Raw genomic sequence first — 56,607 nt, forward strand, 5'->3', positions numbered from 1 at the left:
GGAGAATATGGTGCATCCGGGAGGATTCGAACCTCCGACCGCTCGGTTCGTAGCCGAGTACTCTATCCAGCTGAGCTACGGATGCATCAGGGTACTGCTTTACTTCTTCTTTGTTTGCAACACTCCGAGAGGATTACTCGGCTGTCGCCTCGCCCTTCGGGCCGTTGCTTACGCAACGTTATCCTCCCTGGTGCTGGCGATAATCTCGCAGACCGTGAAACAACAGTGTAGCTGTCATCTCAGAGAAGATGGTGCATCCGGGAGGATTCGAACCTCCGACCGCTCGGTTCGTAGCCGAGTACTCTATCCAGCTGAGCTACGGATGCAAATGGCGGTGAGGCGGGGATTCGAACCCCGGATGCAGCTTTTGACCGCATACTCCCTTAGCAGGGGAGCGCCTTCAGCCTCTCGGCCACCTCACCAACACGCCTCTTGCGAGTGCTTCGAAGAACTTGTTTCTGCTCATCGTCGCTGCGTTGGCGCACATATTACTTTCTGGGACTTATAAGTCAAACAATTTTTCCTGCCCCTGATTCGTTTGCACACTTCGCAAACAATTTGCGCTGAAAAGGATCAAAAAGAGTGTTTTATCAGCAGAATCCTTGTCGTAGCGCAGCGTAAAGAAAGAGAGCAGAGAAATGAAAATGTCATGCAAAAGGAGGAGAATGAGAAAGAAGAGTGAAAAAAAGCAGGCTGGAAAGAGCCGCGTCTCGCCAGGCGGCGAGACGCGATGATATCAGTAGCTGGACTGTTGTGATTTTTCAGCCTGGATACGCTGGTAGATCTCTTCACGATGAACAGATACTTCTTTAGGGGCGTTCACGCCAATGCGAACCTGGTTGCCCTTAACCCCTAAAACTGTCACGGTGACCTCGTCCCCAATCATGAGGGTTTCACCAACTCGACGAGTCAGAATCAGCATTCTTTGCTCCTTGAAAGATTAAAAGAGTCGGGTCTCTTGTATCCCGGCATTATCCATCATATAACGCCAAAAAGTAAGCGATGACAAACACGTAAAGTGTAAGCAGTCACGGCATCACATTCTGTTAAACGTAAGTTTAGCCGATATACACAACTTCAACCTGACTTTATCGTTATCAATAGCGTAGTGGCAAGTACGCCATAACCCAGGGGCTATGGCGTCTGCATTCGCTTTGTTTGTTATTACAGTTTTGCGCTTACCCAGCCTTTCACGCTGGCTAACGCCGCAGGCAGCGCGGCTGCGTCCGTACCGCCGGCCTGGGCCATATCCGGACGTCCACCGCCTTTACCACCGACCTGCTGGGCAACCATACCAATCAGCTCCCCTGCCTTCACGCGATCGGTCACCTCTTTCGAGACCCCCGCAATCAGAGAAACCTTACCCTCTGCTACCGTGGCGAGAACGATAACCGCGGAACCGAGCTGGTTCTTCAGATCGTCAACCATAGTACGCAGCATCTTCGGCTCGACGCCCGCCAGCTCGCTCACCAGCAGCTTCACGCCGTTAATCTCTTCTGCTTTATCAGAGAGGTTTGCACTCTCCTGCGCCGCCTGCTGCGCTTTCAGCTGCTGTAGCTCTTTCTCCAGCTGACGGGTTTTATCCAGAACGGTGCGCACTTTCTCGCCCAGGTTCTGGCTGTCACCCTTCAACAGTTGGGCAATATCCTGCAGCTGATCGCTCTGTGCATGAAGGATGGCAATCGCATTCTCACCGGTCACGGCTTCAATACGACGAACGCCTGCCGCGGTGCCAGATTCAGACACGATACGGAACAGTCCAATATCACCGGTGCGGGAGGCATGAGTACCGCCACACAGCTCGGTAGAGAAGTCGCCCATGCTCAGCACGCGTACGCGCTCGTCATACTTCTCACCAAACAGCGCCATCGCGCCTTTGGCCCGGGCGTCTTCCAGATCCATAATCTGGGTTTCGATCGGCAGGTTGCGACGGATCTGGGCATTAACCAGATCTTCTACCGCGCGGATCTCCGCAGGCTTCATTGCCTCGAAGTGGGAGAAGTCAAAGCGCAGCACCTTGTCGTTTACCAGCGAGCCTTTCTGCGCCACGTGGGTACCCAGCACTTCGCGCAGCGCGGCGTGCATCAGGTGCGTCGCAGAGTGGTTCAGGCGGATACGTTCGCGGCGGGCTTCATCCACCTCGGCCTTAACACCGTCGCCTACTGTCAGGGAGCCGGATGCCAGCTTGCCCTGGTGACCAATCGCCTGGCCATACTTCTGCGTGTCGGTCACGGTAAAGGTGAAGCCGTTGCCTTTCAGCTCGCCCTTGTCGCCAACCTGACCGCCGGACTCAGCGTAGAACGGCGTAGCGTCAAGAATGACTACTGCCTCCTGCCCTGCGCCAATGGTGTCGACGGACTGACCCTCAACAAACAGCGCGGTTACCTTGCTGGTCAGCTCCAGGCTGTCGTAGCCTTTAAATTCGGATGCGCCTTCAACGCGGATCATCGCGTTATAGTCCGCGCCAAAACCGCTGGACTCACGGGCGCGGTTACGCTGCGCTTCCATCGCGGCTTTGAAGCCCTCTTCGTCAACGTTGATATCGCGCTCGCGACAGACGTCGGCGGTGAGATCCATTGGGAAGCCGTAGGTGTCATACAGACGGAAGACGGTCTCGCCGTCCAGCGTATCGCCGGTCAGCTTCGCCAGCTCTTCATCAAGCAGCGCCAGGCCACGCTCCAGCGTGCGGGCAAACTGCTCTTCTTCGGTTTTCAGGGTCTGCTCAACCTGCGCCTGCTGGCTCTTCAGCTCTTCGCCTGCCGCACCCATTACGTCAATCAGCGGAGCAACCAGCTTGTAGAAGAAGGTCTCTTTCGCGCCAAGCATGTTGCCATGACGGACCGCGCGACGAATGATGCGGCGCAGCACGTAGCCACGGCTCTCGTTCGACGGCAGCACGCCGTCGGCGAGCAGGAAGGCACAGGAGCGGATGTGGTCGGCGATCACGCGCAGAGATTTGTTGTTCAGATCGGTTGCGCCGGTTACTTTTGCCACGGCAGCGATCAGATCGCGGAACAGGTCAATCTCATAGTTTGAGTTGACGTGCTGCAGCACCGCCGCAATACGCTCCAGGCCCATACCGGTGTCCACTGACGGCTTCGGCAGCGGCTCCATAGTGCCATCGGCCTGGCGGTTGAACTGCATAAAGACGATATTCCAGATCTCAATGTAGCGATCGCCGTCTTCGTCCGGGCTGCCTGGAGGACCACCGGCGATATGCGCGCCATGATCGAAGAAAATCTCGGTGCACGGGCCGCACGGACCGGTATCGCCCATCTGCCAGAAGTTATCAGAAGCGTAGGCACCGCCTTTATTATCACCAATACGGATGATACGTTCGCGCGGGATGCCCACTTCTTTTTCCCAGATTTCGTAAGCTTCGTCATCGGTTTCGTAGACGGTTACCCACAGGCGATCTTTCGGCAGGTTGAACCAGTTTTCACCGGTCAGCAGTTCCCATGCGTACTGGATAGCATCATGTTTGAAATAGTCGCCGAAGCTGAAGTTACCCAGCATTTCAAAGAAGGTGTGATGGCGTGCGGTGTAACCGACGTTTTCCAGATCGTTGTGTTTACCGCCCGCACGCACGCAGCGCTGCGCGGTGGTTGCGCGGGAATAATTACGCTTGTCGAGACCAAGGAAAACATCCTTGAACTGGTTCATCCCGGCGTTGGTAAACAGCAGAGTTGGATCGTTGTTGGGTACCAGGGAGCTGCTTGCAACAACCTGATGACCTTTACTATGGAAAAAATCGAGAAACGCCTGACGGATCTCAGCGGTGCTCTTGCTCATAATTATCCTGAAATCAAGCTAACGAAATGTCGTAGCGGGCGTTTCTCCCTGTTACAGGCAACGACCAGCTACTGGAAAAAGTGGGAATAAGATAAGTTTTCTTGACTGCGAAGTAAAATCCCGTATGCAGCCAGGCCGCAAAATTTCACCAAAGTTCTTTAATATCCTCCATCAGGAAGCCCCGATAGAGTAAAAAACGCTGTACTTTTACCTTCTCAGCAAAGACCGCTGGCAGCGGATCGCCATATTTGCGCTGGGCCTGCTCGCGGGCAATCTCAATCCAGTCGATGTCGCTTTCGCGCATCGCCTCCTCTGCCGTTTCCCGGTCAATTCCCTTCTGGGTCAGCTCCTGGCGGATACGCGCCGGGCCATAGCCTTTACGGCCGCGGCTGGCGATAAACTGACGGGCGAAGCGGGCGTCGTCGAGATAGCGGTTTTCATAGCACCAGTTGACGACGTTATTGATATCGTCTTCGGTAGCGTCCACCGGCTCCGGCCCGGTTTTGGTCATCACCGGGGCGGTCAGCTTGCGGCGGAACTCCTTTTCGCTATGGTCGCGCATGCCGAGGATACGCATAGCGCGATCGAGCAAGCGGGCATAGGCGGAGCGGCGGGGCGAGGTATCTGTCATGGCACACCTGCTGGATTGATAGATAGCAAAAAGGGCTGCATCGGCAGCCCTTGTTCATTACGTCAGATTATTAAAAATCTTCGTTAGTCTCTTTCGCATTAACGTCATTATCGTCAACCGTGAAGTCCGGTTTGGTGTCCGGGTTCGTGAGCAGAATTTCACGAATCTTCGTCTCGATCTCTTTCGCGGTCTCCGGGTTCTCTTTCAGCCAGGTGGTCGCATTCGCTTTACCCTGACCGATCTTGTCACCGTTGTAGCTATACCATGCACCCGCTTTTTCGATCAGCTTCTCTTTCACGCCCAGGTCAACCAGCTCACCGTAGAAGTTGATACCTTCGCCGTAGAGGATCTGGAACTCAGCCTGTTTAAACGGTGCAGCGATTTTGTTTTTCACCACTTTCACGCGGGTTTCGCTACCTACCACGTTATCGCCCTCTTTCACCGCGCCGATACGGCGGATATCGAGACGCACGGAGGCGTAGAATTTCAGCGCGTTACCGCCGGTGGTGGTTTCCGGGTTACCGAACATCACACCAATCTTCATACGGATCTGGTTGATGAAGATCAGCAGGGTGTTGGACTGCTTCAGGTTACCCGCCAGCTTACGCATCGCCTGGCTCATCATACGTGCCGCGAGACCCATGTGAGAGTCACCAATCTCGCCTTCGATCTCTGCTTTCGGGGTCAGTGCCGCAACGGAGTCAACCACCAGCACGTCAACTGCACCAGAGCGCGCCAGCGCGTCACAGATCTCCAGTGCCTGCTCACCGGTATCCGGCTGGGAGCAGAGCAGGTTGTCGATATCAACGCCCAGCTTGCGCGCATACACAGGATCAAGCGCGTGCTCTGCATCGATAAAGGCACAGGTTTTACCCGCGCGCTGGGCAGCAGCGATAACCTGCAGCGTCAGGGTGGTTTTACCCGAGGACTCCGGCCCGTAGATCTCTACGATACGGCCCATTGGCAGGCCGCCCGCACCGAGGGCGATATCCAGCGAAAGCGAACCGGTGGAGATCGTTTCTACATCCATAGTACGGTCTTCACCCAGGCGCATGATGGAGCCTTTACCGAATTGCTTTTCGATCTGGCCCAGTGCTGCCGCCAACGCTTTCTGTTTGTTTTCGTCGATAGCCATTATTACTCCTGTCATGCCGGGTAAAGCAGGTGATGCTCGCCGGGGATTACTGTTTTGTTGCGCTCATTATACTGTATACGCATACAGTATCAAGCTCTTTGTAGAAAATGTTGCCACAGGGTTTGCAGGGCATAAGCGGTGGCCTGACGGCGCACGTTTTCACGGTCACCGGCGAAGCATTCCCGCCGAGTGATCCCCTCTCCTGCCGCGCTGGCGAAGCCAAACCAGACCGTGCCGACCGGCTTATTTTCGCTACCGCCGTCCGGGCCAGCGATACCGCTAATCGACACCGCATAGGTTGCACGGGCGGCCTTAATCGCACCGATGGCCATCTCAACGACCACTGGCTCACTCACTGCACCATGCTGGGCGAGCGTCTCGGGTTTGACGCCGATCATCTGCGCCTTAGCTTCATTAGAATAGGTGACAAACCCCCGTTCAAACCAGGCGGAGCTGCCGGCGATGTCAGTAATGGCTTTCGCCACCCAGCCGCCGGTACAGGACTCGGCCGTGGTCACGGTCGCGCCGCGCGCCTTTAACGCCTGCCCGATGCGCTCGCTCAGCTGCATCAATTCACTGTCAGTCATAACCGCTCCGTAAACGGCTGAAATGAGAGAGATAAGATAGCACTTTCTCTCTTAATATGGGGGCGAGTGCGGGATTTTACGAGGGTGATTCAGAAAAAAGGCCAGCGTGCGCTGGCGCAGGTATCCCCGCAGCCGCCAGAGCCGAGAATGTTGCTGCATGTGGGGAGTGTCTACAGGCTACGCTTTCGTTTTACGTGGCGAATAACTGAAAGAAGGAGAAACATAAAAATAATATTCAGTAGTAAAGCCAATACTAAAACGACACTCATATAAATATCATTCCAGGTTCCTTCATCGATAAAACCTGTGTGGAATTGACGTGCGCGATCCCATAACCATCCTTCAGGAAAAAAGGCGAATACTAGTCCATACAATAGGACATATGAAGCGGCAAAAAAGAGCCAGGACATTATGTAGTTGGCACTTTTCATTAATAGACCTGTATCGTTCCGAAAGCGGTTAACGATGCCGTTATTTTTATCGTGGCTGTTTGACGTAATGCCTGTCTTAAAACCTCAAATTCAGCTCGACTTGGAAAAGTGATACAACCTTCACTTATTCCCCTATAGCCAGCAGGATGTAATCGAAAACGCCCACGTTGAACTTTGTCAATGAACGTCAAATCATCGATACTGCCGTCGTCACGAAAAAGGGCAAACCACACAGTCCGATTAGAGCCGCTAATTATCGACGCAGTGAGATCACGAAGAGGCCCAAGAGTTCCACCTTCAGGTCTGCTGACAATATAGTACCGCCCCGCTGGTAATGGTCCTGCATCCGGGACGGCGGTATCGCGCGGATTATTGCGTGTCGAACCTGAATATCCAGAGTATGCACGGAAAAAACCTACTCCAGGGCAACTTAGAACGCTCATCCCTTGCCCGTTGAGCCTGAACGTGCACCTAATCATCTTTCATTCCATGAGTCGGAGAATATGATGTTTCCATCGCAATGTTTCCAGGTGATTTTCTCATATCTTAACGAAATTGATTCAAGATGGTTATGCTTTTCCATCAAAGGATTTTTTACATCATGCATTACCGGGCAAACAGCCACAACTTTCACATTTTCTAAAAGCATATTAAAGTACTCAACTTCTTGCCCTGCATCATTTATCTTATACCATTTAAACTCTGCTGATTTCAGCGTCTGTCCTTTAGCCACAGCCTTGTATAGATATGGACTGGAAGAGTCAAACTCTTTTTCAAAGGTTATTGGACTGTGCACTCGTGTCCCAGTAACCCTCCTATTATGTATAAAGTGGCGAAAGTATAAGATCACATACAGGGATTAATAGAGGCAAAACGTGCGCATCAGCTATTTTAGCGCGCCTGAGTGGCATGATATTACTGCTTCAACTATTAAATTTATTGATTGATACTAAACATTAATTGTTAATGTCAATTTATTAATACTTTGCAGCCATTGAATGAATACAAACAGAGTTATAACACTCCCCTCCCGAAGGAGGGGAGAAAAGATTATTGCACGCGCGCCAGTGACACCGCCTGGCCCAGCTGCCAGACCGCCATCGCATAGTGGGTGCTGGCGTTGTACCGGGTGATGGTGTAGAAGTTCGGCAGACCGTACCAGTATTCGTACCCGGTCCCGACGTCGAGGCGCAGCAGGCTTACCTGCTGATGGTTGCCCACCGGCTGCTGCGGCGTCAGGCCAGCGGCCGCCAGCTGCGAAACGCTGTATTTGGTTTTAAAGCCGTTTGCCATGCCAGGCGCCTGGCCGCTAGCCGGGATCGCTACCGGATCGCCTTTCACCCAGCCATTAGCCTTGAAGTAGTTCGCCACGCTGCCGATGGCGTCAACCGGATCCCATAGGTTAATGTGCCCGTCGCCGTTAAAATCGACTGCCAGCTTTTTATAGGATGAAGGCATAAACTGCCCGTAGCCCATCGCCCCGGCAAAGGATCCTTTCAGCTCCAGCGGATCGTCCTGCTCGTCGCGGGCCATCAGCAGGAAGGTCTCCAGTTCGCTGGAGAAGTACTCGGCGCGACGCGGGTAGTTAAACGACAGGGTCGCCAGCGCATCCAGAATGCGCGTTTTACCCATCACGCGCCCCCAGCGGGTCTCAACGCCGATAATGCCCACGATAATCTCCGGCGGTACGCCGTAGACCTGCCAGGCGCGGTTAAGCGCGTCTTCATACTGGTTCCAGAATGCGACACCGTTCTGCACGTTGTCCGGGGTAATAAACTGCTTCTTGTAGCGCAGCCATGCGCCGTTCGGGCCAACAGGAGCGGGTCCGGTAGGTGCCTGGCGATCCATCAGGCGCAGGACGTAATCGAGACGCTTCGCCTGGGATAAAATTTCACGCAGCTGCTGGGGATCGAAACCATGCTTGCTGACCATTTTGTTGATGAACTGCTCTGCCGCCGGGTTATTGGCAAAGTCACCGCCTGACATGATGACGTCATGCTGCGGCTGAAGCAGAAAACCGCCGGACGGCGTGCCGGTGGTGGTCGCGGCAGGTGTTTCTGTCGCTGCGGGTTTACTGCTGCAGGCAGAGAGCAAAACAAGCGCGGGAAGAAGAGTGATATAACGACGCTTAAACATGGGTTGTCCCTAATACAAATTCGACCTGAATGAATCATGGTAAATCATCTGGCTGGCCTTTCAAGCCCAGCCGCTTCGCCAGCATGGCAAGCATTAATGCTCTATTGTGAGCACTTACTCTCAAGCTCAGCTAAGCACGTTTTTAGCAGTGTAGACCAGTTATCCGGCGGGTTTCCTTTATCAAGCATCTTGCTGAAAACTTTATAGGCATCCGTCTTGCTGCCATAGGTCCGCAGGGTGTCGCCATCATTAAACCACGCAAGAACGATAATCTTGTTGGCAAAACTATAACGAAAAAAGAGTCGATATCTTCCTGCGCCAAATTTTGCGCGTGACCAGTCAGTATAGCTATCGCCAATACTGTCCCCTGGTCGATATGCAGGTGAGCGAGGATCGTGGGTAATATCGGAGACTGATTTCAGCATGTGCGCCAAAACCTTAGTCTCTTTTTTCTTCTGGTAATCGTCAGGAAACTTTCTCTTCAGCGCTTCTACCGAGTCTACTAATTCCTGATACTGAGTATCAAAGCAGGGGTGGGCGTATATCGTCCACCCGTTCAGATTCGCGGGAAAATCCATAATGTTTAGTCTTCGTCGATGATCTCATCGTCAAGATTGACGTCCATGCCAGCAACCAGTTCATAGCCACGAGACAGGTCTAGCGGCTTGATAGATTGAGGGTTATTCATCATGTCCTGTGCCAGGAAATTGAGAAATGACTGCATAACATGATCTTCTTCCGTTTCACGATAGCGTGATATCAGTACATCCCCCGTGGAGAGTAGCTTGTAGTGGATCCTGTCCCCTCCGGTAAGGTGAAGTGCATCTCTGATAGAGGCAGGGATCGTCGTCTGATGACGCTCAGTTAATTTTGAGTCCGCTTCGAGTGCAATATCTTCGGTTCGAACGTAAGCGAGCATAATGAGCAGCCTTAGTTAACTATGTACAAATTTCACCCATATTTTAGCTGGCGGCAGGGTGCAATGCAAATGCATTGTACCCTGATGTAAGGTTTACGACGCTTTCAAGCCCAGCCGCTTCGCCAGCCGGTGCAGGTTAGCTACGTCCATCTCCAGCGCCCGGGCGCAGGCGGCCCAGCTCTGGTTATGCTGCGCCAGCGTCTGGCGGATAGTCTGCCGCTGAAAATCCTCCGTCGCCTCGCGCAGGTTTCTGCCCGGTACGAAGGGCGCGGCGTTCGGTATCTGCGGCAGAGGCGCATCGGCAAAGGCAAAGTGCTGCGCCTCCAGCGTGACTTCATCCCCTGCCCGCGCGGCACGCGCCAGCACGACGGCACGGTGAATAGCGTGCTCCAGCTCGCGCACGTTGCCCGGCCAGCCATACTGTAGCAGCTGTGAACGCGCTCCGCTGCTTAATAGCACCTGCGCGAGGCCAAAGCGCTGCCGACACTGCTCGCAGAAGTACCCCGCCAGTAGCACCACGTCCTCACCCCGCTCGCGCAGCGGCGGCACCACCAGCGGGAAGACGCTCAGGCGGTGGAACAGATCGGCGCGAAAGCGTCCGGCCAGCACCTCTTCCCGCAGATCGCGATTAGTGGCCGCCAGCACCCGGACGTTGACCCGCAGGCTGCGGTCGTCCCCGACGCGCTGAATATCACCATATTGCAACACCCGTAGCAGCTTGGCCTGCAGCGCCAGCGACAGCTCACCAATTTCATCGAGGAACAGCGTACCGTTATCGGCCATCTCAAACTTGCCGCTGCGGTTGCTGATCGCCCCGGTAAACGCGCCTTTAACGTGACCAAACAGCTCGCTCTCTGCCACGCTCTCCGGTAGCGCCGCGCAGTTAAGATAGACCAGCGGCTGGTCTGCACGCGGAGAGCCTTCATGAATAGCTTTCGCCACCAGCTCTTTGCCGGTGCCGGTCTCGCCGCTAATCAACACGTTCAAATCCGAGGCGGCGACGATGTCGATCTCCTTTTTCAGCTGCGTCATGCCCGGCGACAGGCCAATCATCCGGGTAGTGGTTACCGGCTCGAAGATTGCGGGCGCGCCCGGGAGCATGTTCTGGCTCTCCAGCTGCTCAATCAACAGGGCGTTATTGAGCGCCCCCGCCGCCAGGGCAGCAATCAGCCGCAGCTCCTCATCGCTGAAGTTATCAAAGCGATCCGGCGACATGCCGTCGAGGGTCAGCGCGCCAATCAAATGCTGCCCGGCAAACAGCGGCAGGCCGATGCAGGCGTGTACCTTCAGCTCCTCCTGACCGGGGATCAGTCCGTCATAAGGATCGGGCAGGTCGCTATCCGCCGGAAAACGCACTACGTCCCCTGCCCTGGCAATGGCCTCCAGCCGCGGATGCCCTTGCAGAGTAAAACGTCGCCCCAGCACGTCCGGGGCCAGGCCGTCGATAGCCAGTGGAATAAACTCCCGCGCGCTGTAGCGCAGCAGCGCCGAGGCGTCGCAACCTAAGACCTGGCGCAGGGTAACGATTAGCCGCTGAAAGCGATCCTGATGGCCGATGCCGCTCTGTAGCTCAATGGCGATCTCCGCTAAAACCTCAACTGAAAAACTCATCTTTGCCTCGCTGTCATTTTGACAATTCATAGTGTCATATTGACAATAATAACGATAGTCATAATGACTACCCACCTGGAGCGAGTATATTCATATTTATATATATTTCAGATAGTTAAAAAGTTGGCATGCAGCTTGATATAAGCAAAGCATCTGATTGAAACATGCTTTATTCAAATTGAGGTTGCTATGTCTATTCTGGTTAAAAATAACATTCATTGGGTTGGCCAACGTGACTGGGAAGTTCGCGATTTCCACGGAACCGAATATAAAACGCTGCGCGGCAGCAGCTACAACAGCTATCTCATTCGTGAAGGGAAGAATGTCCTGATCGATACCGTCGATCATAAATTCAGCCGCGAGTTTGTACAGAACCTGCACAGCGAAATCGATCTAAATGACATCGACTACATCATTATCAATCATGCCGAAGAGGATCATGCCGGGGCGCTGACCGAACTGATGTCCCATATCCCAAACACGCCGATCTACTGCACTACCAACGCTATCGACTCCATTAACGGTCACCATCACCATCCGGAGTGGAACTTCCACACCGTGAAAACCGGCGATACGCTGGATATCGGCAACGGCAAGCAGCTAATCTTTGTTGAAACCCCAATGCTGCACTGGCCCGACAGCATGATGACCTACATGACCGGCGACGCGGTACTGTTCAGCAACGACGCCTTTGGCCAGCACTACTGCGACGAACGTTTGTTCAACGATGAAGTGGATCAGGGCGAGCTGTTTGAGCAGTGCCAGCGCTACTATGCCAACATCCTGACGCCGTTCAGCCGCCTGGTCACGCCAAAAATTACCGAAATCCTCGGTTTCAACCTGCCGGTGGATATGATTGCCACCTCTCACGGCGTGGTGTGGCGTGAAAATCCGACCCAAATCGTTGAGCTGTATCTGAAGTGGGCGGCGGACTATCAGGAAGATCGCATCACCATCTTCTACGACACCATGTCCAACAATACCCGCATGATGGCAGACGCCATTGCCCAGGGGATCAACGAAGTCGATCCCAACGTGGCGGTGAAAATCTTCAACGTGGCGCGCAGCGATAAAAACGAGGTATTAACCAACGTCTTCCGCTCCAAAGGCGTGCTGGTGGGCACCTCCACCATGAACAACGTGATGATGCCGAAAATTGCCGGTCTGGTAGAGGAGATGACCGGCCTGCGCTTCCGCAACAAACGCGCCAGCGCCTTTGGCTCCCACGGCTGGAGCGGCGGCGCGGTAGACCGCCTCTCTACCCGACTTCAGGATGCTGGTTTTGAGATGTCCCTGAGCCTGAAGGCGAAATGGCGTCCCGATATTGATGCGCTGGAAATTTGCCGCCAGCACGGCCGTGACATTGCACGTCAGTGGGCGCTTACTCCGTTACCTGTCGCTGCACCTGCGGCCGCAACCAGCCCCTGTGCAACCGCCGCCGATCTGGGACCGAGCATGCAGTGCAGCGTCTGCCAATGGATCTACGATCCGGCGAAAGGCGAGCCGATGCAGGACGTCGCCCCCGGTACCCCGTGGTGCGACGTGCCGGACAACTTCCTCTGCCCGGAGTGCTCGCTGGGTAAAGAGGTGTTTGATGAACTGGCTACGGAGGTTAAATGAACCACGGCATCGTGATTATTGGCTCGGGCTTTGCCGCCCGTCAGCTGGTGAAGAATATCCGCAAGCTTGATGTGAACGTCCCGCTGACGCTGATTGCAGCCGACAGCATCGATGAGTACAACAAACCGGACTTAAGCCACGCGATCAGCCAGAGCCAGCGTGCAGACGACCTCACCCGCCAAACGGCGGGGGAGTTTGCCGAACAGTTTAACCTGCGGCTGTTACCCTATACCTGGGTAACCGATATTGACGCCGCCGCGCACGTGGTGAAAGCGGGCGATCGATCCTGGCAGTACGATAAGCTGGTGCTGGCGACGGGTGCATCCGCCTTTGTACCGCCGGTTGAGGGGCGTGAGCTAATGCTTACCCTCAACAGCCAGCGGGAGTATCGCGCCTGTGAAACCGCGCTTCGCGACGCGCAGCGGGTGATGATTGTCGGCAGCGGTCTGATTGGCACCGAGCTGGCGATGGATTTCTGCCGCGCCGGAAAAGCGGTTACCCTGGTTGACCAGGCGGCCAGCATTCTGCCGATGCTGATGCCGCCCGAAGTAAGCAGTCGCTTACAGCACCGCCTGACCGATATGGGCGTGCAGCTGCTGTTGAAATCGCAGCTTCAGCGCCTGGAAGAAACTGCTGACGGTATCCGCGTTCAGCTGGATCGCAGCCGCAGCGTTGAAGTGGATGCGGTGGTGGCCGCCACCGGCCTGCGGGCAGAGACCGCGCTGGCGCAGCGCGCCGGAGCTGCAACGCATCGCGGGGTGAAGGTTGATAGCTACCTGCAAACCACGCAGCCGGATATCTATGCCCTGGGTGACTGCGCAGAGATAAATGGCAACGTGCTGCCGTTCCTCCAGCCGATTCAGCTTAGCGCCATCTATCTGGCGAAAAACCTGCTCGGTGGCCGCGTTCCGCTGAAGCTACCTGCGATGCTGGTAAAGGTCAAAACGCCCGAACTGCCCTTGCAGCTGGCGGGCGAGTCCGGACGGCGCGATCTGCGCTGGCAGATGGAAACCAGCGCTGCGGGGATGGTCGCTCAGGGGTTTGATGAGAGCGACCAGCTCAGCGCCTTTGTGGTCAGTGAGGATTGCATGAAAGAAGCGTTTACTCTACTGAAGCAGCTCCCGCCAGCGAGTCATAGCCCCGTACCCGGTAGTTAACGATCGAGGCTAGCCAGCAAAGAATAAAGATCGCCACCACGATAAAACCGGCGTCGCCGAGGTTGTCGTTCAGGGTGGCGATGGCGTCCCACACGCCGCCGCTGAGCGCGAACTTATCCACCAGCAGCCCCAGCGCCTCCAGCCCGCCGATAAACAGCGCCACCACCACTGACGTACCGGTGATGGTCATGTTGTAGTAGAGCTTGCGCTGGGGTTTAGCAAAGGCCCAGCCGTAGGCATTGACCATCAGCAGGTTATCCAGCGAATCCACCAGCGCCATGCCGCTGGCAAACAGCGCCGGGAAGACCATAATCGACCAGATAGAGATGCCGTTAGAGGCGCTGGCGGCGGAGATCCCCAGCACGCCAATCTCCGTTGCGGTATCGAAGCCGAGACCAAAGAGAAAGCCCACCAGATACATGTGCCAGCTCCGGCCTACCAGACGAAATGCAGCGCTAAACAGCCAGTGCATCACCCCACCCGGCGTGGTGCTTTCTGCATCCACCGGTTTACCCTGCTTCAGGGCCTGAAAGCTGCGCCATACGCCGCGCAAAATCACCAGATTCACCAGCGCCATCGCCAGTAAAAAGATGGCCGACACCGCCGTGCCAATCATGCTGCCGGTCTCGTGAAACCACGCCATCCGATTCTGAAACGCTGCCGCCGTGGCGGCAATGGCCACCGAGGCCAGCACGACGATACTGGAATGGCCTAGCGAGAACCAGGCCCCAACGCCAAACGGACGTTTGCCCTGCTGCATCATTTTACGCGTCACGTTATCGATGGCGGCGATGTGATCTGCATCGACCGCGTGGCGCAGGCCGTAGCCCCAGGCCAGCAGGCTGGCGGCCATTAGCGCCGGACTGCTGGCAAAAGCGTGCCACGCCCAGCCCCAGGCCAACAGGTTAGCCATCACCAGCCCCAGCATCAGCAGCGCCGCACGCGGCTCGCTGCGTAAAACTCGCATCAACATTATCAGATTCCTTATTTATAAAAGTCTGGCGGCGGCGATGGCCGCCTGCCCAAAGGCAATGGCTCCGTCTCCCGCAGGCAGCCTGCGGGGAAACAGCAGCGTAAAATCGTGCAGATAGACGTTCAGGCGGGCGCGCAGGAGTCGGTTATGGATCACCCCGCCGCTAAAGCAGAGCGTACGGATCCCGTGCGCATCAGCATGCTGCCGCATCAGCTCAGCCAGGCCCTGGGCCAGCGCGTCATGAAAAGCCCACGCCCGCGCCTGCGGTTCCGCCTGCCAGCCCAGCAATTGCTGCCAGAAGCGCGCCAGATCCAGCCTGCCCTCATGCAGTGGCAGAGTGAGTGGATGCGCTACGTCAGGGCAGCATTCAGCCAGCGCCTCCAGTCGACAGGCCGCCTCCCCCTCATAGCTCAGGATCGCCGGGGCGCACCCCAGCGCGCAGGCCACGGCGTCAAACAGCCGTCCGCAGGAGGAGGCCAGCGGCGCATTGATACCGCGCACAATGGCCCGCGCCAGCGGCTGCCAGTTCTGTGTCTGCACCGGCTGGGTTTCCGGGTAGCGCTGCCACTCGGGGACAAACGCCAGGCAGTGAGCCAGCAGGTTCCGCCAGGGCTGCTGCGCGGCCAGATCGCCACCGGGGAGCGCCACGGCGGGCAACCCGCCCAGATGCTTACACTCGCGGTAGTTCACCCGCAGGCACTCCCCGCCCCATAGCGCGCCATCGGTCCCCATGCCGATGCCGTCCAGCGTCAGGGCGATAACGTCCCCGCCCGTCAGCGGCCAGCCGTGTTCGGCCAGGCAGGCCGCCGCATGGGCGTGATGATGCAGCACCCGCATGACCGGCAGCCCGCTCTCGGTTGCCCACTGGCTGGATCGATACCCCGGATGGGCATCGCAGACAATCTGGCGAGGAGAGAAGTTATAGATGGACTGCATCAGATCCAGCGCCTGTCGCCACTGCGCCTCGACGCCCTCGTCGCCAAGATCGCCGAAGTGCTGGCTCATCACCGCCTGCCCGCCGCGCACCACACAGAAGGTGTTTTTCATGTCCGCCCCCATGCAGAGCAGCGACGGCACATCGCTAAAGCCCGGCGGCAGCGGCAGCGCGTCCGGCACAAACCCACGCGAGCGCCGGAGCATCTCCCCGTCGGCTCGTACTACCGAGTCGTCCATCCGCTGGACGATATCGCGGTTATGCAGCAGGAAACCGTCAGCGATGGCAGCGAGATCCCGCTGCGCCTCGTCGTTGCTTAACGCCGGTGGCTTACCGCTGAGATTGCCGGAAGTCATCACCAGCGGGCGGTTGAGGCTCTGCATCAGCAGATGCTGGAGAGGATTGGCGGGCAGCATGACGCCCATCTCGTTGAGTCCCGGCGCAATGGCCGCGTCCAACTCGGGCAGCAGAGTTTTATCCACCAGCACCACCGGCGCGGCCGGGGTCTCCAGCGCCGCGCGAGCCGACTCAGGGAGGTTCTGCGCATCGGCGATCATCACCGCCAGCGGCTTCGCCGGACGCCGCTTACGCAGGCGCAGACGCGCAACCGCCTGCGGGTTAAGCGCGTCGCAGGCGAGATGAAAGCCGCCGAGACCCTTCACCGCCACGATGCCGCCTGCATCCAGCCGCGCCACCGCCGCCCTTAACGCCGCCTCCCCCGTCAGGGTTTCCCCCGCCGCGTGCCACGTCAGCTGCGGGCCGCAATCCGGGCAGGCCACCGGCTGGGCATGAAAGCGGCGATCCGCCGGGTTGCGATACTCCGCCTCGCAGGCCGGACAGAGCGGAAAAGCCGCCATCGCGGTCTGCGGGCGGTCATAGGGCATAGCGCGGATAATAGTCACCCGCGGCCCGCAGTGGGTGCAGTTGACGAAGGGGTAGCGATAGCGGCGATCCGTGGGATCGTTCATCTCCGCCAGGCAGGCCGGACAGGTAGCCGCATCCGGCACGATCTGGGTATCCATTCCGCCCCCCGCGCTGGGCAGAATAGTGAACGCCACAGGACGCTGCGGCCAGTGAAACGGCACGGCGTCGGCCTGATCGATGCGCGCCAGCGGCGGGCAGGCTTGCCGCATCTGCGCCATAAACCCGGACTCCTCTCCCCAGAGCCGCACCACCACGCCCTGCCCGTCGTTGCAGACGTCGCCGGTACGCTGGAGCTGCTGCGCCAGCTGCCAGACAAAGGGGCGGAAGCCCACCCCCTGAACTTTGCCCCGCACGCGGATAAGGACGCCGCTCTCGCTCATTTCCCTACACCGCCGCGTCGCGCAGGCGGGTTTTCATCGCCTGATAGGTGGTCTGGGTATAGTTTTCCGCCCAGGGCTGATCGGCAATGGCGCTAACCTTCACGGCGCAGTACTTGGTCTCCGGCGTTTTGGAGATAGGGTCAAGGTTGTCCTGGGTTAACTCGTTGCAGGCCCCAATCCACCACTGGTAGGTCATGTAGACGCTGCCCCGATTAATGCGCTCATTAACGTCAGCTCGGCTGATCACCTTCCCACGCCGGGACTCTACCCACACCAGCTGTCGATCATGGATACCGAGCGCCAGGGCATCATCCGGGTTGATCTGCACAAAGCCCGGCTCGTCGGCCAGGGTTTGCAGCGCCGCGCAGTTGCCGGTCATCGAGCGGCAGGAGTAGTGCCCCACCTCGCGTACGGTGCAGAGCACCAGCGGGAAGTCGGCATCCGGCACTTCGGCGGGCGCGCGCCACTGCGCCGCAAACAGGTGCCCTTTGCCGTCCGGGGTATCGAACCTGTTTCCCTGGTAGAGGTACGGCGTACCCGGATGATCCAGGGTTGGACAGGGCCACTGTACATGTCCCATATCGCCCATCTTCTCGTAGGTGACGCCGTAGAAGAGCGGGCACAGCTCGCGCAGCTCATCCCAGATCTGCTGGTTGCTGTCGTAGTGCATCGGGTAGCCCATCTCGGTAGCGATCAGGCTGATGATCTCCCAGTCGCGTTTGACGTTGTACTGCGCCTCTACCGCCTTCTCGAAGCGCTGGAAGCCACGATCGGCACAGGTAAAGACGCCGCCGTGTTCACCCCATGAGGTCGCGGGCAGCAGAACATCCGCCTGCTCGGCGGTTTTGGTCATAAAAATATCCTGCACCACCACGAAGTCGAGCGCCTCAAAGCCCTTGCGTACCAGGCCCAGGTCGGCTTCGGTCTGGAGCGGATCCTCACCCATGATGTAGTAGGCTTTGATCTTGCCCTCCAGCGCCAGGTGCGGCACTTCGGTAATGCGCACTCCGACCTGGTCATCCATATCCGCAGCGTTGATACCCCAGGCCCTGGCGAATTTCTCCCGCACCGCCGGATCCACCACGTCCTGGTAGCCAGGGAACTGGTTGGGGATCACCCCCATATCGCACGCCCCCTGGACGTTGTTCTGCCCACGCACCGGCCCGACGCCGACATGCTCCCGGCCCAGGTTGCCGGTGAGCAGCGCCAGGCTCGCCAGGCCTTTCACCACGTCCACCGCCTGGCCGAACTGGGTGACGCCCATGCCCCACATAATGGTGGCCGACGGTGCTGCGGCGTAGGTACGCATCGCCTGACGAATCTGCTGGGCACTGACCCCGGTCAGGTGCTCAACCGCCTCGGGCGCATAGTCTTTGACCACCTCACGATAGGCATCAAGGCCGCGGGTAAAGCTGGCCACGTACTCCCTGTCGTACAGCTCCTCCTCCAGCAGCACGTAGCCAAAGGCGTTGACCAGCGCCATATTGCAGCCGTTGTTGATCTGTAGATGCTGATCGGCAATGCGCGCGGTTTCGATCCGGCGCGGATCGCAGACGATGATCTTCGCTCCGTTCTGTTTGGCTTTGATCACCCGGCGGGCAACGATCGGATGCGAGTCGGCGCAGTTGTAGCCGAACACCAGCAGGCAGCGGGAGTGTTCAATATCGCCGATGGAGTTGCTCATCGCCCCGTTGCCCAATGCCTCCTGCAGGCCCGCTACCGACGGGCCGTGGCAGACCCGGGCGCAGCAGTCAACGTTGTTAGTGTGCAGCACGCCGCGGGCAAACTTCTGCATCACGTAGTTGGTTTCGTTGCCGGTACCGCGCGAGGAGCCGGTGGTCATGATCGCCCGGCCACCGTACTGGGCCTTGATCTCCCCCAGCCGTTTTGCCGTGTAGCGAATGGCTTCATCCCAGCTTACGGGCGTAAGTTTGCCGCCTTTCTGGTAGCGGATCATCGGCTGGGTCAGGCGCGGCGTCAGGAGTTTCGTATCGTTAAGGAAATCCCAGCCGTAGTAGCCCTTCAGGCAGAGCTGATTCTGGTTAGTGATACCTTCCGCCGCTTCGGCACGAATAATTTTGTTGTTATCGACTACCAGCTTCAGTTTGCAGCCTGCGCCGCAGTATGGACAAACGCTCGTAATTTTTTTCATCAGTAACAGACCTGTTAAAAGTTGAAATACTGTTCAGTTAAAAGAGAAGTGAGGCGGCGGTATCGAGGGCCGCGCGGCGGCGTTTCTCGGCGCTGAGCTGCTCCAGACGTGCCCTGTCGACGCAGACCAGTGCCTCGGTAGGACAGACCTCCATGCAGGCGGGACCGGCTTCGCGGGTGTGGCAGAGGTCGCACTTGTTGGCCTCGGCTTTCTCCGCCCGCACGTTCAGGCCCGCGCCGCTGTTGCGGATCACCGGGCGCACAACGACCTCCATCGCGCCATAGGGGCAGGCGACCACGCAGGTTTTGCACCCGATGCAGCGCTCCTGCATGACGTTAACAAAACCTTTGTCACGGCTGATGGCGCCGTTGGGGCAGACGTTGGCGCACGGGGCGTCTTCGCACTGGCGGCACAGGGTGGCGGTAGAGACGTTCACGCCTTTAATAACGTGAATACGCGGCAGGAAGGTGTCGGGGGTTAAAGAGGCACAATCCTGTTGCGCCTGATGGGAGACCACGCAGGCAACTTCGCAGGTACGGCAGCCAATACATTTACTGGCGTCGGCCATGATGAAACGGTTCATCAAATTCTCCAGCATTAACGGTAGTGTGCCGGAGTATTCACGAATCGTGCCAGAGTTTATTTTATTGATTTATATAGGTTTTAAAATAAAGGGAAACTGTCATCGACACTTGTGACGATGACAGCTGTCGATGTCAGGCGTGTGGGCCATCGCTAACGGAGCCGCGCAGGATCAGCTGCCCGGTAAACGTTGGCTGAGACGTAAACCCTCCCCCGTCGAGCATAAAAATAAGGCGGTTAATGGTCTCTTTGATCATCTCCGTCACCGGGATTTTAACGCTGGCTAAGGGCGGGACGGTATAGGGGGCGATGGCGATATCATCGAAGCCAATCACCGACACCTGCTCGGGGACAGCAATGCCGCTGCTGTGCAGCTGGCTAATCGCCCCGATGGCCATATCATCATTGCTGGCTACCAGCGCGCTGAAGCGCACCCCGCGATCCAGCAGCGTCGCAACGCTTGCCGAGCCGCTGGCAGGCGTCCACTTTCCTTCGACAATCAGCTCGTTACGCACCGCCACGCCGTGCCGCTCCAACGCCTCTCTATAGCCGGAGAGACGCTCGTTGCCGGTAGGCGAGTCGAGGGAGCCGGTGATAAAGGCGATATCCCGATGCCCCTGGGCCAGCAGCGTCTCTACCGCCGCCAGGCTGGTGGCCTTTTGATCGCAGTAGACGCAGTGGCTGCTGTTTTTACGCAGCCGCCGGTTGAGCACCATAATGGGCTGGGTATGGCCGTCGATGATCGTGTCGATCTCGTCAACGCTGAGAAAGCGAGGGTAGATCACGATCGCATCGCAGCGTAGATCGAGTAAATACTGGATCGCCTGCCGCTCCTCCTCGGCGCTGTGTTTGCCGTCGGCGAGGATCAGCTGGCGGCCACGATCTTCCGTCATCCGTGCCGCGTGAAACAGCAGCTCGCTGAAGTAGACCCCGTGATAGAGGGTATTGGTCACCACCAGCCCAAGAGTCTGGGTGGTTTTTGCCGCCAGGTTACGCGCCAGCAGGTTGGGCCGATAGCCGCTCTCTTCGATAGCCCTGAATACGCGCTCCTTCGTCTCCTGGCCGACGTAGCCGTTACCTGACAGCACGCGGGACACCGTCGCCTTCGATACCCCTGCCCGCTTCGCTACCTCCAGCATCGTGGTCATGATTGCTTTCCTTTCATTTGCATATCCGCAGTTTACTGCACTACCGGCGGATTTGCAGGGCTTTACCCATTGCGATCTTCAGTGATCCGTTTCACGGTTCTAAACATCCGCCATTGAATATAAAAATGAAACTCAGCATGATTTTGTGGAACCGGTTTCCTACATCACGTCTCATCGCTCGCGGTGCAGTCGTAACCCAATACTAAAACAGGATAAAATCCGATGGCCAAAAACTATGCCGCGCTGGCGACGACCGTGGTCACCGCGCTGGGCGGGGCGGACAATATCGCCGCCGTCACCCACTGCATGACGCGCCTGCGTTTTGTAGTAAAAGATGAGACGCAAATCGACAGCGCCACGCTGAAGAGCACCCCGGGCGTGATGGGCGTGGTGCGCAGCGACAGCCAGTGTCAGGTGATCATTGGCAATACGGTGTCGCAGGCCTATGCCGAAGTGGTACGCCTGCTGCCGGCCGATATGCAGCCAGTGGTTGATACCGGACCGCAGAAGCTGACCCTGCGACGCATTGGCGCAGGGATCCTCGACGCGCTGATCGGTACCATGTCGCCGCTGATCCCGGCGATCATCGGCGGATCGATGGTCAAGCTGCTGGCGATGATCCTTGAGATGACCGGCGTGCTGGAGAAAGGCTCCTCTACCCTGACGATCCTCACTGTGATCGGCGACGGGGCCTTCTTCTTCCTGCCGCTGATGGTAGCGGCCTCGGCGGCGGTGAAATTTAAAACCAACATGTCGCTGGCAATTGCCATCGCCGGGGTGCTGGTTCATCCGAGCTTCATCGAGCTGATGGCGAAGGCGGCCCAGGGCCAGCAGGTGGAGTTCGCCCTGGTTCCGGTGACGGCGGTGAAGTACACCTACACGGTGATCCCGGCGCTGGTGATGACCTGGTGCCTCTCTTACATTGAGCGCTGGGTGGATCGCATTACCCCGGCGGTGACGAAAAACTTCCTTAAGCCGATGCTGATCGTACTGATCGCCGCCCCGCTCGCCATCCTGCTGATCGGGCCGATCGGGATCTGGATCGGCAGTGCCATCTCCGCGCTGGTCTACACCATTCACAGCTACCTGGGCTGGCTGTCGGTTGCCATTATGGGCGCGCTCTGGCCGCTGCTGGTGATGACCGGCATGCACCGCGTCTTTACCCCGACCATCATTCAGACCATCGCCGAGACCGGCAAAGAGGGTATGGTCATGCCGTCCGAAATCGGAGCCAACCTGTCGCTGGGCGGCTCGTCGCTGGCGGTGGCATGGAAAACTAAAAACCCGGAGCTGCGCCAGACGGCGCTGGCGGCGGCGGCCTCGGCCATTCTGGCGGGTATCTCCGAGCCTGCGCTCTACGGGGTGGCGGTGCGCCTGAAGCGCCCGCTGGTCGCCAGCCTGATCAGCGGTTTTATCTGCGGCGCGGTGGCCGGGATCGCCGGGCTTGCCAGCCACTCAATGGCCGCGCCGGGACTCTTTACCAGCGTACAATTTTTCGATCCGGCTAATCCAATGAGCATTGTCTGGGTCTTTGCCGTGATGGGGCTGGCAGTAGTGCTGTCGTTTGTGCTCACCCTGCTGCTGGGCTTTGAAGATCTGCCCGTCGAGGATGAGGCAGCCAAAGCGCGCGCGTTGCAGGCGGCAAAGCCAGCGGCAGCGGCCAGAGCCTGATTTAACAAGAGGTAAATTATGTCTGTATTTCCAGAGGGATTTTTATGGGGCGGCGCACTGGCCGCCAACCAGTCGGAAGGAGCGTATCGCGAGGGCGGCAAGGGGCTGACCACCGTCGATACTATTCCGCACGGCGCAAACCGTCTGCCGGTCAAGCTGGGCCTGGAAAAGCGCTTTGCCCTGCGCGACGATGAGTTCTACCCCAGCCACGAGGCGATCGATTTCTATCATCGCTACCGGGAAGATATTGCCCTGATGGCAGAGATGGGCTTCACCGTGTTTCGCACCTCTATCGCCTGGGCGCGCCTCTATCCCAACGGCGACGAACTGACGCCTAATCCCGAAGGAATTGCCTTTTACAGAGCGGTGTTTGAGGAGTGCCGGAAGTACAACATCGAGCCGCTGGTGACCCTGTGCCACTTCGATGTGCCGATGCATCTGGTGCGCGAATACGGCTCATGGCGTAACCGTAAGATGGTAGAGTTCTTCACCCGCTACGCCCGCACCTGTTTCGAGGCGTTTGACGGGCTGGTGAAGTACTGGCTGACCTTCAATGAAATTAACATTATGCTGCATAGCCCCTACTCGGGCGCGGGGCTGGTGTTCGAGGAGGGTGAGAACCCGGAGTGGGTCAAGTACCAGGCGGCGCACCACGAGCTGATCGCCAGCGCGCTGGCCACCCAAATCGCCCATGAAGTGAACACGAACAATCAGGTCGGCTGTATGCTGGCGGGCGGTAACTTTTATCCCTACTCCTGCAAACCTGAAGACGTCTGGGCAGCGCTGGAGAAGGATCGGGAAAACCTGTTTTTCATTGATGTCCAGGCGCGGGGAGCCTATCCGGCGTGGACGGGGCGCATGTTCCGCGAGAAGGGGATCGCCATCGAAATCCTGCCCGGTGACGATGAGATCCTCAAGCACACCGTCGATTTTGTGTCGTTCAGCTACTACGCCTCCCGCTGCGCCTCGGCGGAGATGAACGCGGGCAACACCAGCGCGGCCAACGTCGTTAAGTCGCTGAAAAACCCTTATATCGAGGCCAGCGAGTGGGGCTGGGGCATCGATCCCCTCGGCCTGCGCATCACCATGAACATGATGTATGACCGCTACCAGAAGCCGCTGTTCCTGGTGGAAAACGGGCTGGGCGCGCGGGACGCGTTTGACGCTAACGGCGAGATTAACGACGATTACCGCATCAGCTACCTGCGGGAGCATATTCGCGCCATGGGCGAGGCGGTGGCAGACGGCATTCCCCTGCTCGGTTACACCTCCTGGGGCTGTATCGATCTGGTGGCCGCCTCAACCGGTGAGATGAGCAAGCGCTACGGCTTTGTCTACGTTGATCGCGATGACCATGGCAACGGCACCCTTGACCGCGTCCGCAAGAAGTCGTTCTGGTGGTATAAGAAGGTGATCGCCAGCAACGGGGCGGATCTGGAGTAGTCTGTAGGCCCGGTAAGCACAGCGCTACCGGGCGTCATGTCACTGAGGATCGATCAGATCCACGACCATGCTTAAAATTTCATCCATGATATGCGGAGCAACAGTGGCAGCATAACGCGCTTTACGGGCAGATAAATCGAGTGCACGTAGCTGATAACACAGCACTACCCCGGTGATCTTCCCCGTATCCGTGCTTTCACCATCCAGCCAGACCGTGACAGCATGGGAGCGTGCTAGCGAGCCACCGCTGGTTACCGGCACACAGACCGCAGTCCCCAGTGCCGAGACAAGCTTTCTATCTGAAATCACCAGATAGTAGTGCGCACCTTTGAACTCATGCCCCTCTACCGGATCGCCGTTGACGTGCCATATCTCTCCCTTTGCTGGTGTTTTCCTTCCCTGCGCCATCAGATCTCCTCCTTGCCCTGTGGCTTATCGGCTAGTTCATCCGCAAGATCGGTATTAAAACTGGCGATCTCCTGGCTATCTATTCCCTGCAGTATCTCCGTGACTGAACGGCGTCCTCTGGCAACGCGTTTTGCTGGCGTCATGCTAACTGAATTACCGTTGGTGCTCACAACCAATGTGGTCCCTGCGGTCCAACCCATAGCGGTGGCAATCTCACCAGGAATTGTGACGACTACGGCACCGCCTTGCTGCCTAAGTTTTGTTAGTGGCATAGCGCCTCCATTGAGTGTAACAATGTCTCACTCTAAGTATACTCTAAGTTACACAAAGTCACACTAAGAGTGTCACAGCGCCGTAAATCCCCCCTGCCCCTGCCAGCCCTCAAGCCGCTGATAGACCGTTTCCACGGCCTCTTTTACCGGCGGCGTCATCGGGTAGTAGAAGCCGACAATATCCGGCTGAATGCCAAGGAAGATCGTCTCACCTACATCCTCTTTAAGCTGATCCACCAGATAGTTCAGCGGCATATTGTGGGTGGTCATCATAAACAGCTCGGCAATATCGTCGGGATCGATAATGCGGATCTCGCCGGGGTTGAGTCCCATGTCGGTGGCGTCAACGATCAGCAGGCGATCCGGACGCAGCTCACGGATCGCCACCACGTCATTCTCCGGGGCGCTGCCGCCGTCGATGACCCGCCACGCGCCGGGCTGCCGGGCGGCGCACATCTCCGCCAGCAGCGGGCCTGCGCCATCGTCGCCCATCATGCTGTTGCCTACGCAGAGTAAAACGTCAGTCACGAACTCTCCTCACCATCAGATAGATGGCGCTCTCCTGATGAATATCATGCAGCATGCTGAGCAGCACGCTGCTCCACGTCTGCTGCTGCGGGGTCTGAACCGCCAGCGCCCGGTCAAAGGCACCTGCCAGCATCGCGATATGCGAATGGTCGATAACGATCTCGCCATACTTCGGCACCCCTGCCATTTTGCGACGGGCGGTGCTCCCCTCCTCCAGGGTGGCGATCCACGTCAGATAGTCGTCCCATGGACAGGTCAGCGCCGCCTCCAGGCAGTCGATCACCCCTAAGTGGTGACCAATGGCGAGGCTATAGTAAACCACCTGCTGCGCCTCGGCGGGCGTCGCGTCGTTTTCATCGATAAACTTCCGGCTCAGCTGGCTGAAGACCACGGATTCACTCATGAGATCCGCGCCTCATCGACGACGGCGTTAAGGTGCGCCACAATCTCGTTCAGACGCGGATCGTCCTCTGCTGCCAGCCAGCGTGCGACTTGGTTCTCCCCCAGCGCCCGCAGGCGCAGGTAGTCGTCAGCGATCTCGCGGCCGTAGCGGTAGCCCGCCAGCCGCCGCGCCTCACGATCGACGCGTACCCGCAGGGGCTGGACGATACCCTCATGCAGCAGCGCCGCCGGCTGGTTATCCTCTTCCCCCGGCAGACGAGCGTGAATTTTCTGCTCCAGCAGACCCAGCGCCATCGCAAAGCCGTACAGCGTCGCGGCGGGCGTTGGCGGGCAGCCGGGAATGTAGACATCCACCGGGACGATTTTGTCGGTGCCGCCCCAGACGCAATAGAGATCGTGGAAGATGCCGCCGCTGTTGCCGCACGCCCCGTAGGAGATGCAGATTTTTGGATCGGGAGCCGAGTTCCAGGCCCGCAGCGCCGGGGAGCGCATCGCCCGGGTTACCGCCCCGGTAAACAGCAGGATGTCGGCATGGCGCGGAGAGGGCACAACCTTAATACCGAAGCGTTCGGCGTCAAACAGCGGCGTCAGGGTGGCGAAGATTTCGATTTCGCAGCCGTTACAGCCCCCACAATCGACGCGGTAGACGTAAGCCGAGCGTTTGATCTTTTTCAGCAGCGACGCCTTCATGCTGGCGATGGACTCTTCCACCGTCATCGGCACGGGAATGCCGTTGGCATCGCGCGGTCCCAGTAAGTTGCTCATCAGCTGGCCTCCTGCATATGGCGAGTGAGTTCAATCCGGTCAGACGACACCAGGCACTTCTGTCGCTTGCACGCCGGACAGGTTTCGAAGCCTTCGCGGTGATGTTCCGCCCGGCTGTCGCCGTTATGCGCCAGCAGCGCAATGGCGTAGTCGATCTCTTTCTGCACGGCAAAGGGCCGCTCGCAGACGCGGCAGTGGCACAGGTCAAAGCGCGACTGCTGTAAAAAATCCTCTTTCTTCCACACCGCCAGCTCGTACTCCTGAGAGAGGGTAATGGCTGCGGTGGGGCAGACCTCCTCGCAGCGCCCGCAGAAGATGCAGCGCCCGAGGTTAAACTGCCAGGCCTGCTCGCTGCTTGCCAGCAGCGTCTCTACCGACAGGGCGTTAGAGGGGCAGGCGTTGACGCAGGCCGCACAGCCAATGCACTGGCGGGGATCGTGCTGCGGCTTGCCGCGAAAGTGCTTATCCACCTCGATGGGCGCCAGCGGATACGACGCCGTCGGCGTGCCGGTTTTGATCGCTTTTTTGATAAAGGTAAACATGGCGACTCCTTATTTCAGCGGCGAGTTTTTACGCTCGATGCCGTAGCGCTCAAGCTCTTTGTAAGGCACGACCTTGCTCTTCTTCTTGCGCACGTCCACCACCGTCATACGGTCGGTGCAGGAGTAGCAGGGGTCGAGGCTGCCGATGATCAGCGGTGCGTCGGAGACGGTATTTCCGCGTAGCATGTAGCGCAGGGTGGGCCAGTTAGCGTAGGTCGCTGCCCGACAGCGCCAGCGGTAGAGCTTCTGGTTATCCCCGGTCATGCTCCAGTGGATATCATCCCCGCGCGGCGCTTCGGCAAAGCCAAGGGCGAAGCGGTTAGGGATATAGGTGAAGCCCTCCACCATCAGCGGGCCACCGGGCAGGTTATCCAGCCCGAACTCGATCATATTCAGGGCGGTGAGCACCTCGTTAATGCGCACCTTGAGGCGGGAGATAACGTCGCAGCCCTGCTCGCTGTGCACCTCTACCGGCAGCAGGCCGTAGCCGACAAAGGGGTGATCGGCGCGGGTATCCCGGGCGTGGCCGCTGGCGCGCACCATCGGGCCGACGTTGCTGAAGTCGCGGGCGATCTGCGGATCGAGACGACCAATGCCTACCGTGCGCTGCTCGATATTCGGCGTGCTCATCAGCACGTCCACCAGCTCCTGCACGTCGCGACGCATCTGGCGGGCAAGCTGACGAGTCTGGATCATGTCATCCTTCAGCATGTCGCGACGAATGCCGCCGATCAGGTTCAGACCGTAGGTTTTCCGCGCCCCGGTGAGGATCTCCGCCATCTTCATGGAGGTCTCACGCACACGGAAAAACTGCATAAAGCCGGAGTCGAAGCCGACGAAGTGGCAGGCCAGGCCGAGGTTCAGCAGGTGGCTATGCAGACGCTCCACCTCCAGCAGAATGGCGCGGATCATCTGCGCCCGCTCCGGCACCACAATGCCCATCGCGTTCTCCACCGAGGTGGTATAGGCGGTGCTGTGGGCGAAGCCGCAGATGCCGCAGACGCGATCCGACAGGAAGGTCACCTCGTTGTAGCCCATGCGGGTCTCCGCCAGCTTCTCCATGCCGCGATGGACGTAGAAGAGGCGGTAGTCGGCGTCGATAATGTTTTCGCCATCGACAAACAGGCGGAAGTGGCCCGGCTCGTCGGAGGTGACGTGCAGCGGGCCGATGGGCACCACGTTGTTCTTTTTGCTGCCAAGTTCGTTGATAAACTCGTAGGTCTCGCTGTCGGTGGTCGGCGCGGGGCGCTGGCGGTAATCCATGCTGTCTTTACGCAGCGGATAGAGTTCATCCGGCCAGTCGTCCGGCAGCACCAGCCGACGCTCGTCCGGCAGGCCAACCGGGATCAGGCCATACATATCGCGCACCTCGCGCTCGCCCCAGACGGCGGCAGGCACGCGCGGCGTGACCGACGGGAACTCCAGCGTGTTGGCATCCACCTCTACGCGCACGGTGATCCAGCACTTGGTGCCCTGCTCCATCGACAGCACGTAGTAGACGGCATAGCGGCCGCACAGCTGGCGCTCGTCGTTGCCAAATAGCACCGACAGCCAGCCCCCCTGCTGGTAGTAGAGATACTCCACCACCTCTGGCAGGGCGTTCACCTTCACGGTAATGGTCAGCTGATCGCGGGTCTGCCAGGCCTCATCCAGCACCGCGCCGGGGATCGCCTGGTGCAGCGCCGCCAGGTAGTGCTGACCCAATTTTTCTTCAGACATGTTCAAACTCTCTTTCATCACGCCGCCAGCAAGGAGACGAAGGCTAAAAATGCAAAGCCAAACCCGGCCCAGGTTACGCGGGAAGTCGCGCAGAAGCGCAGCCGCGCCATACTGTTCTCAAACAGGGCAATCACCAGCACGCCCAGCACCAGCTTGACGGCGGCCACCACCAGCGCCAGCAGCAGGCCGCCCGCGCTAAAGGTCACCATCTGTCCCCACGGCAGGAAGAGGCCAACAAACAGCTGCAATACCACCAGCTGCTTGAGGCTAATGCCCCACTTCAGCAGGGCAAAGCCGTAGCCGCTGTACTCGGTCAGCGGCCCTTCCTGTAGCTCCTGCTCGGCTTCGGCGAGATCGAACGGCAGCTTGCCCATCTCGATAAAGGTGGCGAAGGCGCAGGCGCAGAGTGCCAGCAGCAGCGGAATGCTGCGCCCGACGGGCCACGACCAGAGCGTGGCGGTCATGGTGCTGATGTGGGTCGATCCCGCCACCAGCGCCACGACCCACAGGCCAAGGAGCAGGATTGGCTCCACCAGCACACCGAGCATCGCCTCGCGGCTGGCCCCGAGGCCAGTAAAGGGGCTGCCGGTATCGAGACCCGCAATGGCAAAGAAGAAGCGGGCAATGGCGAAGAGGTAGATCAGGGTAATGAGATCCCCCAGCGCCGGCAGCGGTGAAGCCACGGTCACCACCGGCAGCGCGGTGGCGATGGTTAGCATCACGCCGATCATGACAAACGGCATCAGGCGGAATACCCAGCTGGCATCCGCCGGGGCGACGCTCTGACGGCCCAGCAGCTTGATGAGATCCCGGTACTCCTGCAGCACCCCAGGCCCACGGCGGTTGTGCAGACGGGCGCGGGCCACGCGGCTTATCCCGGACAGCAGCGGCGCAAAGGCAAAGAGCACCAGCGCCTGCATTAACGGATAGAGAACGCTCATGTTCAGGCTCCTCGTGAAAGAACAATAACCACCAGCACCGCCAGCTCCACCAGCGCCAGGCGGCGAACCAGCGCCGGGGCGGTACGCTGCCAGACCGGCATCAGCGCCACCGGATCCAGCCGCTTACGCAGGGCGAGCACCGGCGCAAAGGCCTCTTTCACCGGCATCGCGAAGCCGTGCGCGGTGATCACCATCGACTGTTCATGCTCGTAGCCGCACGCCCAGGCCGCACCGCGCGAGCGCGACGGCAGGCGATGACCTTTGAACAGCATCATGATGATGAGCGGCAGCAGCGGGCAGGCGATCAGCAGCAGGGCAATCATTGGCTGCGAGACCACGCTTGAGGTGGTGAGCGGTAACGGCACCGCGGCGGAGAGCAGCGGCAGCAGCCACGGCGAGGCCACGCCGCCGATGAGGCAGCAGGCCGCCAGCCCGACGACCGACGCGGCCATCAACCACGGCGCGCGGCCAGCCTTAGCGGCTTCCGGGGTACGCGGTGCGCCAAGGAAGGTGACGCCGTAGACCTTGGCCATGCACATCACCGCCAGCGCGCCGGTGATCGCCAGCCCCACCGCCAGCAGCGGGCCGAGCAGGCGGGCGATAAAGGCATCGCTACCGCTCAGGGAGAAGAAGGCCTGGTAGATCACCCACTCGCCGGCAAAACCGTTCAGCGGCGGCAGCCCCGCCATTGCCATCAGCCCCACCAGCATCATCAGGGAGATAACCGGCATCCGTTTGCCAATGCCGCCCAGCTTCTCAATATCGCGATGGCCGGTGGTGAACCAGACGCTGCCCGCGCCCAGCAGCAGCAGGGTTTTGAACAGGCTATGGTTGATCAGGTGATAGAGGCCGCCAACGAGACCCAGCGCAATCAGCGCGGGCTGATTGATAGCCACCCCGGCCAGGCCTGCACCGAGACCCAGCAGAATGATGCCGATATTCTCCAGAGTGTGATACGCCAGCAGGCGCTGAATGTTGTGCTCCATCAGGGCATAGAGGCCGCCGACAAACGCGGTCACCGCCCCGAGCAACAGCAGGCAGAGGCTCCACCACAGCGGCATAGCCTGCCCGGCAAGCAGCGGTAGAACGAAAAGGCCAAACAGTCCAACCTTCATCACCACGCCGGAGAAGAGCGCAGCCGCAGGCGCACCTGCTCCGGCATGGGCCTGCGGCACCCAGCCGTGCAGGGGGATAATTCCCGCCAGCATGCCAAATCCCACCAGCCAGAGCAGCCAGATGGCCGTACCCGGCGCATCCTCAGCGAAACGCACCGCGAGGCGGGTAATTTCCAGCGTGCCGTAGCGCTGCCACGCTAGCCAGCAGGCGGCGGCCAGCAGCAGCGTCCCGATCCTCCCCAGGGTAAACCATAGCTTGCCGGACTGTGCGCAACCGGTGAGAAATGCGCCGCACAGCGCCATAATCTCCGCCATCACCACCAGGGTAAGCAGATCGCTGGCAACGATGGTGCAGACCGCCGCCGCCATCAGCAGATTGACCAGCAGGCCGTTAGCCTTCACCTGCCCATGACGATGCCACGCCACGTTATAGAGGCTGATAAACAGTCCTGGCAGGGCGATGGCCAGCAGCCAGACGGCGTTGAGCGGCGTCAGGCGTATTAGCTGGTGCAGGTAAAGCGCGGCGCCCTCCCCGCTGGCTGTCCTGCCCATTAACAGCCCGGCAGCAACGGCGACGACCATGGCACAGGCTACCGCCCCACCGACTCCCGCCAACAGGCCGCTCAGCCTGCGATGAAACGAAAAAAGAGAGGCCAGCACGCCCGCCGCAACAAACAGCAGGACGGCCAGCTCGATCAGCATAAACGCGCTCATTTCGCGCCTCCTTGCAGGTTGAGCAGCGAGAGATCGCCATAGTCGCCGTTCAGGGACAGCTCGCGCTTGCGTTTGCTGGCCCGGGCGATATCCAGCGAATTGACCATTCGCAGCGCATTGGTTGGGCAGGTGCGTATGCAGGCCGGTCCGCCTTCATCGAAATCGCAGAGATCGCACTTCACCGCCACGGCGCGTACGCCGGGCACCCAGTCGAGCAGGGAGCTGACGCGAGCGGGTGCAGGCGGCGCAGGCGGTGCCTTCGGCGAATTAACATTGGCGGGCATATGCAGCGGGCGGCTGCCGCTCATCTCAATCGCGCCGAAGGGACAGGCGATAGCGCACAGCTTGCAGCTCACGCACAGGCTCTCATTGAGCTGGACGGCCCCCTCCACGCGATTGATGGCGTTGACCGGGCAGACCCCGGCACAGGGCGCGTCTTCACAGTGGTGACAAAGCTGTGGGGCGGACTCTTTCGCGCTGCGCATCACGCTCAGGCGGGGCATCGATTGCAGCCCGTGCTGGCGGTGCGTCTCTGAGCAGGCCGCTTCACAGGTGTGACAGCCAATACAGAGCGTGGCGTCAGCGATAACAAAACGATTCACCGGACACTCCTCAGGTGGTCATTTTTGACGAAATCGTGCCGATGGTCTGTCATTTCGACACCCCTCGACACACCAGGCATTCAGGCCACCGAGGCCTGCGCGGGTTGACTGATAAGCTGATGAAGATTGACCGGCGCGTCCTTCTCCATTGCCGCATACAGGCCGTTGTAAACTGGGCCAATTTTTTCTAAGTAGTGCTCAAGCACCTGAGCGCGGTCGCGGTTGCTAATGCGGTCGTCGATGCGGCCATCCTGCGCCAGCTGCGCCTCAGCAATGAGCATTTGCTCGCCGCCGTTTTTGCTCTCCACCAAATAGTGGATGGTATGGCTGTTAAAGCCGTCCGCCAGGGTGACGGTAATAAGGAAGTGTTCGAACAGGACAAAACAGAGATCCCGCTCCGGCGCGCAGTGCATGCCATGATGCAGGTGGGCCTTGGACAGCGTAATGCCCTGAACCAGCGAGTTGCAGTAGGCCTGCCACTCCTCTTGCAGGCGATGATGCCGTTCGGCGATGAAGTCAGCCTTTTCGCTAATTTCCCAGATGGTCATTTCAGGTTACCCGGTTAGTTGAGACCACCCCATTTAGCACTTTCCGTGCCATTTTTTAACTGCATGATTTTAAATAACATTAAAGAAAAGACGGTGTCATTTCGTCAGCGTCGACATCGTCAGTAACGTCGCTTTTGCTGGCTGGCACCGTTATTGCATTAACGCCGCAGTAAATAACGGGAGGCCCCATGCACGAAATTACCCTTTGCCAGCGGGCGCTGGAGCTTATCGAACAGCAGGCGGCGGCGCACGGCGCGCGGCGGGTGACAGGCGTATGGCTGAAAATTGGCGCGTTCTCCTGCGTGGAGAGCAGCGCCCTCACCTTCTGCTTTGAGCTGGTATGCCGGGGCACGCTGGCGGAAGGCTGCACGCTGCATCTTGATGAACAGCAGGCGGAGTGCTGGTGCGAAACCTGCCAGCAATACGTGACCCTACTGAGCCAACGGGTGCGGCGCTGTCCCCGGTGCCAGAGCGATATGTTGCAGATCGTGGCCGACGATGGCCTGCAGATCCAGCGACTCGAAATTGAACAGGAGTAGACTATGTGTAGTACCTGCGGCTGCGGCGAAGGCAATCTCTATATTGAGGGCGACGAGCACACCCCCCACTCACCATTTCGCAGCGTTCCTTTCGCCCCAACCCGTTTGCCGGGTGGCGATCTCCACTACGGCCACGGCGTAGCCGGAACCCACGCGCCGGGCATGAGCCAGCGGCGGATGCTGGAGATCGAGATCGACGTGCTCGCGAAGAACAACCATCTGGCGGCCCGCAACCGTGCTCGCTTTGCCGCGAAGCAGCAGCTGGTGCTCAATCTGGTCTCCAGCCCCGGCGCGGGTAAAACCACCCTGCTGAGCGAAACCCTGCTACGCCTGAAAGGCAACGCCGAGTGCGCGGTGATTGAGGGCGATCAGCAGACCGTCAACGACGCGGCGCGCATTCGTGCCACCGGCACCCCGGCCATTCAGGTTAATACCGGCAAAGGCTGCCATCTGGATGCGCAGATGATCGCCGATGCCGCCCCGCGCCTGCCGCTGGCCAACGGCGGGATCCTGTTTATCGAGAACGTCGGTAATCTGGTCTGCCCGGCAAGCTTCGATCTCGGCGAGCGCCATAAGGTGGCGGTGCTGTCAGTCACCGAAGGGGAAGACAAGCCGCTCAAGTACCCGCATATGTTTGCCGCCGCCTCGCTGATGCTGCTCAACAAAATCGATCTGCTGCCGTACCTCCACTTTGACGTGGAAAAATGCCTCGCCAGCGCCCGGGCGGTGAACCCGGACATTGAAATTATCCAGCTCTCCGCCACCAGCGGGGAAGGCATGGATCAGTGGCTGGCCTGGCTGGAGGCGCAGCAATGTGCATAGGCGTCCCGGGACAGATTAGCGCCATCGACGGGCTACAGGCGAAGGTAGAGGTGTGCGGCATCCAGCGCGACGTCGATCTAACCCTGGTGGGCAGCGTAGATGAGACCGGCTGCTCCCGCATCGGTCAGTGGGTGCTGGTCCACGTCGGCTTCGCCATGAGCGTGATCGACGAAGCCGAGGCCCGGGAGACCCTGGCGGCGCTGCAAAACATGTTTGAGGTTGAGCCGGACGTCGGCGCGCTGCTGTACGGGGAGCGTGCCTGATGCGCTTCGTTGATGAGTACCGCGCCCCAGAGGCGGTGATGCACCTGCTTGAGCGCTTACGCGACCTCGCCCGCCGTCTCGACTACACCCCGGCACGTCCGCTGCGGATTATGGAGGTATGTGGAGGCCATACGCACGCTATCTTTAAGTTCGGCCTCGACCAGCTACTGCCGGAAAACATTGAGTTTATCCACGGCCCTGGCTGTCCGGTCTGCGTCCTGCCGATGGGACGCATTGACGCCTGCGTAGAGATAGCCAGCCGCCCGGAGGTGATCTTCTGCACCTTTGGCGACGCCATCCGCGTACCGGGGAAAAACGGTTCGCTGCTGGCGGCGAAATCACGCGGGGCCGACGTGCGCATGGTCTACTCGCCGCTGGATGCGCTGAAGCTTGCCGAAGCCCATCCCGATCGCAAGGTGGTCTTTTTTGGGCTGGGGTTTGAGACCACCATGCCCGCCACCGCCGTGACCCTGGAGCAGGCCTGCGCCCGCAATCTCAGCAATTTTTTCTTCTTTTGCCAGCATATCACCCTCGCCCCCACGCTGCGCAGCCTGCTGGAGCAGCCGGACAACAGCATCGACGCCTTTCTGGCCCCCGGTCACGTCAGCATGGTCACCGGCACGGCGGCCTACGGCTTTATCGCCGATGAGTTTCAGCGTCCATTAGTGGTGGCTGGATTCGAACCACTTGATCTACTGCAAGGCGTGATGATGCTGGTTGAGCAGAAAATAGCAGCCTGTAGCCGGGTAGAGAACCAATATCGGCGGGTGGTGCCCGATAACGGCAATCCGCTGGCGCAGCAGGCTATCGCCAGGGTGTTTACCGTTGAGGGCGAAAGCGAGTGGCGCGGGCTGGGCGTGATTGCCCACTCCGGGGTGCGTCTCAGCGACGCGTTCCGGCGCTTCGATGCAGAAATGCATTTTCAGCTCCGTCCGCAGCAGACCTATGACGATCCGCGCGCCCGCTGCGGCGAGGTGCTGACGGGCCGCTGTAAGCCGCACCAGTGCCCGCTGTTTGGTCAAACCTGTAATCCACAAACCGCCTTCGGCGCGCTGATGGTCTCTTCAGAAGGAGCCTGCGCCGCCTGGTATCACTATCGCGCCCAGGAGTGTGAAGTATGAGTACGGTGCAAATGGCCCACGGCAGCGGTGGCCAGGCGATGCAGCAGCTGATTAACGCCCTGTTCCTGCAGGCGTTTGATAATCCGTGGCTGGCGGAGCAGGAGGATCAGGCCCGTCTCGATCTTACTGAGCTGGCGGCGGGTGGCGATCGGCTGGCCTTCTCCACCGACAGCTATGTGATCGACCCACTCTTCTTTCCCGGCGGCGATATCGGCAAGCTGGCGGTGTGCGGCACCGCGAATGACATTGCGGTGAGCGGCGCGATCCCCCGCTATCTCTCCTGCGGATTTATTCTTGAGGAGGGGCTGCCGATGACGACCCTGCAGGCGGTGGTTAACAGCATGGCGGCCACGGCGAAGGCGGCAGATATCGCTATCGTCACCGGCGACACCAAGGTGGTGCAGCGCGGGGCGGCGGATAAGCTGTTTATTAATACCGCGGGCATCGGTGCTATTCCTACCGGTCTGAACTGGTGTGCGCAGGGGCTGCAACCGGGTGACGTCGTGCTGGTGAGCGGGACGCTGGGCTGCCACGGCGCGACCATTCTTAACCTGCGCGAGCAGCTTGGACTGGACGGCGAGCTGATGAGCGACTGCGCCGTGCTGACGCCGCTGATCCAGTCCCTGCGCGAGATTGACGGCATCAAGGCTTTACGTGACGCCACGCGCGGCGGCGTCAACGCGGTGGTCCATGAATTTGCCGCCAGCAGCGGCTGCGGCATTGAGCTTAACGAAACCAGCCTGCCGATGAAGCCTGCCGTACGCGGCGTGTGTGAGCTGCTGGGCCTCGACGCCCTCAACTTTGCCAATGAGGGGAAGCTGGTGATTGTCGTCGAGCGTCGGGCCGCCGAGGCCGTTGTTGAACGGCTGCATAGTCATCCGCTGGGGCGCGACGCGGCGATTATCGGTGAGGTCGTGGCCCGAAAAGGGGTGCGCCTAAGCGGCCTCTACGGCGTGAAGCGCACCCTGGATCTGCCCCATGCCGAACCCCTGCCACGGATCTGTTAACGTATTTTTATCAAAATAAAAACTTTTGGCACCTTTTTCGGTGCCTTTCTGGATTAGCACAATGTCGAATACACCGATGGGCGATCTCGGACAGCAGGGTCTGTTCGATGTCACCCGGACTCTCTTACAGCAGCCGGATCTTACCGCGCTGGCGCAGACTCTGACCGGGCTGGTCAGGGAGGCGGCGCTGGCGGATCGCGCCGGAATTGTTCTCTGGCGCGCCGGGGATCGGCGGGCCTGCTACTACGCCTGCGGCCCCGACGGCAGCGCCGTGGAGTATGAGGATGAAACCGCCCTGGCTCACGGCCCGGTTCGCCGCATACTTTCCCGCCCGGAAGCGCTGCACTGTAGCTACCGGACCTTTACCGAAGCCTGGCCGCAGCTGGCCGGCAGCCATCTCTATCCCACCTTCGGCCACTATGGGCTACTGCCGCTGGCGGCGGAGGGACATATCTTCGGCGGCTGCGAGTTTATTCGCCATGATGACAGGCCCTGGAGCGCCCAGGAGATGGAGCGCCTCCATACTTTCACCCAGATTGTTGGCGTGGTGGTGGAGCAGATCCAGAGTCGGATCGACAGCGGCCCGGACTACGATCTGCTCTGCCGGGAGCGCGACAACTTTCGCATACTGGTCGCCATCACTAACGCGGTGCTCTCCCGCCTCGACATGGACGAGCTGGTGGGCGAGATTGCCAAAGAGATCCACCGCTATTTTGATATCGACGCCATCAGCATCGTGCTGCGCAGCAGCCGCAAGGGCAAGCTGAATATCTACTCGACGCACTATCTCAACGAGCGCGCGCCTCTCCATGAGCAGAGCGAGGTCGACGAGGCAGGCACGCTCTCCGAGCGGGTATTTAAGAGCAAAGAGATGCTGCTGCTTAACCTGCACGAGCGCGACCGGCTGGCCCCCTACGAGCGGCGGCTATTTGAGACCTGGGGCAACCAGATCCAGACTCTCTGCCTGCTGCCGCTGATGTCCGGCGACAACCTGCTGGGCGTCCTGAAGCTGGCCCAGTGTGAGGAGAAGGTCTTTACCACCGCGAATCTCCAGCTGCTGCGCCAGATTGCCGAGCGGGTGGCAATCGCCGTCGATAATGCCCTCGCCTATCAGGAGATCCAGCGCCTGAAGGAGCGGTTGGTGGATGAGAACCTCGCCCTGACCGAGCAGCTCAACAACGTCGAGAGCGAGTTTGGGGAGATCATTGGCCGCAGCGAGGCAATGTTCAGCGTGCTCAAGCAGGTCGAGATGGTCGCCCAGAGCAACAGCACGGTGTTGATCCTTGGCGAGACCGGCACCGGCAAGGAGCTGATCGCCCGGGCGATCCACAATCTGAGCGGGCGCAGTGCCCGGCGGATGGTGAAGATGAACTGTGCGGCGATGCCTGCTGGCCTGCTGGAGAGCGATCTTTTTGGTCACGAGCGCGGGGCCTTTACCGGTGCCAGCGCCCAGCGTATCGGGCGCTTTGAGCTGGCCGATAAAAGCTCACTCTTCCTGGATGAGGTAGGCGATATGCCGCTGGAGTTACAGCCTAAGCTGCTGCGCGTTTTGCAGGAGCAGGAGTTCGAGCGCCTCGGCAGCAACAAGCTGATCCAGACCGACGTCCGGCTGATCGCCGCCACCAACCGGGATCTTAGGCAGATGGTGCAGGATCGCGAGTTCCGCAGCGATCTCTACTACCGGCTTAACGTCTTCCCAATCCACATCCCGCCCCTGCGCGAGCGCCCGGAAGACATTCCGCTATTGGTGAAGGCTTTTACCTTTAAGATCGCCCGGCGGCTGGGGCGCAATATCGACAGCATTCCTGCCGAAACCCTGCGCACTCTCTCCGGCATGGAGTGGCCAGGTAACGTGCGCGAACTGGAGAACGTGATTGAGCGGGCAGTGCTGCTGACGCGTGGCAGCGTATTACAGCTCTCGCTGCCGGAGATTGCTGTGGTCCCCACCACGCCGGTGGCGATGGCCGCTGACGGTGAGGAGGAGTCTCAGCTGATCCTGCGGGTGCTGCGGGAGACCAACGGCGTTATCGCCGGGCCGAAAGGCGCCGCCCAGCGGCTGGGCCTGAAGCGCACCACCCTGCTTTCGCGCATGAAACGGTTAGGGATTGATAAGACAATGTTGGGGTAAATTATTTTTTACGCTGATACTTCTCCGGTAACGGCGGCACCGGGCGCTTGTCGTCAATCAGATGGCGCACGGTGAGGATCGGGTGGTGCCACAACATGCGCGGCCCGGCCCAACGCATAATCTGCTTCATCTCTTCCCGCTTCGCCGGCTGATAGCAATGCACCGGGCACTGCTTGCAGGCCGGTTTCTCCTCACCGAATACGCACTTATCCAATCGTTTTTCTGCGTAAGCAAAGAGCGCCTCATAGTGTCCCTGTTCCGTCGATGCTCCAGGCGCGCCGCGCTGATAGAGGGCAATCATTCTGCGGATGGTGAGTTTTTCACGGGCGATGCGAGGGCCAGCCATAGGAGACGCTCCTGAGGTGGGAAAAGAGGTATTCATATTACATCTTCTTTAATAGCCGCTCAAAGAGTTCAGATTGTTCTGTCCTGCAGAGTTAAAAACGTTGACTATACTCAAACTTCATCACAACAAAGGAGGATGTATGGTTAATAAAAGTGAAATCCGTGAACACGCTCAGGTAATTGCCAGCTGTGGTACCCACGTTGGCACCGTTGACCACCTCGAAGGTGAAGACAAAATCAAACTGGCGAAAAGTGATTCGGCTTCCGGTGGCGTACACCACTATATTCCCCTGAGCTGGGTGGAAAAAGTTGACGGTAACAACGTGGTTCTCAACAAAAACTCGGAAGAGGTTAAATCTTCCTGGCAGACCGCGTAATATAAGTTTTTGCGCCGTTCGGGCTTCAGGCCTGAGCGGCGCGCTCTATTTCCCACGCCTTTCTTTGCCCTCTCAAATAACCTCCCTGTCAAGCAACTGTTTTTAAAAGATAAACAGATTCACTTTTTTTGTGACGAAACTTTACAAATAAGGGATAATTTGAGAAAAGTATTAGTCAGCCCGCGCGTTACGCGTCATAGTGTGTTACGCGGCATAGTGTAGGGCTTCAAGCGCTGGGGTGAGGATAGAGAATGTTTTCTTTTGTCGCCAGACAGGCGATTTTTGATGAAAATTTGCAGACGTTTGGTTATGAACTCCTGTTCCGGGACAGTATGGCTAACCGTTTTCCCAACGTTTCACCTGAGCATGCCACCGCCCAGCTCATTGAAGAGCAGTTTTTTGGCGCGCCCAGCGCTAGCCAAAAGGATGCAGGCACGGTATTTGTTAACTTTCCCTATGAACTGCTGCTCCAGGGGCTGGCGGAAACCCTGCCCAAAGACCGGGTGGTCATTGAGATCCTTGAAACTGCCGAGCCGACCGGGGTGCTGCTGGCCGCCATTAAGCGGCTGCATCTGCAGGGGTTTCGCATTGCGCTAGATGACTTCTCTCTTAGCAGCGACTGGGATACCTTTATTCCCTACATCAGCATTATCAAATTTGATATTCGTGAAAATAGCTGGCCGGAAATTCAGGACTACCTGCTGTGCCGCGAAGAGTTACTAAAAGATACGCTACTGCTGGCGGAGAAAGTAGAAACCTTCGACGAATACGAACTATTTAAAAATGCTGGCTTTACTCTGTTTCAGGGCTATTTCTTTAGCAAGCCGGTAGTCTATAAAAGCAATAAGCTGGTGCAGAACCACATTGTCTCCCTGAACCTAATTCAGGAGGTCAATTCCGATGCGCCCAATTTGCAACGCATTGAAGATCTACTCAAGCACGACGTCGCCCTCTCTTATAAGGTGATGCGCTATGCGCAGAATATTCTCTATAACACCCGGGGAATTAAGGGGACGCGCAGCCACTCGCTAAAAGATATTGTGGTTTATCTGGGAGCCAAAGAGCTGCGGCGCTTTGTGCTGGTGACCTGCTTAAGCTCGATTAATAACGTTAAAACCAACGAAACCTACTACCAAAGCCTGATCCGCGCCAAGTTTTGCGAACTGGCCGCGGCCCGCCTGCGCGGCAGAGTCTCGGCCAACGATGCGTTTATGGTGGGACTCTTCTCGCTGTTGGATGCCGTATTTGAGATCCCGCTGGAGGAGCTTATCGGCCAGGTAGTGATCTCCCAGGATGTCCGCATGGCGCTGCAGCAGCACCGGGGCATGCTGCACCAGTTTGTTTGCCTGGTCGAGCTGTACGAGCAGCGGAAGTGGGAGGAGGCCAGCCAGCAGGCCTATCGGCTCGGACTGACCCGCGGGATGGTGGCTGAGATGATGTCCTCAGCCACCCAGTGGGCCGACGAGATGCCGGTCAACGCCCCGCTAAAGGCCAACCCGCCGAAGGGCGTGCGTGTTCGCTAAGCCACGGCGCGTTCGGCGTTAACCACCGCCACGCACTGCCCGGCCCGCACCGATGAACCCGGCTGCACACGAACCTGATCCACTACGCCATTGCAGGTAGCCCGCAGCGGGATCTCCATCTTCATCGACTCGAGGATCACCATCACATCCCCCTCTTTTACCCTGTCACCAGGCTTGACCAGCACCTGCCAGAGATTGCCGGCAATGGGGCTGTCAATGCCGCGCTGACCAGCCTGCAGCGGCGCATCGTCGCCAACGTCCGGCATCGCGTCATTGCTGTCAAAGTGTGCCTGGCCAGAGGCCACCCAGCGCTCTCTTTCGGCATTAAACGCCGCCTGCTGATGGCGACGGAAAGCCTCAATGCTGGTTGCCTCTTCAGCAAGAAACTGCTGGTACTCCGCCAGCCGCAGCGTGCTCTGCTCAATGCGCAGCGGATAGCGCCCGAGCGGGAAGTCGCGGCGGATGGTCAGCAGCTCCTCGGCGGAGACCGGGTAGAAACGAATCTGATCAAAGAAGCGCAGCAGCCACGGCTTGCCGCCGAAATCCTCGACGGCATGATAGCGATTCCACATCTGCAGCGTGCGCCCGACGAACTGGTAGCCTCCCGGTCCCTCCATACCGTAAACGCAGAGATACGCTCCGCCAATGCCTACCGAGTTCTCTGCCGTCCAGGTGCGCGCCGGGTTATATTTGGTGGTCACTAGCCGGTGACGCGGATCGAGCGGCGTTGCCACCGGCGCACCGAGATAGACATCCCCCAGGCCCATCACCAGATAGCTGGCGTCAAACACCGTGCGGTAGACCTCGTCGATGTTACCAAGATCGTTGATACGGCGGATAAACTCCAGGTTGCTCGGACACCAGGGCGCATCCCGCCGCACGGTGGTCATGTACTTGTCGATGGCCTTCTGGCACGCCGGATCGTCCCAGGACAGCGGCAGCCAGACCACGCGTGACGGCACCTGCAGATCCTCCTGCTGGCACACCGACTGCCACACCCCGCGCACGATCTCCAGCAGGCGCGTCAGGCTCAGCGCCTCCGGCTGATAGTGAACCTGCAACGAGCGAATGCCTGGCGTCAGGTCAACGACCCCGTCGAGAGCCAGCGCCTCCAGGGCCTGCATCAGGGCGTGGCCGCGAAAACGCAGAACCAGATCCAGCTCGGCGTCGCCAATCTCCAGCAGCAGATGGGTATCGCCGGAGAGGCGCGCCACCAGCCGCTTATCCGCCGTCCCGGTCTCCATTACCACCGGGGTGGTGAGCGGCTGCGTATGCCAGTTAATCGCCACCGGTTGCAGGCTCGCCAGCTCCTGGCTGCGCCCCTGTGCCAGCAGGCGGGCGGTGTCGATGTCCACCGGCACAAAGCGTACCCGATCCCCGGCGTTAAGCTGACCAAGCTGCCAGAGATCCGCCTCGATTACCGTCACCGGGCAGACGAAGCCGCCGAGGCTCGGGCCGTCGGGGCCGAGGATCACCGGCATGTCGCCGGTAAAGTCCACCGCGCCGATGGCATAGGGGTTGTCATGAATATTCGAAGGATGCAGACCCGCCTCGCCGCCGCTGTCCCGCGCCCACTCCGGTTTCGGGCCAATCAGGCGCACGCCGGTGCGGCTGGAGTTAAAGTGCACCTCCCACTCGGTAGCAAAAAAGGTCGGGATCCACTCCGGCGTAAAGTATTCCGGCGCACCGTGTGGACCGTAGATCACCCGCAGCTCGCGCACCGCCCCGAGGGTTGTGTGCAGCGCGGCGGGCAGAGCCGCACCGCAGCGGGCATCGGTTAACGGCGCAAGGTGCAGCACGTCCCCGGTGCGCAGAGCGCGCCCGGCGTGGCCGCCAAACTGGCCGAGGGTAAAGGTGCTTTTGCTGCCCAGATAGTCCGGCACGTCGAGGCCGCCGCGCAGGCAGAGGTAGCTGCGCACGCCAGCTTCCAGCGTTTCCCCCAGCTTCAGGGTCATACCGGCACGAATGAGGAAAGTACAGTTCATTGCCTGCGGCTGGCCGTCCAGCTCGACGTTTATCGCTGCGCCGGTGACGACCGCCACCGCATCGGTGTTGAACTTCAGCGTGGGTCCGCTGACGGTGATCTCTAGCCCCGCCGCGTCGTCGGCGTTGCCCAGCAGGCGGTTGCCAAGGCGCAGGGCGCGATCGTCCATCGGCCCGGATGGCGGCACGCCTACCGCCCAGTAGCCCTGCCGTCCCGGATAGTCCTGCACCGTGGTCTGCGTCCCGGCGCTAACGACCTCCAGCGTTGTCGCCTGGTAGCTCAGGTTTTCCAGACAGCGGGTCCATGGTTGGCCGCTGGCAAAGGGGGTATCACGTAAAATCTGCCGCAGGTACTGGCGGTTGGTCTCTACGCCATAAAGGCGGGTTTCGTCCAGGGCGCGGTCCAGCCGATCGATCGCCTCGTCGCGGGTGTCAGCATAGGTAATGATCTTAGCCAGCAAGGGATCGAAGAATGGCGGTATCTCGCAGCCGGACTCTACCCAGGTGTCGATCCGCAGCGTGGTGCGATCCTGCTCCGGGAAGCTAACGTTGGTCAGCAGGCCCGGCGAGGGCTGGAACTGGCGGCCCGGATCCTCGGCATAGACGCGGGCCTGGATCGCATGACCGCGCGGGCTTAAGCCTGCGGCGATCGCTGCCAGCGGCGGCAGATCCCCGGCGGCCAGGGCGATCATCATCTGGACCAGATCCACGCCCCACACCTGCTCGGTGACACCGTGCTCGACCTGCAACCGGGTGTTGACCTCCAGGAAGTAGAACTGCTGCGCGCTGCTGTCGTAAACAAACTCCACCGTCCCGGCGCTGCGGTAGTTCACCGCCTTGCCCAGCTCAATAGCCGCCTGGCAGAGCGCCTCAGCCATTCCCGCAGGCAGCGCCGTAGCAGGGGTCTCCTCCAGCACCTTCTGGTTACGCCGCTGCACCGAGCAGTCGCGCACGCCAAGAGCGATCACCTCTCCCTCGCCGTCGCCAAAGATCTGCACCTCCAGATGACGGGCGCGCTCAATGTACTTCTCGATGAAGACGCCCGCGTCGCTGAAGTTGTTTTTCCCCAGCCGCTGCACCGCGTCGAAAGCTTCCGCCAGCTCCGCCGGGCTGTAGCAGACGCGCATCCCTATCCCGCCGCCGCCCGCCGTGCTCTTGAGCATCACCGGGTAGCCAACGCTCTCTGCCGCAGCCAGCGCTTCAGCAACGTCAGCCAGCAGCTCGGTGCCCTCCAGCAGCGGCACGCCGTGGCTTTTCGCCAGCGCGCGAGCGGTGTGTTTCAGGCCAAAAATGCGCAGCTGTTCCGGGGTGGGACCAACGAAGGCGATCCCGGCGGCTTCACATGCTTCGGCAAAGGCGGCGTTTTCCGACAGGAAACCGTAGCCGGGGTGGATGGCCTGCGCCCCGCTCTCTTGGGCGGCGGCGAGGATCTTATCCACCTGTAAATAGGTTTGCGCCGCCGGGCCTTCGCCAAGGCTAATCGCCTCGTCGGCTTCACGAATATGCAGGCTGCTGGCGTCGGATTCCGACCAGACCGCCACCCCTTTGACGTTCATTTCCCGCAGGGTGCGCAGAATACGGCAGGCGATGGCACCCCGGTTAGCAATAAGTAATTTTGTAAACATGATCCAGACCCGAACCGTGGCGGGTCGTCCCGCCGGGAATAATCTCGCCGCCTGGTCGTCCAGGGGGAAAAGGCTGTTATTTCTGCAGCTTATTGTCCAGCGTCAGGCGGTTGGCCCGCACCGCAAACAGGCGGTAGATAGCGAGGCGCAGGCGGCTCAGTTCCATACCAGCACCTCCGCAGGGGTCGGGTTCCAGCCGTTGCAGGGGTTGTTGAGCTGTGGGCAGTTGGAGATCAGCACGATGACGTTACACTCGGCGCGCAGCTCCACGTACTTACCCGCGGCGGAGATGCCGTCCTCAAAGGTCAGCCCGCCCTCGGGCGTTACCGGCACGTTCATAAAGAAGTTGATGTTGGCCCCAATGTCGCGCTTGTGCAGGCGGCCATCGTGCAGGCAGGCGCAGAGAAAGTTATCCCGGCAGCTGTGCATATACCGCTTGTCGAGTGAGTAGCGCACGGTGTTGCTCTCCTGAGCGCAGGCTCCGCCGAGGGTGTCGTGGCGGCCACAGGTATCGGCGACGATGGTCAGCAGCGGATTGCCCAGCCCCGACCACAGCACGCTGCCGGTGGTCAGGTAGGCGTTGTTCTGGCGGCGCAGGGTGCGCTGGGGATCGTAGCGTTCGCGCGGGTTATCGGCGTTATAGAACAGGGTGTCGATGGCCTGGTTGCCTTCAAGATCGTGCAGGCGCAGGGTCTGCCCCCTCTTCACTTCAAACAGGTAGTGCTCACCCGCCGGAATGGTATGGCGGAACACCGCCTCTGCCGGATGTTTTTGGCTTTCAACAAGAGACATTTTTCGGCTCCTTACAGGGCAAACAGCTGGGTGTTAGTAAATGCACGGCCGTTTTCAGGACGAGTCAGCAGGGCGTTAACGGCGGCCTCATGATCGGTGGCCTCGAACCAGCTCAGCGCCACCGGACGCGGAGCGTACTCGGGCTGCGGATCCATCGGGTGTGGCAGCGCGGTCAGGACCATCAGGGTATCCATCGGGGCATACAGCTCGACATAGCTGCCCGGCGTTGAAAAGCCGCTGTGGAAGGTGAAAGCGCCCTGCTCGTCAACGCTGACCTTGCTGAAGAAGTTCACCACCATCAGCAGGTCCTCAAGATTGAGGTCCCATTTGCCCATCTCCACCAGCAGGTTATCCATGCCGTTGCGGTAGAAGCCGTTGCGCAGCTCCTGATAGCGACCCTGGCCATACTTCTCGGCGGTCTCCTCGGCGTTCAGCACCCCGCCAAAGGGATCGTGCCAGCCGCAGGTATCCGCCACGATGCCCGCCAGCACGCGCCCCATGTCGGAGTAGAAGCAGTGTCCGGCGGTAAGCCTGGCGGTATGCTGGCCTTTGAGGGTATCCGGCAGGTTCAGGCGCTCGCTCTTCTCGTGGGCGTTGAGCATCATCATGCTGACGTTCGCCCCGCCCTCGCTGTCGGTCAGGCGCAGGATCTGGCCGCGCTTGAGAATAAAAGAGGTATGGCCGCCGCCGGGGACGGTCTCCTCGCGAATGGCGGTGGAGGTATGCAGAGAGTGCGTCATCGAATTAGCTCCTTAAAGAAATGACGTTAGCGGGCGGCGGGGTCATGACCTCCGCCATACGCGCCTCGTTCAGCGGGATGTCGTAGGTGATCCGCGCCCCGTAAGCGTTCGGTTCATGGGGGTCAATGCGCACCTTGTCGAACACCAGCAGGCGCGTGCCGAGGTTAAACCCCTCGGAGAGATCGTGGGTGACCATAAAGACGGTCATCCGGGTTTCGCTCCACAGCTGGAGCAGCAGAGCGTGCATATCCTTGCGGATGCCCGGATCGAGCGCGCCAAACGGCTCATCCAGCAGCAGCACCCGCGGCTGCATGATGAAGGCCTGAGCGATGGCTAAACGCTGCTGCATCCCGCCCGAGAGCTGGGCCGGATATTTCGTCAGGGCGTGGCCGAGGCCGACCTTTTCCAGCATCTGCGCTGCCTGCTCGCGGGCCGCTTTTTTACGGCTGCCGAACAGGCGACCGAGCAGCGGACTTGCGGGCAATTCGAGGCCGATGGCGACATTATCCAGCACGTTAAGGTGTGGAAATACCGAGTAGCGCTGAAACACAACGCCACGGCTGCGATCCGGCTCCGCTGCCAACGGCTGGCCGTCGAGAGTGATGCTGCCCCGGGTGGGCTGCTCCTGGCCCAGCAGCAGGCGTAGAAAGGTCGATTTGCCGCAGCCGGACGCGCCCACCATCGAGCAAAACTCTCCCTGCTGGATTTGCAGGTTGACCCGCTCCAGCACGACGTGGTTGCCATACTCTTGCCAGATATTGTTGATATCGATAAAGCTCATGCCTTCCCTCCTTCCGCCCAGGGAAAACAGGTTCTGTGCAACGCCCGCAGCGCCAGATCCATCAGCCAGGCCAGCAGAGTGATCCAGACGACGTACGGAATGATAACGTCCATCGCCATATAGCGGCGGACCAGAAAGATGCGGTAGCCCAGCCCGGCAGTGGAGGAGATCGCCTCGGCGGAGATCAAGAACAGCCATGCGGATCCGAGCAGCAACCGCAGAGAGGTGAGCAGGCGCGAGAGCAGCTGGGGCAACACCACCCGCAGCACCAGGGTCCAGCTGCTGGCACCCAGGGTCTGGGCCTTGATCAGGATCTCCGGTGGGATCTCCCGCGCCCGGTGCTCGAGATCGCGGGCCAGCATCGGCGTGATGCCGATAACGATCAGCATGATCTTGGACAGCTCGTCGAGGCCGAAGACGATGAACAGCACCGGCAGGATCGCCAAAGGTGGGATCATCGACAGCACAGTCATCAGCGGCGACAGCGATGCACGCCACATCGGGAAGACGCCAGCGGTGATGCCGATGCACAGCCCGATCAGCGAGGCGATAACCAGCCCGGTGAGCAGACGCGCCAGGCTCACCAGGGTGTCCAGCCAGAAGAGGTAGTCGCCGCTGCGCCTGTCCGGCGTAAAGGCCATCCGGTCGATAGCGGCCAGCATACCGTCAAGGCCCGGCAGCAGCTTGTCGTGCGGGTTAGCCTCAAGGCGCACCGCAGAGCCAAGAAAGTAGGCCGCCAGCAACAGGACAAACGGCAGCAGCACCAGCATAAGGCGCATACCAGGCTGTGGGTGGCGGTTAATTTGTCGCATGCACAGGCTCCGTTAGTCTTAAAGTTTGCCGTCGGCGGCCAGCTTCACGAAGCTGTCGTCAAAGCGCAGCTTGACGTTACCCGCATCGCCCTGGGTCACGTTGCCGGGGAAGGCCATGCCGATGAAGTCCGCGCTCTGCGCGCCGTCACCCAGCAGCCCCTTATCAAAGGAGAACTGCGCCACGCGCTGCATGGTTTTCGGCAGATCGCCCGAGGTAGCAAAAGCAAGGTTATCCGCCGGGGTATAGAAGAGATGGGTGGTTTTCAGCTGCGCCTGATAACCGGCCAGATCGGTGCCGGAGGCTGCCGCCATTGAATTGAGCACCTTCGCATCCTGGGCTTTCATCATGCTCATCATCTCGTACCACGCTCCGGTCAACGCCTTGCCCAGCGCCGGGTTATCCTTCAGCGTTTCGGTATTAACCACCATCATGTCGATCAGCTCCCCCGGCACGGCGGTAGAGCTAAAGACCTCGGTGGTTTTCGGCGTCGCCTTGATGGTGGAGAGCTGCGGGTTCCACGCTACCGCCGCCTGGACGTCATCGGTGGCAAACGCGGAGACGATGTCGGCATCGGAGGTGTTGACTACCGTCACGTCACGCTCCTGCAGCCCCGCTTTTTCCAGGCCGCGCACCAGCAGATAGTGGGAGACAGACAGCTCCGGCAGGTAGATTTTCATCCCTTTCAGGTCGGCGAGCTTTTTGCCTTCGCCCTTAAGCACCACGCCATCGTTGCCTTCGGAGTAGCTGCCGAGGATCAGCGCCGTGGTATCGACGCCGCCCGCGGCTGGAATGGTCAACGCATCCATGTTGGTCATGGTGCAGCCGTCGAACTGGCCTGCGGTGTACTGATTGATGGATTCGATATAGTCATTGAGCTGAACAACGTTGATTTTAATGCCGTACTTATCCGCCCACTTGTCGATGATCTTCTCGCTGCTGATGGTGCCCCACGGCATCCAGCCCGCGTAGATGGTCCAGCAGACGTTGAACTCTTTTTTAGCCGCCGCGAATGAGGGAACGCTGGTGAGCAGAGCCAGCGACAGAGCAAGCGTGCGGAGAAAGGAACGTTTTTTCATTATCTGACCTCGGGTTGGCACAAAAATGGGGAGCAGCGCGACACCCTCTGGTGCTGCTGTCTCCCGGGCTTTTGTCCCGCCGTGTAACCTCAGAGAGGTCGCCAGCTCTCGGACCAGCATTCATCAGCGATGAACCGGAACCCTAGCCAGCTATTTTTTACAGATAAGTTGTGTTGCGCTGCCTTCTGAATAGAAGGTTGCAAAAGCTATGCCAGGGGTTAAATAGGTGTTAACGCCCGCAAACGGTGCCTGCTGCGAGCGCAGCAGGCGAAAAGTGCGCCCCAAAAGCGGGCAGTGCGAGTTAATGGTGCAACGCTCTACTCTGCCGCGCGGCTTTTGCTGCCGGAGTAGATGAACCAGAGGGCAATTCCGAGGCAGACTACTGCCCCCAGGCGAGTAGCGGAGAAAGGAATTGCCTCGTTATGCAGCCAGCCAAAGTTATCGATCAGCATGCTTATTGCCAGCTGGCCGAAGATCACCGCAACGGTCGCCACCGCCGTGCCGATACGCTGCACCGCCAGCACCATAATCACGATATAGGGCACGCCCAGCAGCGCACCCAGCAGCTGCCACTTCGGCACCTCCAGCAGAGTGACCGCATGCTTTGTCTCAAAGAAGAAGATCAGCAGGGCGGTAATCAGCGCCCCGACGGAGAAGGTCAGAAACGCGCTGCGAAACACGCCCACCTTGCTGCCCAGCTGGCCATTGATCGCCGCCTGCACGCTCAGCAGCGCCCCGCCCACTACGGAGAGAATAATCATCAGTAGAATCATTGTTCGTTATCCTTTTGCTACCAGCGCCAGCGCGGCGATGATGAAAACCAGTGCCCACAGGCGCTTTGCATCAATTTGTCTGCGCCCGGTACCAAAGAGTCCAAAGTGATCGATGACCAGGCTCTTAAACACCTGCCCGGCGAGAATGCCGATCATGCACATCGCTACCCCGACAATCGGCGCGGCCAGGGTCAGGATCACCACGTAAGCCGGACCCAGCACGCCGCCGAGCAGCTGCCAGCCGGGCTGGCTGAAAAAGGAGGGGCTGTTGCGCGGGCTGAAGAAGAGCATCAGCAGGAAGGTGAGCGCGGCCCCAACGCCAAAGATGCTGAAGGTGGCCCACAGGTGTCCTACCTCGCCCCCCAGCGGGCCGAGAATGCCCGCCTCTACCGACAGTCCCATGCCGCCGACGATCACCAGTAATATCAGTAAAAATTGCATGACTACGTATCCCTTAAGAACAGAAGCGCAGCAGCCTATAGCAACCTGACATATTAAAAAACGCTATAATGCAGTAAACACCTTTGCAGGTTTTGCATCAATGAACGATACAGGCTCGATTACCCTGCGCGCGCTGCGCTTTTTTGTTGCTGTCTATGATAGACAGAGTTTTTCAGCGGTGGCCCGCCGGGAGGGGGTCTCCGCCTCGATGATCTCCCGCACCGTCATCCAGCTGGAGAACACGCTGGGGCAGCAGCTCTTCTACCGCAATACCCGGGCGGTACTTCCTACCGAAGCGGGGCATCTATTTATGGTGCACGCCCGCGCCATGCTGGAAAACATGCACAGCGCGCAGACGGAGCTGCAGAACCGTGCCGCCGTGCCCGCCGGACTGGTACGCATCAACGCCCCGGTATTTTTTGGCCACCACCATATCGCCCCCTGGCTCAGCGGCCTGGTGGAGCGCTACCCGCAGCTGCAAATTGAGCTGAACCAAACCGACGACTATATCGATCCCCATCGCGACGCCGCCGATCTGATTTTTCGTATTGGCACCTTAACCGACTCCTCTTTCCATGCGCGTATTTTAGGGACCCAGCGCTATTATCTGGCCGCCTCGCCGGACTACGTTGCAAAATACGGTACGCCGCAGACGCCGGCAGAGCTTAATCAGCATCGCTGTCTGGTCTATAGCGGCTCCTCTGGCCCAAACCGCTGGTTATTTAAAGCGCAGGGCAGCGAGTGGGTACATTACCCGGTGGCCGCCCACCTGAGTTCAAATAATGCTGAGACGCTGTTTACTGCCGCGCTGGACGGCATGGGGATCGTCTTATTCCCGGACTGGATGATGGGCAATAGCCTGCGTCAGGGGGCATTAGTTGAGCTATTGTCTGGCTATCATCCAACAATAAACGCTGGGCCGCAGCATATTGCCCTGATTTACCCTAACACCCGCCATCCGCCTTTAACGGTGAGAGCAGTGATTGATTATTTTGTCGAGGTTTATGGCACCCCCCTTTATTGGCAGGTCACCTGAGGTTAATACGAAAGTTGTAGAGTTAAAAAAATCTTCTACACTTATTTCAAGGCTTCGATTTTAATCACATTTTGATGAGGTCTTTAATATTCAACCGACAATCAGGAGAGTCTAATGAAAAAAGCGATTATGTTACCTGTTGCAATTTTACTTGGTGCAGCGGCCCTGTCTGGTTGTACACGTACCAGCTATGCTATTCATACTACCGATGGCCGTACTATTATCACCGATGGCAAACCGGAGCAGACTGATGCAGGCCTGTTAGGCTACAAAGATGCCAACGGCGTTAAGCAGCAGATAAACCAGTCCGAAGTTCAGAAGGTCTCTGAAGTACCTCATTAATAAAGAAGCCCCTGCGGGGGCTTCTTTATTGCCTGCGGCTGCCCCTGATTAACGGCCTTTACGCTTCTCGGAATACATCACCGTGTCGGCATCTTTTAGCATCTCAACGAGATCTGCATATTTACCCGTACTATTTTCGAGCATTCCGTAAGCATAATTAAGCGGGTATTTTTTACCCACGTTAACAAACCAGTCATCTATTTTACTTTGCAGGTTAAATAAGAATGCATCGGCGTCATGCTCGCCATTATGCGCCAGCAGCACGGCAAAGGCGCTGCTCTCCACGCGTCCACAGACATCGCCACTTTTCATACAGCTATTAAGGCATTTGGCAAAGGCTCGCAGGGCGTTATCTCCTTCGGCATGTCCCCAAATGTCATTAAGCGATTGCAGATCTTCCACCACAAAATAGAGCAGCGTAAAAGGCGTAGCGTCCCGGGTCAGCTGGGCAAAGCGTTTATCACCAATCTGGAAAAAACCGCGCCGGTTAGGCAACTCGGTTAGCTTATCGGTCATCGCCATGCCGATGATTACCAGTTCATCTTCGACAATTGCCCCTAAATCAAGCAGCAGATTAATCTCATCAGAGGTGAAATCCCGCGGCTTATTATCAATCAGACAGATGGTCCCGGCTATCGAGCCATCAGGCAGGCGCACCGGGCAACCTGCATAGAAACGCACATATGGCTCGTCGAGTACCAGAGGGTTATTTTCAAAGCGATCGTCTTTTAGTGTGTCCTTAACGATCATAATACCTTGCAACAAGATGGCGTGGGCGCAGAAGGAGACGTTGCGTGAGGATTGCCGCATGTTCAAGCCATCGCAGGAGATCATCCACTGCCGATCCCGGTCCAGCAGCGTAATGAGCGCAATGGGTACGTTAAAGGTCGCCTTTGCCAGCCGCGTCAGGCGGAGCAGCCGCTCATCATCTTTTTTATCAAGCAGATCCATCATATAGAGCGATTTTAAGCGCTCTCTTTCATTCACAGGTACACCGGGAAATTTCATAAACGCCCTCTCTGGTTTTTAACAATATAACCGAGAAGTACGATTTTGGTAGGGTAAGTACCTTGCCCAGGTCGCTCTCCCGCGTTCTGGGCAAGGCGCTGAACGGCTTTAGGCAACGCTGGCGATAAGGCCTTTATCCACCTCCGCGCGGCTGATGGCACCGGTATCGTAATGAAACACGGTCAGCACGCGGCCGTTGCTCAAATCCTGCACCAGCGCTGGCGCAATGCGGAAGCTGGCCGCCAGTTCGTCGCGCCCCAGCCCCGGACGGCGCTTACGGCGCTCCACGCGGAAACGGATCTGGTTATATTTGGCCCAGCCAATCAGCACCGCAGCGTTGATCAGCGCCACCATCAGGTAAAACGTCACCGTGTTCACGGTGGAGAACAGCGGGCCAAAGCCAATAAAGGGTGCGTTGGCCAGCGCCGTCATCAGCCCTGCATAGACCAGGTATGAGAACCCAAGCCAGGCAATCAGGGTCAGAGCCACGTCAAAAATACGCGGCATAATACGGAGTTCGGTAAAAATCAGCGGTTGTTTCATTGGTCATTTCTTCCTATACCACGGTCAGGACTTACCCAGCGCGCTCTGCTGCGTTTACGCATCAGCATCACTTTGGGGAAGGCAACCAGCGTTGTGAACAAACTCAACATCCAATAAACCACCGGGAACCAGATGATCCAGAAGAGCGACGCGCCGATACCTTTTTCATAACGCCGTTCAATAAGCAGACTAACCAAAAATTGCAGCAGACAAACCACGCCGAGCATCAGCCCGGTGAAAGCCGGTGGGAACAGGTGTTGTACATGGAGAGAACTGGGCATGGGGATAACCAGCCCAACGAGGAACAGCAGGATCGTTACCGCGTAGGCAAACGCCCAGGCGGTTGAGAGGCAAAACTCCAGGAATAGCGGCCACATGCGGCGATACTCCCAGGCCCAGAGGCGGCGCATATTAACAATAAACACTTCTGCCCCGCCCTGGGCCCAGCGCAGACGCTGTTTCCATAACCCTTTCATCGTCTCTGGCATCAGGATCCAGCAGAGCGCGCGCGGCTCGTAGAAAACTGTCCAGTGACGCAGCTGCAATTTCCAGCTGATATCAATATCTTCCGTGATCATATCCGGGCTCCAGTAGCCCACCTCCGACAGCGCGCGGCGGCGGAAGGCGGCAATCACGCCGGAGACGGTGAATACCTGGCCGTAGACGCGCTGGGTACGCTTGATCAGGCCGATGATCGAGGAGAATTCGCCAACCTGCACGCGCCCCACCAGCGTGGAGCGGGTGCGGATGCGTGGGTTGCCGGTTACCGCGCCAACGCGAGGATACTGCAGCAGCGGTGCCACCAGGTAGGCCGCGGCGTCGCGATCCAGCAGCGCATCGCCATCAATACAGACCAGGAAGTCACTGCGCGCCGAGGCCGCACCGGTCTGCAACGCCACCGCCTTGCCCTGGTTCTCCGCCAGATGGATCACCCGCAGGCGCGGATACTCAATGGCCAGCTGATCCAGTACCTCGCCGGTGTTATCTTTTGAACCGTCGTTGATGGCGATAACTTCAATATTTTCATAACGCTGCGCCAGCGCCGCCTCGATGGTCTCCCGTGCGTTCAGCCCCTCGTTATAGCAAGGGATCAGGATAGAGATCAGCGGATTCCCCTCCAGCTCCGGCGGCGGCGTGTTTGGCCCCCAGGGCCAGTGACGCTCCCGGTGGAACCAGAAGTAGAGCCCGCCGCTCATCCATAACGCTGACATAAACAGCGGCCAGAAGAAGACGAAGTTCAGGATCATGTCGCCGGTGAAAATAGCGGCCACCCCCAGCGGGAAGCTGAACATCAGGCACAGTATGAGAAACGCTACAATGCGATCGGTCATTTTTGTGGATACCAGTATGATGAGAAGGCAGAGCGGATCTCAGACATCTCGGGTTGATCGTTAAGGAAATCGTCAGGGTAGTAGCCGTAGCTGTCCGCACCGCTCAGCTTGAGCTGGCGCATCCACTCGGTCATTTGTTTGCCACTGATATCTTTCTCTTTCGCGTCAGCACGCCAGTCCTGCGCCTGCAGTTCGAAGACGGTCTTCTCCAGCGCACCAGGGCGTTGGCCGACAATTTTCACCATTCTGTCCAGCCAGGCCTTGTCCTCGCCCTCCGGTACCCCTTCCATCCACGGCATCGCCATCGGTGCCGTCCAGTCGTAGGTAGTCAGGAAGTCGTCGAGGTTCTGCGCAAACCAGGCTTCGCTCTCCGGCTCCATGATGGGCGGCGCATAGATGTTGCGGGCGGTTTTCACCTGTGGCCCACGAATGGCGCGAACCGACGCGGTGAGATCGCGGGTAAAGTCGATCAGCGCCTTGCTCTTGAAGCGCGTCCAGCGTTCAAAGGTCTCCGGATTACTGCGGATCTCCTCGATGCTGCCCGGGAAGCCCGCCGCCTTGTAGGCGCGCAGCGCATCCGGTGAGGCGTCCTCGAAATCGCTCAGGAAGGCGTCATCGTGGAACAGCACGCCGTTGAAGGCAGCCCCTTTAGCCAGATCTTCGTAGATTTCAGTGATACGCCTGCGGGCCTCTGGATTCCACGGTGAGAGACGCACGTACTGCTTGCGCTCCACGGCGCTGCGCTTGGTTTCCGGGTTCCATGCCGTGACAAGCGGTAGCGAATCGTCCATCTGGAATGCCAGCACCGGCATCCAGGCGTACACTTTCACCCCACCGCGGCTCTGCAGCTGCCAGGAGATAAAGTTGAACAGATCGGAACGCATCGGCAGCCAGCGGTTCGGGAAGTAGAGCTCGTGAATGTTGCCGTCGCCCTTGGGATCGGCATACGCCTGCAGGAAGACGTGGGAGATCTTCATGTCGTAGACGCGCTGGATCAGCATGTCGATGTTGCGCCGCTGCTGGGCCGGATCCTTGTCATAGACATAGTCCAGATCGATATGCATCACGCGCATGTTCTGCTTCTCACGCACCTGGGCAACCTGGCTGGCAAAGGTTTTCAGCGACGGGTTGTTGGTGATCAGGATGCGCGGGATATCCTCCAGGTTAGCGGCGTTGGCCAGCCCCTCGTTGAGGGTAAAAGCCATCCGGTAGCCGTGCTGATGGATCAGCTTCAACGACGTCCCGTTGGCCGCCCCGTAGGGCCAGACCCAGGCACGAGGCGCTTTGCCGGTCACCTCGGTGATTTTATTGGTCACCAGGTCGAGATCCTTGTTGATGCGTGCCTCATACTCCTCGTCGGTTTCATACTTGCCGGTGGCCTTGATATAGGCCCGGTTGGCAATCGCCGGCTCCTTGCTGCCCTGCGGGTTCGCCTGAATGCCGTAGTGCGAGGCCCATGTGTGCGCCCCCACCTCTACCAGCGGCGACTCGCCCATCTCCTTCACCATCTGCCAGGTGGCGAACTTGTCACGCGCCGTTTTTAAGCCGCCGAAGTCGATGGGCTGGTTGGCTGGGGCATCAACCCAGCTGCCAACCGGGGCCCATACCGCAGGCCAGTTGTAGGCTTTGAGGATCGGCCAGACGCGGGTATAGAAGCTGCTGTAGCCATCGTCAAAGGTCAGCATGACCGCTTTCTGTGGCAGGGTAATTTTGCCGTCGTGGGCGTCCAGCACCTGCTGTGCGGAAACGGGTTGATAACCATTGTCCCGCAGCCAGGCAATCTGATCGTTTAGTGCACTGGTCCGAACGGAGAGATAGCGCTGGTCCGCAGCGCCATCCTCAACATCGTGATAGCCCAGTACCAGGAAACTGTTTTTTGGCCACTCCTGATCCGCGTTCAGCGGCGGTCTGGCAGAAGGTGGAAGATATTCCGGCTTCTCAGCACTGCTACAGGCGGTGATGAGCATCCATCCGGCGATGAGTGTTGCGGCTCGCAGCCATTTATTAAACATGACCTGTCCTCAGAACCTGACATTCAAATCAAATGCGAGGGAGATATTCCGCTCACGCTTACCGTCATAGGGACGTTTATCCCAGGTCAGCATCAATCCGCCGTCCACGACGTTGTTCCACTGAACCCGTTGTCCATACCCAAATTGGTTTATTGCTCCGACGCTGTGGCCTTTTTGCCAGTAGGCACCGGTCCCAGCGGCAATCTCCTGTTTCCATACCGTGTCGTAGTGCTGATACATCACGTGCTCGGCAGTCAGCGCCGGTACGACAGAGAGATCGCGTTTCGGGTTGTAGTAGTAGACATCCTCCTTGGTGTTGGTGCTGCCGCTAATGCCCGGCGTGAAGTCGAGGGTAAAGCGCGGAGTGGTCCACAGCCGCTCTTTGCCGCTCAAACCGTATTCAA

The 56,607-nt window shown here is 59.0% G+C and carries 55 protein-coding genes, 3 tRNA genes, 1 pseudogene and 1 riboswitch (1 of these 60 running past the window's edge); of the genes and pseudogenes, 14 read left to right on the forward strand and 45 right to left on the reverse strand.

Annotated features, from left to right (window positions below; all coding sequences use genetic code 11):
* Positions 1-8: 8 nt before the first annotated feature.
* The 15 genes and pseudogenes from RTN40_RS06150 to norR form a co-directional block, all read right to left on the reverse strand.
* A tRNA-Arg gene (locus RTN40_RS06150) sits at positions 9-85 on the reverse strand.
* A 164-nt stretch (positions 86-249) separates the two neighbouring features.
* A tRNA-Arg gene (locus RTN40_RS06155) sits at positions 250-326 on the reverse strand.
* Between the two features lie 3 nt (positions 327-329).
* A tRNA-Ser gene (locus RTN40_RS06160) sits at positions 330-422 on the reverse strand.
* A gap of 314 nt (positions 423-736) precedes the next feature.
* Positions 737-922, reverse strand: coding sequence for a carbon storage regulator CsrA (csrA, locus tag RTN40_RS06165; RefSeq protein WP_000906486.1), 186 nt, complete (start codon positions 920-922; stop codon positions 737-739).
* 242 nt (positions 923-1,164) lie between these two features.
* On the reverse strand, positions 1,165-3,792 hold the full coding sequence (gene alaS, locus RTN40_RS06170; RefSeq protein ID WP_312227702.1) for an alanine--tRNA ligase: 2,628 nt from the start codon (positions 3,790-3,792) through the stop codon (positions 1,165-1,167).
* Between the two features lie 145 nt (positions 3,793-3,937).
* Positions 3,938-4,423, reverse strand: a complete 486-nt coding sequence (recX, locus tag RTN40_RS06175; RefSeq protein ID WP_312227703.1) for a recombination regulator RecX — start codon at positions 4,421-4,423, stop codon at positions 3,938-3,940.
* Positions 4,424-4,493: 70 nt separating this feature from the next.
* Complete coding sequence (gene recA / locus RTN40_RS06180; RefSeq protein WP_312213589.1) at positions 4,494-5,558, reverse strand: recombinase RecA; 1,065 nt, start codon at positions 5,556-5,558, stop codon at positions 4,494-4,496.
* Between the two features lie 89 nt (positions 5,559-5,647).
* Complete coding sequence (gene pncC, locus RTN40_RS06185) at positions 5,648-6,145, reverse strand: nicotinamide-nucleotide amidase (RefSeq protein ID WP_042387646.1); 498 nt, start codon at positions 6,143-6,145, stop codon at positions 5,648-5,650.
* A 170-nt stretch (positions 6,146-6,315) separates the two neighbouring features.
* Positions 6,316-6,576, reverse strand: coding sequence for a hypothetical protein (locus RTN40_RS06190; RefSeq protein ID WP_312227704.1), 261 nt, complete (start codon positions 6,574-6,576; stop codon positions 6,316-6,318).
* Entirely contained in the window at positions 6,576-7,055 is a 480-nt protein-coding gene (locus tag RTN40_RS06195; protein WP_312227705.1) for a DUF2778 domain-containing protein, read from the reverse strand. The genes RTN40_RS06190 and RTN40_RS06195 overlap by 1 nt, the downstream gene beginning before the upstream one ends.
* Positions 7,052-7,423, reverse strand: a pseudogene (locus RTN40_RS06200) (Hcp family type VI secretion system effector); the annotation flags it as partial. The pseudogene RTN40_RS06200 and the gene RTN40_RS06195, both read right to left, overlap by 4 nt.
* Positions 7,424-7,626: 203 nt before the next feature.
* Positions 7,627-8,712, reverse strand: a complete 1,086-nt coding sequence (gene mltB / locus RTN40_RS06205) for a lytic murein transglycosylase B (protein ID WP_312227706.1) — start codon at positions 8,710-8,712, stop codon at positions 7,627-7,629.
* A 101-nt stretch (positions 8,713-8,813) separates the two neighbouring features.
* Entirely contained in the window at positions 8,814-9,290 is a 477-nt protein-coding gene (locus RTN40_RS06210) for a type II toxin-antitoxin system YhaV family toxin (protein ID WP_312227707.1), read from the reverse strand.
* Between the two features lie 5 nt (positions 9,291-9,295).
* Positions 9,296-9,631 carry a type II toxin-antitoxin system PrlF family antitoxin gene (locus RTN40_RS06215; RefSeq protein ID WP_312227708.1) on the reverse strand — a complete coding sequence of 112 codons (336 nt, stop codon included), beginning with the start codon at positions 9,629-9,631 and terminating at the stop codon, positions 9,296-9,298.
* A 93-nt stretch (positions 9,632-9,724) separates the two neighbouring features.
* Positions 9,725-11,242: a nitric oxide reductase transcriptional regulator NorR gene (norR, locus tag RTN40_RS06220; RefSeq protein ID WP_312227709.1), complete on the reverse strand. Its 1,518-nt coding sequence runs from the start codon at positions 11,240-11,242 to the stop codon at positions 9,725-9,727.
* A 189-nt stretch (positions 11,243-11,431) separates the two neighbouring features.
* On the opposite strand from norR, the gene norV reads away from it, so the two are divergent.
* Complete coding sequence (gene norV / locus RTN40_RS06225; protein ID WP_312227710.1) at positions 11,432-12,862, forward strand: anaerobic nitric oxide reductase flavorubredoxin; 1,431 nt, start codon at positions 11,432-11,434, stop codon at positions 12,860-12,862.
* On the forward strand, positions 12,859-14,019 hold the full coding sequence (gene norW / locus RTN40_RS06230; RefSeq protein WP_312227711.1) for an NADH:flavorubredoxin reductase NorW: 1,161 nt from the start codon (positions 12,859-12,861) through the stop codon (positions 14,017-14,019). The genes norV and norW overlap by 4 nt, the downstream gene beginning before the upstream one ends.
* Here norW and RTN40_RS06235 read toward each other — a convergent pair.
* The 5 genes from RTN40_RS06235 to RTN40_RS06255 all read right to left on the reverse strand — a co-directional run bounded on the left by RTN40_RS06235 (position 13,964) and on the right by RTN40_RS06255 (position 21,112).
* A complete protein-coding gene (locus tag RTN40_RS06235) occupies positions 13,964-14,992 on the reverse strand; it encodes a HoxN/HupN/NixA family nickel/cobalt transporter (protein ID WP_312227712.1) in 1,029 nt (342 codons plus the stop codon). The genes norW and RTN40_RS06235 overlap by 56 nt on opposite strands.
* Before the next feature lie 15 nt (positions 14,993-15,007).
* On the reverse strand, positions 15,008-17,230 hold the full coding sequence (hypF, locus tag RTN40_RS06240; protein ID WP_312227713.1) for a carbamoyltransferase HypF: 2,223 nt from the start codon (positions 17,228-17,230) through the stop codon (positions 15,008-15,010).
* 4 nt (positions 17,231-17,234) lie between these two features.
* Positions 17,235-19,382, reverse strand: coding sequence for a formate dehydrogenase subunit alpha (gene fdhF / locus RTN40_RS06245; RefSeq protein ID WP_312227714.1), 2,148 nt, complete (start codon positions 19,380-19,382; stop codon positions 17,235-17,237).
* 37 nt (positions 19,383-19,419) lie between these two features.
* Complete coding sequence (hydN, locus tag RTN40_RS06250) at positions 19,420-19,965, reverse strand: electron transport protein HydN (RefSeq protein ID WP_312227715.1); 546 nt, start codon at positions 19,963-19,965, stop codon at positions 19,420-19,422.
* 133 nt (positions 19,966-20,098) lie between these two features.
* Positions 20,099-21,112, reverse strand: coding sequence for a LacI family DNA-binding transcriptional regulator (locus RTN40_RS06255; protein WP_312227716.1), 1,014 nt, complete (start codon positions 21,110-21,112; stop codon positions 20,099-20,101).
* A 222-nt stretch (positions 21,113-21,334) separates the two neighbouring features.
* Here RTN40_RS06255 and ascF point away from each other — a divergent pair, with 222 nt between their 5' ends.
* Together ascF and RTN40_RS06265 are read left to right on the forward strand one after the other, a co-directional pair.
* On the forward strand, positions 21,335-22,783 hold the full coding sequence (gene ascF, locus RTN40_RS06260; RefSeq protein WP_312227717.1) for a PTS cellobiose/arbutin/salicin transporter subunit IIBC: 1,449 nt from the start codon (positions 21,335-21,337) through the stop codon (positions 22,781-22,783).
* Positions 22,784-22,801: 18 nt separating this feature from the next.
* On the forward strand, positions 22,802-24,226 hold the full coding sequence (locus RTN40_RS06265) for a 6-phospho-beta-glucosidase (protein WP_312227718.1): 1,425 nt from the start codon (positions 22,802-22,804) through the stop codon (positions 24,224-24,226).
* Positions 24,227-24,265: 39 nt separating this feature from the next.
* Here RTN40_RS06265 and RTN40_RS06270 read toward each other — a convergent pair whose 3' ends face one another.
* The 11 genes from RTN40_RS06270 to hycA all read right to left on the reverse strand — a co-directional run bounded on the left by RTN40_RS06270 (position 24,266) and on the right by hycA (position 32,782).
* Entirely contained in the window at positions 24,266-24,634 is a 369-nt protein-coding gene (locus tag RTN40_RS06270; protein WP_312227719.1) for a type II toxin-antitoxin system PemK/MazF family toxin, read from the reverse strand.
* Positions 24,634-24,906, reverse strand: a complete 273-nt coding sequence (locus RTN40_RS06275) for an antitoxin (protein ID WP_312227720.1) — start codon at positions 24,904-24,906, stop codon at positions 24,634-24,636. Before RTN40_RS06275 ends, RTN40_RS06270 begins: the two co-directional genes overlap by 1 nt.
* 72 nt (positions 24,907-24,978) lie before the next feature.
* Positions 24,979-25,434, reverse strand: a complete 456-nt coding sequence (hycI, locus tag RTN40_RS06280; RefSeq protein WP_312227721.1) for a hydrogenase maturation peptidase HycI — start codon at positions 25,432-25,434, stop codon at positions 24,979-24,981.
* Complete coding sequence (locus RTN40_RS06285; protein WP_312227722.1) at positions 25,427-25,837, reverse strand: formate hydrogenlyase maturation HycH family protein; 411 nt, start codon at positions 25,835-25,837, stop codon at positions 25,427-25,429. The genes hycI and RTN40_RS06285 overlap by 8 nt, the downstream gene beginning before the upstream one ends.
* A complete protein-coding gene (locus RTN40_RS06290) occupies positions 25,834-26,601 on the reverse strand; it encodes an NADH-quinone oxidoreductase subunit B family protein (protein WP_312227723.1) in 768 nt (255 codons plus the stop codon). Before RTN40_RS06290 ends, RTN40_RS06285 begins: the two co-directional genes overlap by 4 nt.
* Complete coding sequence (locus RTN40_RS06295; protein WP_312213623.1) at positions 26,601-27,143, reverse strand: formate hydrogenlyase complex iron-sulfur subunit; 543 nt, start codon at positions 27,141-27,143, stop codon at positions 26,601-26,603. The genes RTN40_RS06290 and RTN40_RS06295 overlap by 1 nt, the downstream gene beginning before the upstream one ends.
* A 9-nt stretch (positions 27,144-27,152) precedes the next feature.
* The gene (hycE, locus tag RTN40_RS06300; RefSeq protein WP_042388574.1) at positions 27,153-28,862 is read right to left on the reverse strand and encodes a formate hydrogenlyase subunit HycE; all 1,710 of its coding nucleotides are present in this window, start codon (positions 28,860-28,862) and stop codon (positions 27,153-27,155) included.
* A gap of 17 nt (positions 28,863-28,879) precedes the next feature.
* Positions 28,880-29,803, reverse strand: a complete 924-nt coding sequence (locus tag RTN40_RS06305) for a respiratory chain complex I subunit 1 family protein (RefSeq protein WP_312227724.1) — start codon at positions 29,801-29,803, stop codon at positions 28,880-28,882.
* 2 nt (positions 29,804-29,805) lie between these two features.
* Positions 29,806-31,632: a formate hydrogenlyase subunit 3 gene (gene hycC / locus RTN40_RS06310; protein WP_312227725.1), complete on the reverse strand. Its 1,827-nt coding sequence runs from the start codon at positions 31,630-31,632 to the stop codon at positions 29,806-29,808.
* Positions 31,629-32,234, reverse strand: coding sequence for a 4Fe-4S dicluster domain-containing protein (locus RTN40_RS06315; RefSeq protein WP_312227726.1), 606 nt, complete (start codon positions 32,232-32,234; stop codon positions 31,629-31,631). Before RTN40_RS06315 ends, hycC begins: the two co-directional genes overlap by 4 nt.
* 80 nt (positions 32,235-32,314) lie before the next feature.
* Positions 32,315-32,782, reverse strand: coding sequence for a formate hydrogenlyase regulator HycA (gene hycA, locus RTN40_RS06320; RefSeq protein ID WP_312227727.1), 468 nt, complete (start codon positions 32,780-32,782; stop codon positions 32,315-32,317).
* Between the two features lie 188 nt (positions 32,783-32,970).
* On the opposite strand from hycA, the gene hypA reads away from it, so the two are divergent.
* From hypA to flhA, 6 genes are all read left to right on the forward strand, one after another.
* Positions 32,971-33,321 (forward strand): hydrogenase maturation nickel metallochaperone HypA, encoded by a 351-nt coding sequence (gene hypA / locus RTN40_RS06325; protein ID WP_312227728.1) that lies wholly within the window; start codon positions 32,971-32,973, stop codon positions 33,319-33,321.
* 3 nt (positions 33,322-33,324) lie between these two features.
* Positions 33,325-34,143 carry a hydrogenase nickel incorporation protein HypB gene (gene hypB / locus RTN40_RS06330; RefSeq protein WP_312227729.1) on the forward strand — a complete coding sequence of 273 codons (819 nt, stop codon included), beginning with the start codon at positions 33,325-33,327 and terminating at the stop codon, positions 34,141-34,143.
* Entirely contained in the window at positions 34,134-34,406 is a 273-nt protein-coding gene (locus tag RTN40_RS06335) for a HypC/HybG/HupF family hydrogenase formation chaperone (protein ID WP_312227730.1), read from the forward strand. Before hypB ends, RTN40_RS06335 begins: the two co-directional genes overlap by 10 nt.
* On the forward strand, positions 34,406-35,527 hold the full coding sequence (hypD, locus tag RTN40_RS06340; protein ID WP_312227731.1) for a hydrogenase formation protein HypD: 1,122 nt from the start codon (positions 34,406-34,408) through the stop codon (positions 35,525-35,527). Before RTN40_RS06335 ends, hypD begins: the two co-directional genes overlap by 1 nt.
* Positions 35,524-36,534 (forward strand): hydrogenase expression/formation protein HypE, encoded by a 1,011-nt coding sequence (gene hypE / locus RTN40_RS06345; RefSeq protein WP_312227732.1) that lies wholly within the window; start codon positions 35,524-35,526, stop codon positions 36,532-36,534. The genes hypD and hypE overlap by 4 nt, the downstream gene beginning before the upstream one ends.
* 61 nt (positions 36,535-36,595) lie before the next feature.
* The gene (gene flhA, locus RTN40_RS06350; RefSeq protein WP_312227733.1) at positions 36,596-38,662 is read left to right on the forward strand and encodes a formate hydrogenlyase transcriptional activator FlhA; all 2,067 of its coding nucleotides are present in this window, start codon (positions 36,596-36,598) and stop codon (positions 38,660-38,662) included.
* A gap of 1 nt (position 38,663) precedes the next feature.
* Here flhA and RTN40_RS06355 read toward each other — a convergent pair whose 3' ends face one another.
* Positions 38,664-39,008, reverse strand: a complete 345-nt coding sequence (locus RTN40_RS06355; protein WP_312227734.1) for a nitrous oxide-stimulated promoter family protein — start codon at positions 39,006-39,008, stop codon at positions 38,664-38,666.
* Positions 39,009-39,147: 139 nt separating this feature from the next.
* On the opposite strand from RTN40_RS06355, the gene RTN40_RS06360 reads away from it, so the two are divergent.
* Positions 39,148-39,384, forward strand: a complete 237-nt coding sequence (locus RTN40_RS06360; RefSeq protein ID WP_042387703.1) for a DUF2171 domain-containing protein — start codon at positions 39,148-39,150, stop codon at positions 39,382-39,384.
* Positions 39,385-39,635: 251 nt separating this feature from the next.
* The gene (locus RTN40_RS06365; protein WP_312227735.1) at positions 39,636-40,907 is read left to right on the forward strand and encodes an HDOD domain-containing protein; all 1,272 of its coding nucleotides are present in this window, start codon (positions 39,636-39,638) and stop codon (positions 40,905-40,907) included.
* On the opposite strand, the gene uca is transcribed toward RTN40_RS06365, so the two are convergent.
* The 8 genes from uca to RTN40_RS06405 form a co-directional block, all read right to left on the reverse strand.
* Positions 40,904-44,515, reverse strand: coding sequence for an urea carboxylase (gene uca / locus RTN40_RS06370; protein ID WP_312227736.1), 3,612 nt, complete (start codon positions 44,513-44,515; stop codon positions 40,904-40,906). The two genes, RTN40_RS06365 and uca, sit on opposite strands and share 4 nt — an antisense overlap.
* Positions 44,516-44,671: 156 nt before the next feature.
* Positions 44,672-45,307: an urea amidolyase associated protein UAAP2 gene (locus tag RTN40_RS06375; RefSeq protein ID WP_312227737.1), complete on the reverse strand. Its 636-nt coding sequence runs from the start codon at positions 45,305-45,307 to the stop codon at positions 44,672-44,674.
* Between the two features lie 11 nt (positions 45,308-45,318).
* Positions 45,319-46,047: an urea amidolyase associated protein UAAP1 gene (locus tag RTN40_RS06380; protein WP_312227738.1), complete on the reverse strand. Its 729-nt coding sequence runs from the start codon at positions 46,045-46,047 to the stop codon at positions 45,319-45,321.
* A gap of 4 nt (positions 46,048-46,051) precedes the next feature.
* Positions 46,052-46,828, reverse strand: coding sequence for an ABC transporter ATP-binding protein (locus RTN40_RS06385; protein ID WP_312227739.1), 777 nt, complete (start codon positions 46,826-46,828; stop codon positions 46,052-46,054).
* Positions 46,825-47,640: an ABC transporter permease subunit gene (locus tag RTN40_RS06390; protein WP_312213654.1), complete on the reverse strand. Its 816-nt coding sequence runs from the start codon at positions 47,638-47,640 to the stop codon at positions 46,825-46,827. Before RTN40_RS06390 ends, RTN40_RS06385 begins: the two co-directional genes overlap by 4 nt.
* An 18-nt stretch (positions 47,641-47,658) precedes the next feature.
* Positions 47,659-48,717 carry a putative urea ABC transporter substrate-binding protein gene (locus RTN40_RS06395; RefSeq protein WP_312227740.1) on the reverse strand — a complete coding sequence of 353 codons (1,059 nt, stop codon included), beginning with the start codon at positions 48,715-48,717 and terminating at the stop codon, positions 47,659-47,661.
* Between the two features lie 58 nt (positions 48,718-48,775).
* Positions 48,776-48,874, reverse strand: a riboswitch (guanidine-I (ykkC/yxkD leader).
* Between the two features lie 160 nt (positions 48,875-49,034).
* Positions 49,035-49,490 carry a DMT family transporter gene (locus tag RTN40_RS06400; RefSeq protein WP_312227741.1) on the reverse strand — a complete coding sequence of 152 codons (456 nt, stop codon included), beginning with the start codon at positions 49,488-49,490 and terminating at the stop codon, positions 49,035-49,037.
* Between the two features lie 6 nt (positions 49,491-49,496).
* Entirely contained in the window at positions 49,497-49,931 is a 435-nt protein-coding gene (locus RTN40_RS06405; RefSeq protein WP_154058404.1) for a DMT family transporter, read from the reverse strand.
* 100 nt (positions 49,932-50,031) lie between these two features.
* Between RTN40_RS06405 and RTN40_RS06410 the strand changes: the two genes are divergently transcribed.
* Positions 50,032-50,967, forward strand: a complete 936-nt coding sequence (locus RTN40_RS06410) for a LysR family transcriptional regulator (protein WP_312227742.1) — start codon at positions 50,032-50,034, stop codon at positions 50,965-50,967.
* A 114-nt stretch (positions 50,968-51,081) separates the two neighbouring features.
* Positions 51,082-51,309, forward strand: a complete 228-nt coding sequence (locus tag RTN40_RS06415) for a YgdI/YgdR family lipoprotein (protein WP_312227743.1) — start codon at positions 51,082-51,084, stop codon at positions 51,307-51,309.
* A gap of 48 nt (positions 51,310-51,357) precedes the next feature.
* Here the strand turns inward: RTN40_RS06415 and RTN40_RS06420 are convergent, their stop codons facing one another.
* From RTN40_RS06420 to pgaA, 5 genes are all read right to left on the reverse strand, one after another.
* Complete coding sequence (locus tag RTN40_RS06420) at positions 51,358-52,317, reverse strand: sensor domain-containing diguanylate cyclase (protein WP_312227744.1); 960 nt, start codon at positions 52,315-52,317, stop codon at positions 51,358-51,360.
* A 108-nt stretch (positions 52,318-52,425) separates the two neighbouring features.
* The gene (gene pgaD / locus RTN40_RS06425; RefSeq protein ID WP_312227745.1) at positions 52,426-52,860 is read right to left on the reverse strand and encodes a poly-beta-1,6-N-acetyl-D-glucosamine biosynthesis protein PgaD; all 435 of its coding nucleotides are present in this window, start codon (positions 52,858-52,860) and stop codon (positions 52,426-52,428) included.
* Complete coding sequence (pgaC, locus tag RTN40_RS06430; RefSeq protein ID WP_312227746.1) at positions 52,857-54,191, reverse strand: poly-beta-1,6-N-acetyl-D-glucosamine synthase; 1,335 nt, start codon at positions 54,189-54,191, stop codon at positions 52,857-52,859. Before pgaC ends, pgaD begins: the two co-directional genes overlap by 4 nt.
* The gene (gene pgaB, locus RTN40_RS06435; protein ID WP_312227747.1) at positions 54,188-56,203 is read right to left on the reverse strand and encodes a poly-beta-1,6-N-acetyl-D-glucosamine N-deacetylase PgaB; all 2,016 of its coding nucleotides are present in this window, start codon (positions 56,201-56,203) and stop codon (positions 54,188-54,190) included. The genes pgaC and pgaB overlap by 4 nt, the downstream gene beginning before the upstream one ends.
* Positions 56,204-56,212: 9 nt before the next feature.
* A protein-coding gene (gene pgaA, locus RTN40_RS06440) for a poly-beta-1,6 N-acetyl-D-glucosamine export porin PgaA (protein WP_312227748.1) crosses the window boundary here: on the reverse strand, positions 56,213-56,607 show its 3' portion. 2,068 nt of this gene lie beyond the right edge of the window; only the last 395 of its 2,463 coding nucleotides appear in the window; its start codon lies beyond the right edge, outside the window; the stop codon is at positions 56,213-56,215.

It is taken from the genome of Pseudescherichia sp., from assembly GCF_031987975.1.
Lineage (GTDB): Bacteria > Pseudomonadota > Gammaproteobacteria > Enterobacterales > Enterobacteriaceae > Pseudescherichia.

Coding starts and splice junctions, on each gene's coding strand:
- RTN40_RS06215 (WP_312227708.1), bottom strand. CDS start 9,631: ATGCTCGCTTACGTTCGAACCGAAGATATTGCACTCGAAGCGGACTCA.
- hypD (WP_312227731.1), top strand. CDS start 34,406: ATGCGCTTCGTTGATGAGTACCGCGCCCCAGAGGCGGTGATGCACCTG.
- norR (WP_312227709.1), bottom strand. CDS start 11,242: ATGAGTTTTTCAGTTGAGGTTTTAGCGGAGATCGCCATTGAGCTACAG.
- hypE (WP_312227732.1), top strand. CDS start 35,524: ATGAGTACGGTGCAAATGGCCCACGGCAGCGGTGGCCAGGCGATGCAG.
- RTN40_RS06295 (WP_312213623.1), bottom strand. CDS start 27,143: ATGTTTACCTTTATCAAAAAAGCGATCAAAACCGGCACGCCGACGGCG.
- hycA (WP_312227727.1), bottom strand. CDS start 32,782: ATGACCATCTGGGAAATTAGCGAAAAGGCTGACTTCATCGCCGAACGG.
- RTN40_RS06210 (WP_312227707.1), bottom strand. CDS start 9,290: ATGGATTTTCCCGCGAATCTGAACGGGTGGACGATATACGCCCACCCC.
- RTN40_RS06410 (WP_312227742.1), top strand. CDS start 50,032: ATGAACGATACAGGCTCGATTACCCTGCGCGCGCTGCGCTTTTTTGTT.
- alaS (WP_312227702.1), bottom strand. CDS start 3,792: ATGAGCAAGAGCACCGCTGAGATCCGTCAGGCGTTTCTCGATTTTTTC.
- hypA (WP_312227728.1), top strand. CDS start 32,971: ATGCACGAAATTACCCTTTGCCAGCGGGCGCTGGAGCTTATCGAACAG.
- RTN40_RS06420 (WP_312227744.1), bottom strand. CDS start 52,317: ATGAAATTTCCCGGTGTACCTGTGAATGAAAGAGAGCGCTTAAAATCG.
- recX (WP_312227703.1), bottom strand. CDS start 4,423: ATGACAGATACCTCGCCCCGCCGCTCCGCCTATGCCCGCTTGCTCGAT.
- pncC (WP_042387646.1), bottom strand. CDS start 6,145: ATGACTGACAGTGAATTGATGCAGCTGAGCGAGCGCATCGGGCAGGCG.
- fdhF (WP_312227714.1), bottom strand. CDS start 19,382: ATGAAAAAAATTACGAGCGTTTGTCCATACTGCGGCGCAGGCTGCAAA.
- RTN40_RS06380 (WP_312227738.1), bottom strand. CDS start 46,047: ATGACGCACTCTCTGCATACCTCCACCGCCATTCGCGAGGAGACCGTC.
- mltB (WP_312227706.1), bottom strand. CDS start 8,712: ATGTTTAAGCGTCGTTATATCACTCTTCTTCCCGCGCTTGTTTTGCTC.
- RTN40_RS06255 (WP_312227716.1), bottom strand. CDS start 21,112: ATGACCACGATGCTGGAGGTAGCGAAGCGGGCAGGGGTATCGAAGGCG.
- RTN40_RS06195 (WP_312227705.1), bottom strand. CDS start 7,055: ATGATTAGGTGCACGTTCAGGCTCAACGGGCAAGGGATGAGCGTTCTA.
- norV (WP_312227710.1), top strand. CDS start 11,432: ATGTCTATTCTGGTTAAAAATAACATTCATTGGGTTGGCCAACGTGAC.
- hypB (WP_312227729.1), top strand. CDS start 33,325: ATGTGTAGTACCTGCGGCTGCGGCGAAGGCAATCTCTATATTGAGGGC.
- RTN40_RS06335 (WP_312227730.1), top strand. CDS start 34,134: ATGTGCATAGGCGTCCCGGGACAGATTAGCGCCATCGACGGGCTACAG.
- hypF (WP_312227713.1), bottom strand. CDS start 17,230: ATGAGCGAGAGCGGCGTCCTTATCCGCGTGCGGGGCAAAGTTCAGGGG.
- RTN40_RS06395 (WP_312227740.1), bottom strand. CDS start 48,717: ATGAAAAAACGTTCCTTTCTCCGCACGCTTGCTCTGTCGCTGGCTCTG.
- RTN40_RS06365 (WP_312227735.1), top strand. CDS start 39,636: ATGTTTTCTTTTGTCGCCAGACAGGCGATTTTTGATGAAAATTTGCAG.
- hydN (WP_312227715.1), bottom strand. CDS start 19,965: ATGAACCGTTTCATCATGGCCGACGCCAGTAAATGTATTGGCTGCCGT.
- pgaB (WP_312227747.1), bottom strand. CDS start 56,203: ATGTTTAATAAATGGCTGCGAGCCGCAACACTCATCGCCGGATGGATG.
- RTN40_RS06375 (WP_312227737.1), bottom strand. CDS start 45,307: ATGTCTCTTGTTGAAAGCCAAAAACATCCGGCAGAGGCGGTGTTCCGC.
- RTN40_RS06190 (WP_312227704.1), bottom strand. CDS start 6,576: ATGAAAAGTGCCAACTACATAATGTCCTGGCTCTTTTTTGCCGCTTCA.
- RTN40_RS06405 (WP_154058404.1), bottom strand. CDS start 49,931: ATGCAATTTTTACTGATATTACTGGTGATCGTCGGCGGCATGGGACTG.
- hycC (WP_312227725.1), bottom strand. CDS start 31,632: ATGAGCGCGTTTATGCTGATCGAGCTGGCCGTCCTGCTGTTTGTTGCG.
- RTN40_RS06290 (WP_312227723.1), bottom strand. CDS start 26,601: ATGAGCAACTTACTGGGACCGCGCGATGCCAACGGCATTCCCGTGCCG.
- RTN40_RS06305 (WP_312227724.1), bottom strand. CDS start 29,803: ATGAGCGTTCTCTATCCGTTAATGCAGGCGCTGGTGCTCTTTGCCTTT.
- pgaC (WP_312227746.1), bottom strand. CDS start 54,191: ATGACCGATCGCATTGTAGCGTTTCTCATACTGTGCCTGATGTTCAGC.
- ascF (WP_312227717.1), top strand. CDS start 21,335: ATGGCCAAAAACTATGCCGCGCTGGCGACGACCGTGGTCACCGCGCTG.
- RTN40_RS06285 (WP_312227722.1), bottom strand. CDS start 25,837: ATGAGTGAATCCGTGGTCTTCAGCCAGCTGAGCCGGAAGTTTATCGAT.
- flhA (WP_312227733.1), top strand. CDS start 36,596: ATGTCGAATACACCGATGGGCGATCTCGGACAGCAGGGTCTGTTCGAT.
- RTN40_RS06385 (WP_312227739.1), bottom strand. CDS start 46,828: ATGAGCTTTATCGATATCAACAATATCTGGCAAGAGTATGGCAACCAC.
- hycE (WP_042388574.1), bottom strand. CDS start 28,862: ATGTCTGAAGAAAAATTGGGTCAGCACTACCTGGCGGCGCTGCACCAG.
- RTN40_RS06270 (WP_312227719.1), bottom strand. CDS start 24,634: ATGGCGCAGGGAAGGAAAACACCAGCAAAGGGAGAGATATGGCACGTC.
- RTN40_RS06390 (WP_312213654.1), bottom strand. CDS start 47,640: ATGCGACAAATTAACCGCCACCCACAGCCTGGTATGCGCCTTATGCTG.
- csrA (WP_000906486.1), bottom strand. CDS start 922: ATGCTGATTCTGACTCGTCGAGTTGGTGAAACCCTCATGATTGGGGAC.
- uca (WP_312227736.1), bottom strand. CDS start 44,515: ATGTTTACAAAATTACTTATTGCTAACCGGGGTGCCATCGCCTGCCGT.
- RTN40_RS06360 (WP_042387703.1), top strand. CDS start 39,148: ATGGTTAATAAAAGTGAAATCCGTGAACACGCTCAGGTAATTGCCAGC.
- RTN40_RS06415 (WP_312227743.1), top strand. CDS start 51,082: ATGAAAAAAGCGATTATGTTACCTGTTGCAATTTTACTTGGTGCAGCG.
- RTN40_RS06400 (WP_312227741.1), bottom strand. CDS start 49,490: ATGATTCTACTGATGATTATTCTCTCCGTAGTGGGCGGGGCGCTGCTG.
- RTN40_RS06355 (WP_312227734.1), bottom strand. CDS start 39,008: ATGGCTGGCCCTCGCATCGCCCGTGAAAAACTCACCATCCGCAGAATG.
- RTN40_RS06265 (WP_312227718.1), top strand. CDS start 22,802: ATGTCTGTATTTCCAGAGGGATTTTTATGGGGCGGCGCACTGGCCGCC.
- norW (WP_312227711.1), top strand. CDS start 12,859: ATGAACCACGGCATCGTGATTATTGGCTCGGGCTTTGCCGCCCGTCAG.
- recA (WP_312213589.1), bottom strand. CDS start 5,558: ATGGCTATCGACGAAAACAAACAGAAAGCGTTGGCGGCAGCACTGGGC.
- RTN40_RS06275 (WP_312227720.1), bottom strand. CDS start 24,906: ATGCCACTAACAAAACTTAGGCAGCAAGGCGGTGCCGTAGTCGTCACA.
- pgaD (WP_312227745.1), bottom strand. CDS start 52,860: ATGAAACAACCGCTGATTTTTACCGAACTCCGTATTATGCCGCGTATT.
- RTN40_RS06235 (WP_312227712.1), bottom strand. CDS start 14,992: ATGTTGATGCGAGTTTTACGCAGCGAGCCGCGTGCGGCGCTGCTGATG.